The sequence below is a fragment of the Afipia sp. GW822-FHT03D08 genome (assembly GCF_058801645.1).
Genome location: NZ_JBXANK010000001.1, coordinates 1,184,162 through 1,240,797, shown reverse-complemented (window position 1 = coordinate 1,240,797; position 56,636 = coordinate 1,184,162). Strand labels below are relative to the sequence as shown.

Genomic DNA, 56,636 nt, shown 5'->3' with positions numbered 1-56,636 from the left:
GTGGTCAGCGCGGAGGCCAGCGACTGATACTCGGCGCTGTCGCGGCCTGCGAGCGCTTCGATCCTGGCAAGGTGGTGCTTCGCCTGTTCGCGGTTGCCCTGTTCGACCTGCCACAGGCCGTAATACTGCCAGGTGCGGACGTGGTTCGGATCCGCCTTCAGTGCGCGCTCATACCAGACACTGGCAAGCTCGTAGTTGCCGAGCTTGCGATACGAGTATCCGATCAGATTGGCGACATCGGCGCGGTCGTCCTGACCGAGCGCCTTGAGCTGGTCAATCGCCGCGGCGTACTGGCTTCGCTCGTAGATCGTCGCATAGGCGGCGCGATAACCCTGGAGGAACGCAGGGCTGTCGATCGAGGACTTCCTGTCGTCTTTCTTCTTGTCCTTGGGCTTCGATTTGGTGTCGGAGGCCGGAGGCGAGGGCGTGTCCGAAGGGGCTGCCTGCACGAGGGTGATCGAAGGTGCCGTAACGAACGCCGAAAGAAGAAATGCCAGAGATATCTGCCTGATGGTCGAGTTGCTCATGCGTAGCCTCCGTTGATCTGCAAACACGATCCTAATCCTGTTTGTACCTCTTAAACACCCGCCGGGTTCAAACATTCCTGCGTCAGCCCGTCATAATTCCGGCGATTTCCGGTTCACCCGCCGGCCGGGCGCATGTCCAAACTGTCATCCAGATGAACGAAAGCCATTGGTGCGCTTCAGACTGAGTTCAGCGGGGGAGTCCTAGCTTTGTTGCGACGATCGGTTACCCGGCCATCCGACCGGCCACCCCTGATCGCATAACGCCAGGAGAGACCCATGCTGAAGATCATTTCTGCCGCCCTTGTTGCGGGTTCGATGATTGCCGCCCCTGCAATGGCCGCCACCGTCATGAAGACCGAGACGGCGCCCGCCGCGAAGTCCGAAACTCTGAAGCCGTCGGTCGCGAATGCGAACGCGAAAGTGAAGGAGAAGAAGATCAAGCATCACAAGGCGCACAAGAAGACCAGCGCTGTGGTGAGCAAGAAGCACATTTCGTCCGCGGCGCCTGTCAAGCACATCGCCGTGCAGAAGAAGGGCTGATCTCTTCTTCCTTGATATTTCCGTGACCGCTATTGCATAGCCCCCGCATCGAAGCGGCTCATGGAAAGAAGAACGGCCTGCGGTCATCGGTCATGCGATGACTGCAGGCCGGGCTTGTTAGTTAAAGACACGTCTCTAAGAGGCTACTTGCTACGTCAGAAGGTCATACCCGCTTTAACCATGTAGACGCGGCCGGGTAATGGATACGCACTATAATTGCCGAGCGTAAACTGGCTCGCTACAGCGTAGTCATAGTAAAGTGTGTCGAACAGATTGTTGACTGCGACCGACCAGAAGAAACGATCATACTGTCCACTCAATTTCAGATCGAGCGTTGCATTGGCAGGAATTGTGGGCTGGTTGTTGCGCTGGTCGTTATCCATGCGCCGAACTCCCCAGAAGCGAACGTTCGCATCGAGGACTGCGTACTTCTGCCAAATATCCCAGCTAAAACCTGCCGTTCCGCTGATGGGGGACACCAGTGGGACGTTATTCCCGGCGAACGGGCCATCCTCAAAAACAGCGCGCGTGTAGGCAAGGCTTCCGCGCAGCCGCAACGTATCGGTGACCGCGAGCGACACGCTGGTTTCGGTACCATAGCGATGCGTAGGGTCGAGGTTGAGATTGTATCCGAGGAACGGATTGAAATGGATCTCGTTCCTCAAGTGCATGTCGTAGACACTGGTCTGCATCTGGAAACGCCCGGCGCGTATGCGGAAGCCTCCTTCCACGTCATACGACGTCTGTGTTTTCAAGGAGAAGTTGCTCGGGATTGCAATGAAATTCGCATCGAACTGCGGACCGGCTCCAACACGTTCGTCGACGTTTGGGGTTCTAAAAGCGCGCGCTGCTCTGCCGAAGACCGCAAAACTGTCGGTGAAGCGGTGCTCCAAGCCTACGTGCAATGCGTATTGAGTTTCGTTGCTGTTTAGCGGGAGGTCCTGCGCTCCCGTCGAGAATAGCGGGGCGGGAGCAGTCGGGTCGTAGCGGTCGCGTGCGCTAACCTGTGTGTTCTGAACACGCGCACCGTAAGAGAAATCGGTTGTCGGAAGGAGCCCCAAAGTTTGCTGCCAGTATCCGCCGAGGGTGCGCTGTGTGAGATTGTAGACGTGTATCGGAGCCAAACCTTTGAACATCGGCCGATCCGAGTCGTACTTTGCATCGTAGTAATCGATACCGGTCAGAATGTTCGAACGAAGGCCAAGAATATCATTCTTGATGTTGAGGCGAGGCGTGATCGACCACGTCGTTAGAACGCTATCGACATAACTCTCGGAAAACGGACTAAAGAAAGCTGATTGCTGATTTTTGTTGCGCACACCGCCATCGACGATCAGTTCGGCGCCGTTCCAGAGTGTCTTGGTGAAGCCTGCAGTCGCATTGGCTCCTTGCTTGTTTCCGAAATCGAACGGCGTGGCCGCGCCGCGCCGGTCGGTAGCGAGTTCGTTGACGAAAGCATTGACAGTCCGGCCTCCCGGGAGGCCCAAGTGCTGGTCATCGCCCGACAAATTAAAGAACGCGCTGAAATCTGTCGTTGTGTAACGGATTTCACCTACCGCATTCCGCTGATCGGTTGCGTTGTTGACGCGATAGCCATCGGACTTGAAAACGTTTGCAAATGCCGACGACGACCAAGGGCCGTTATTGGTCGTAAAGGACGTGCTGCCCTGGCGGGCACCGTAAGAACCCGCGCCGCCTTCAACGCGCATTTCGATAGGTTTACCGGCACCGGCGCCGGTTTTGGTGACAATATTGACGACGCCACCAATAGCGTTGTCGCCATACAATACTGCGCCGCTATTGCCGCGAGTGACTTCGATGCGCTCGATCGAGTAAAGCGGAATTGTCGAGAGGTCGACACCAGCGAGGTCAACGTCGTTGATGCGCCGTCCGTTGATCAAGATAAGTGTATTGGCCGTCGCAAACGCACCGAAACCGCGCAAATCGACGGTCGTCCCGGCGCCATTGACGCCTCCGAACAATGTCTGCAGTTGCACGCCCGGCACAGTGGCCAAAACATCTTGGATAGTTTGGCCGGGCGCCCGCGCAATATCTTCCTTGGTGATGACCGTCGTCGAAGCGCCGACGATGCCGATGGAGTTGGCGGGAGCGCCGGTGTTGCTCCCCGCATTGCCGCCGGTGCCATAGAGACGCGTCGCATCGACGTTGATCGCCGGCAGCGCACCGCCATTGTCCTGCGCGAGGGCAGGGCTGACGAGGGCGGTGCCCGCAAGGCATGCCGCTGCGAATGAGAGTCCGAGCGTCGCCGCCGGAAAGAGAGATTTGGAATACTGAGTCACGTTGAAGCCCCGCCGATGCATGTGATCGCGGAGGCGCGGTGAGAACGCGCAGACACGACGGCCGGCGGCAGGTTTCTGCCTCCACACGTTCCGTCCTGACTGAGGAAACAGGCCATCGGCCGAACCTCCGCAACAGTTACGTCACGTCACCGCTGCGGAACGCCGCCCCTTCGCACGCCCCGTGCGACGGAAGGATGACCGGTACAGGCAGGTCTCCTGGCTCGCGGATCGTCGCCGTTGTCCGCCTTCCCAAGCCCGGCTGAAAAGCCTTCGCTCAGTGGCATATTGGACAACGGCTCACCGCTGACAGTTGCGGGGGCAGCTTCGGAATGGCCATGCAGACGTCACTTTTACGAGCCTGCACGGCGGCACCGAATTCCCTATTCGCCAGCTTGCGCTGGCACCTGTGCCGTGGTTGCAATCAACCGGCGAGGTGTTGCCTTGTCAATGACACAATGTCCAAGAAACCCAATGCGATGCCTCAGGTTGTGGACTTCATCGGAATGCGTTGCAAATTGGTGACATATACGCGGAGCGTTGCGCTGGCGCTGGTTGCGCTCGGTCTTGCGGGCTGTACGTGGACTGGCGGCAGCGACGGCCTGTCCTACACCGCCGATCGCGGCATCGAGAACCAGCCGTATCCTGCGAACTACCGTCCCGAACTGCTTGCGCTGCTGCGGACCTACCTGAACGATCCAACGGGCATACGCGACGCCGGGATTTCAGAACCGGCGCAAAAGGAAGTCGGGGGCCGACGGCGCTATGTCGTGTGTGTGCGCTTGAATGCGCGCATTGCGGGGCGTTACGCCGGTGTGAAGGAGCGTGCGGGCGTGTACGTTGACGGGCGGCTCGATCGCATCATCGAGGATACCGAGGATCTTTGTAAGGGTGTCACCTACGCCGCGTTTCCCGAACTGGAAAGGCTGACGCGCTGAGCGTCTACGGAGGGATGTCATGACGTCGAAATCAGCCGGGCGGTTGGCCCTCTGCCTGCTGCTGTGTCTCGGCGTCGGGATTCTCGAATCATATGTGACGCGGCCCGAAATCCCGGTGTGGTATGCGGCGCTGGCAAAGCCGTGGTGGACACCGCCGCCGGTGGTTTTTCCAATCGCGTGGACCATTCTCTACATTCTGATGGCTGTCAGCCTGTGGCGCCTGTGGGATCGCGCGGCGCCTTCGGCTCCGCGGGCCTCGGCGATCACCTGGTTTCTGATTCAGCTTGCGCTGAACGCGGCGTGGTCGCCGGTCTTCTTCGGATGGCACGGCACCCGCACCGCGCTCGTTATCATCATCGGACTGTTGATCGCCATTGTGATGACAATTATCGCGGCTTCACGCGCCGACAAGTCCGCGGCCTGGCTGCTCGCGCCGTATCTGGCTTGGGTCGCATACGCGACCACGCTGAATGCCGGCGTGGTCGCGATGAACTAACCGACGTCCTATGAAAAGTGCTGGACGATGGCCGCGAAGCCGCGCCGCCAGGCGCGGTAGTTGTCGACATCGAGCGGGATCGGCTCGGCGGCGACGCGAACGATCACCAGTTCGCTGATGGGATCGATGTAGATCCACTGGCCGTGGATGCCGATGCAGCACAGCGTGCGCCGCTTGCGGTCGATCTGATAGAACTTGCTGCGATAGGCCGCATCGGGAAACATCTCGGCGAATTCGCCGCGCGCCCAGGCTTCCGGATCGCCATTGTCGTTGATGTCGTCGATCCACCAGCCGGGAATGACCTGCCTGCCGTGCGCGACACCGCGCTGCCGGATCATTTCGCCAAAACGGGCGAGGTCGCGCGGCGCGGCGCAAATGCCGCCGGCGGCGCGCATCGCGCCTTCCGGATCGAGCGTGATATAAGCGTCGGTTTCCGCGCCGAGCGGCGTCCAGAGATATTCGCCAAGCAGATCGGACAGGGCGCGGCCCGCCGCGCGCTCATAGACCCAGCCGAGCAGGTCTGTGTTGGTCGAGACATAGTGGAATGCGTGGCCGTGGGTTTTGCCGTCGGGCTTCTGGGTCGCGAGGTATTCGCGCAGCGCCATGGTGCTCTGGCCGGGTTGAATGACATCCCATCCCACAGCGCGGCGATAGCGCGCGACATCGCCGTCCGGATCGACGTAATCCTCGGTAAAGGAGATGCCGACCGTCATGTCGAGCAGATGCCGCACCGAGCAGCCGCCGTACACCGAAGACGAGACCTCGGGCACGTAATCGGTTACGGGCCGGTTGGGGTTGAGAAATCCCTTGTCCGCGAGAATTCCGCCAAGCGCACCGCAGATCGACTTGCTCACCGAGAACACGATATGCGGCGTCGTGGCATCCATGCCGCCCGCGTACCACTCGGCCGCTATCCTGCCGCGGCGAAGAACCAGAAACCCCTTGGTGTTCGTAGTACGCAGCGCATCGCGCAGCGTGGTCCGGCCCTTGCTCCCCTCGAAGGCGACCTCGCCGATTTCGACAAGCGAGCTTTCCAGCGGAACGGGGTTTTTCGACGCCGCGATGTTCGCGGTCGGCAGCAGGCGGCGGACGTTGTGAAAGCTCCAGTCGCTGGAAGGCTGGGTGCGCCAGTTGGCGAGGGTTACGAGATTGTCCCGCGCTGGCGGGAATTCAGTCATCAGTTTTTTTGCGGGACTCTTTGCGGTCAATTTGGCTGTCATGTTTTTCTTTTTCTCAGGCTGAAAGAAACGCGGGACATTGTGCGTTTAAATCGGCGCATGACAACACTGCGCCGCACAACCATCTGCCAGAACCCGGGAGAATCGGACTCGGAAAGGGAAAACTGACAAGGGGGCCCAGCAAAAACAATGCGCGAGACTCTCAGCCGCCGGGGCGGTCAAATCCCGGTATGACGCGGATGATTCTCAGACTGGCTCCTGAGGAGCCGATTGCGGTCGATACGTTGCTCGCCGTCACCTTGGCGGTTGCGGCTGCGCTCAACGCATGGTGCCTCAGCGCCTATCTTTAGATAGGCACGCGAACGGCCGAACCGGCTGAGCCGATTCGGCCGCGCTGATGTGCAGGCTATCTTGGCCTGTCTATGCCTTTATTTCGCGTTTTCCGAGTACTTGAATGCCGGCATGGCCTTGAGCTGCTCCTTGGTGCCGCTCATCACCGCATGGTCCGGGTACCATTCATTCTTGGTCGCGGTCGCAGCCATGCCGCCGCCAGCCGCGCCCGTGGTTGTCGACGGCCGGGTTGTTGTCGACGTTCCTGCCGAGCCCGGCATCTTGTCGGCCGACGCCGAGCGGACCGGCTCATCGACCCATTTCAGCTTGTCGAACGTCACGGCGATGTCGTGCTGACCGACGCCGAGGAAACCGCCGACGCCGATGATCACGGCGTTGACCTTGCCGCTCTTGTCGAGAAGGATTTCACTGATGTCGCCGAGCTTCTCGTTGGCGTCGTTATAAACCGCGAGGCCGACAAGCTTGGAAGCCCGCCAGTTGCCTTGCAGATTCATCTGCTCGCTGGATACAGAAGCAGCGGGAGCAGGGGAAGGCGAGGCCGGAGTTGTGGTCTGCGCGAACGCCGCTCCACCAGCCAACGCGGTTCCGAGCAGAGCTGCAGCCACATATTTCTTGATCATCGGATTCTCCTTTCAATAAATCGATTGAAACGGAAGAACCCAAACCGCTTGCTTATGTTCCGGGAACTATCTCTGTTCGCCCGCGTCAATTTAGCAAGTTTGCCGGCACCTTCTCGAAGCGCAGCGGAACCTCGCCGGTTTCGATCGCTGCGTGGAGATCGTTGAGCTGGGCTTCGAGGAATTCGTTCGCCGCGAGCAACGCCATCAAGGCGCCGCGCGTGTCACCGCCGCATTGGGCGATGACGTCGTCGAGGGCATTTTCATAACGGTCGTCATCATGTGAAGGCATGATCGTCCTCGTCTGGTTGCCTGAATCGCTGTCTACCTGCGTAGGCAACGGTGACGAGACCGTGACCGTTCCGAGGCGCGCCGAGTTGTCCACGCAATTCACAGGCGTTTTGACGCAGGACAGGGGGAATATTTGGCGTTCGCGCGATTGCTATTTCGCGGCCTGATCCACCGACCAGACGTCGAAAATCCCCAGGTTGTAGAGGAAAGCGAGAGCGGCAATCACGCCGATCGCGGCAATCAGGTATTTGTGGTGCGCCCGAAACCCGCCGTTGCCGTCCATGCGAAATCCTCCGCGCGCCCGATGTCTCAACCACATTTACTGGTGGCCCAAATCGGACGACAGCGCAAATTGAATGGCTGTGAATTTCAGCCGGCCTCGGTTCGTCCGCCGCTCTTGCCCAGCAATTTGCGCGACGCCCAGATGATCAGGCTGGCGATGCCAAAAAACAGCGCGCCGGTCAGCTTCAGGACCGCGGACAAAAAGTCGAGCACATCGAAGAGCTCCAAATAGTCGAGCAGCTTGATGATCAGGATCAGCACCAGCAGCGTGCCCAGCAACCACTCGGTCATTGCAACAGTTCTCCGCGCCGGCGCCGTGACATCGGCGACAAGTCCCTCCGTTGGTCGCTGCGGTAAAGTCGGAGGTTCACGGCATTGCGATGCGCGGTTCCCGGAACCCCGGGGGACGCCAGGCGGTGGCCAGGTGAAGGTGGAAGCGGAAAAAGCCGCGGACCAATGTCCTGTCCGGAAAGCCGTCGCTTCGAGCGGCGGCTTTTCCGTTGGCGTGCGACCCGGCAACATCGCTGGCGGTCTTGTCCTGAGGCGGCCGCGCTGATAGCTGTTCCCCGACGCCGGTTTAGCTCAGCGGTAGAGCAGCGGTTTTGTAAACCGAAGGTCGGGAGTTCAATCCTCTCAACCGGCACCATTTACCGCCGCCGTCGGCCGATTTCTTAGCCCTCGTTTGCGCGCGGAATCATCCACGTGGAAAACGTCTGCCAGACGCCGTCGCCGAGATGGCGCTGATACGCGATGAAATCGCCGTCGTTGCCACGCACGAATTCATAACGATGGTGGTTGAATTCTCTGGTTTGCACGGTCATCGAAGTTCTCCTCTGTTCGTTCTGACGGAGGAGCTAAGTGGCATATCCGGCCGATCAATAGAATGATGATTATCATATAATCACGTTGTCGAGAGGCGTTGTTTCACCTGTGGAACCGGGCGAGCGAGCCCGCCCGGCGCCCGCCGTTAACCTTCCACTTTCCAAAATCTTATTGAAATCGCTCGCAATTGAGCGACCGCAAATGCTTACGCGTTAGGCTTACCTGACGATTGGGCGGGGCCTTTAACTCCTGGCTTGCCTCGCTGGATTAGGGTGCGGCTTCAACGAAGGTCTCATTCCATGCGTGCGATACTGGCTCTGGCGATCTTGATCGGAACGGCGGCATCGGCTGCGGCCGATACCGGTCCGTTGATCGTGATTCCCGGCCGTGCGGGCGTTCCCGTCATGATCAATGGCCGCGATGCGTCCTATGCCGTCGTCGAAGGCGAATGGGGCCTCGCCAAACATTTCAAGAATGCGGACCGCGTTTATGGCGGCTGGGATCGCTACATCGGCCCCGAAGTCGGCCACTATTATCCGAGCGCCGGACGCACGCCGGGCTACGGCCGTCTCGAAATTCAGCCGCCTGCCAATCGCGCGCTGCCGCAGCCTGCGGAGAGCTATCATCGCTCGTGGTCCGCGCAATCCGCGCCGCCGGCGCCGCAGCAGCACTACGACGTTCCGCTATATCCACCGTCGATCATCGAAGCGCCGCGCGATCAGAGCGGTCGGCCGAACGGCTTCCGGCCCAGCTACAGGCCGAATGGTTTCCGGCCCGATCTGAAACAATAACGAGACCAAAACAAAAGTGTTTAAACAGGAGAGAGTAATGCGTCAGACGATTGCAGGATTGATTGCGGGAGCAGCCTTTGCTGCGACCATGGCGACGGCGGCACCCGCGCAGGCATGTGCGGTGACCGATCCGTGCGGCAGCTACGGCTATTATGCTTACAACTACGGATGCGGTTACGGCACCGGCTACGGTTACGGCGGTTGCGGTGTGCGCGAGCGTCTGACCGATGCGGACGCTTATCAGACGTATGCAAGCCCGCAGTATTACTGGGTGAATCAGGGCCCGACCTATACCGGCCCCGGCAACTTTGCTCCGGTGCCGACCTATCAGGAACGCGCGGTGATCGGTTCGCGCTACTACGGCCGGCCTTATCGTTATGGTTATGATGGCGGTCCGTACGGCAACGCCACCAGCCATTACTATGACGGCGCACCGGGCGTGCAGGGACCTGCGGTCTACAGCTATCGCTACGCCCGCCGCCATTATCACCGCGGCTATCATCGGATGCACTACCGTCCGTATCGCACCGCGCCGAAGTACTATTACACGCACCGTCACCACGGCCACGCCATGGCGCACGGATCGCGTCCGCTTCGCTACAAATACTGATCTGATTGATCGGATATAAAGCGAAACGCCCGTCTGCATCACGCAGGCGGGCGTTTTGATTCAGCCCATCAGGCCAAGACGGCTTGTCCCGATATAGAGCGCGAGCGCGGCTGCATTCGAGACATTAAGGCTCTTGATCGCGCCGGGCATGTCCATGCGTGCGACCACGCTGCACGTCTCGCGCGTGAGCTGACGCAGGCCTTTGCCTTCCGCGCCCAGCACCAGAGCGAGCGGCGCATGCAGGGGCACCTTGCTGAGATCGCCCTGGCCCTCGCTGTCGAGACCGACCGTCAGGAAGCCTGCCTCGTTCATCTCGCCGAGCGCGCGATGCAGGTTGGGGACTTCGATGATGGGCACAAGCTCGAGTGCGCCGGATGCGGATTTGGCCAGCACACCGGTCGCTTCCGGGCTGTGCCGTCCGGTGGTGACGATTGCCTTGACGCCGAACGCTGCGGCCGAGCGCAGGATCGCGCCGACATTGTGCGGATCGGTAATCTGGTCGAGCACCAGCACGATGCCGTCCTGAGGCAGTTCGTCGAGATGCAGGCCGGGCAGGGGATCGGCCTCGGCGAGCAGGCCCTGATGCACAGCATCCGGCCCGAGCCGGCGGTCGATGTCGCCCGGATGCACCAGCTCCGGCGGAACGCGGGTGTCGATCTTCTCGTCGGCAAGGCGGCGGGCGACGTTTTCGGTGACGAACAGCTTGCGGATTCGCCGTTCGGGATTGGCCAGCGCCATGGTGACCGAGTGCCAGCCATAGAGAACGACAGGACCTTCGCCTTTCGCGTGTCCCCTGGCTTCGCGGTCGCGCCACTGAGGACGTCCTTGAGGCTTTCCCTGGTGCTTCCCGGAACGCTCCCCGTGCCGTTCCCGGTCACGGTCGCCACCGCGTCCGCCCGGTTTGGGGCCTTTGAAACGTGATTTGCGGTCTCGATCGCTCATGCGGCCTTGTCCCACGGGGCTGAAATAATGGCAATTTCCGGCTTTGGACGGCGGGAAGGGAAATGTGACAATCGTCCCGGCATTGGTTGACTTTACCCCGGTGCTTCGCCCATAAACGCGCCGACCGGGCGCCCGTCTACGGGCACGCTTTTTACCGTCATCCATGGCCGTTCAACCACCCCGTTCGGGTGGGCGAGGGTGTCCGATGACGTCGAGCGGGGGAGTGTCCCGAGTGGCAAAGGGAGCTGACTGTAAATCAGCCGCCGTATGGCTTCGAAGGTTCGAGTCCTTCTTCCCCCACCATATTGAAAACGCTCGCAGAATTGATCTTCTGCGAGCGTTTTTATTGGCTCATTTGACACCGTTTTCCGAAATCGGCTTGGAGACAGCAGCGTTGTGCCGCTCTAGGCAGCAAACTTTTCAACTTGATGCTCGGAGCGCGTCAGGTATCGGCCGCGCATTTCAAGGAAGGGCCGCTCGATGCAGTAGTAAGACAGCATCGATACGAAGAGGACAACCGCAAAAATTGCAAAGGAGGCTGCGATAATCCCCAGCGTGCCAAACTGCAAGCTACCCAAATAACCTTGGCGAAATGCGGCCCAGAACTCGTACTGGACCGCGTAGTGCAGGATATAGATGCTGAAACTCAACATCCCAATCCATCTGAGGGCGGTACTGATCCCTGTGCCGCGAAAAGGGAAGGCTGCCAAATATCCGCCGATGAATGCGGCCCAAATCAACGCTTCAACCTCGGGGTAAATTATGTGCCACCAATGCCAGGCTGAAATACCGCCTTGGCGGTTTAACAGGCTCATCAGTGCAAGCACCGCGATGCTGGAAAGGGTCAGCAGGAAAAAACCAGTTTTGCGGTTGGCAGAGATCGAAAAACGGCCAATGTGGATCAGATACGCCAGCCCGATCCCAGCCATGAACTGATTGATGCGGCCAAGGATCGTGAAATAGTTTGCACGGTATTGCTCGGCAGGAGGAAGCGGCAGTAGTGCCATCACTTTCAGAATCCAGAACAGCGCCATAATGGGCAGTAGGAACCGAAATACACCATAGCGCCAGACAAACAGGAACAAGAACGGCGCGATCAAATAGAACTGGAATTCAACGGAGATTGTCCAAACCGTACCTGACAGGTTCGACGGAGACGTCATTGCCGATGGGATATTGGCTAGCAGAATAAACGGCGAAATGATGCTGCCGAGTTCGAACGATTTTGCAGTGTAAAGCGAGAAGACAAGCACAACTATCATCAGAGGGAAAATTCGGAGGATTCGGTTTTTAAGAAATCCGAAGTATTGAATCTCCCGGCCAAATGTGCCGCTTGAAAGAATATAACCGCTGAGAACCATGAACAGCGAAACACCGGTATGGCCTTCATAGATGATCGACACGAATGGATTAGACGACATCGGCCATTTCGCAGTTTGCATGACTGACGAAATCCCGGAATTGATCGAGTGGTAAAAGAAAACGAGCAACGCGGCGGCCCCGCGCAGTTCGTCGGCTTCCAAATTATAAGTTCTGTTCGGGCTTTGCATTTTCGTTCCCTGCCGGCCGCGCAACCCATCACGATCAATAGCCACTACGGGCCAGCCAGCTTTGTCGATGCCTTGCAATGCAGGAAATCGCAATCTGTTTTGGTGGGTAACCCTCAATACTCGGGCGTTTTCGAACGATGCCGGACCTTTTAGAATTTTGCTCCATATGGCCCTGACCGAAATCGCTGGGGAACGTCGCTGAACAGGCTTTACGTAAGTTGTTGAAATCACTGGATAAGGCAACATCTGTAAATCAGCCGCCGTATGGCTTCGAAGGTTCGAGTCCTTCTTCCCCCACCATATTGAAATCGCCCGGAAGTTGCTTCCGGGCGATTTTTTATTGGGCGTGCCTGTGTCAGGCTGCGGAGCGGGGAACTGTCCGTGGGGGATCAAATCTGATGAAATCGCTCGGCGTGGGCCTCGTCCGCCTGTCTCTCGGCTTCTGGCACGGCCTGCGCGATCCCGAATTTCAGGCCATCATCTTCCTGCTGACCATGTCGGTGCTGGGCGGTTCGATTTTCTACCATTGGGTCGAGGGCTGGTCGTGGCTCGATTCGGCCTATTTCAGTGTCGTAGCCCTGACCACGGTGGGTGACGCCACGCTTGGGCCGACCACTGGCGTCTCCAAGATTTTCACAATGGGATTTTCGCTGGTCGGGATTGGACTGGTGCTGGCATTTCTGTCGCGGTTATCGTCGTATCGCGATCTCGAGCGCCGTGACTGACGCAACAAAGCCGCCCTCGCTGGATCGGGGCGGCTTTCTCAATGACGGCGAACGTGGCCGCTGGCAATGCTCAGTCGTCATAGCGCCGCTCGCGGCGCACCTTGCGCGGCTTCACCACACGAGCGCCGGGTTCGGCATATCGGCCTTGCTCGGCAAAGGCGAAGACCGGATTAACCTGGCAATAGGCGCGCCGTCCCGAGGCGCTGGCCATGCACTGGGCGTAAGTATCGTAGTAACAGGTGCCGGGACCGGCCTGCCAACCCTCGACCAGGCAAAAGCGATAATCCCGAGCCTCGGCAGAGTCGGCGCCAAAGACGGCAGCGCCTGCCAGGGCTAGGGCGGCTACAAGTGCCTTGCGCATGAAATGTCTCCCGGTTGGAATTGGTTCTCATGAGAACCCGCTTCCCCGGAATATGGTTCCTTGGGCCCGGGCTTCAAATCAATCGTGGTTGAGGCGGCGGAATGACCATGCTAGGTCTCGCCGCACTGCGGGTGTAGCTCAATGGTAGAGCAGCAGCCTTCCAAGCTGAATACGAGGGTTCGATTCCCTTCACCCGCTCCAAACCTTCCTTAAATTGATACCGGCAACGGTCTGAGCCCACCTCACGAGTCATCAAGCTTGTTGAGGTCGCGCACCGATTGCATGATCGGGTCGAAGTTCGCGCGCGCGTCGAGAGCGTCGAACAGTTGGGCCGTGTCGGACAGCAGCGCGTGAGATCGCTGAATCGCGATCCTCACGTCGTCATGAGGGGTGTCCGACAGGCGGCCATGGCCGGACAGCAGGATTTTCGAGTCCAGTCCCTTCAGCCGTTCCAGCGACTGGATGTAGTCGGCGATGCTTCCCGATCCGAACACGCCGCCCATGACGCCTCCGGGCATCAGGGTGTCGGCGGCGAACAGCAGCCCCTTGTCCTGATCGAACAGGCTGATGCACGCCGAGGTGTGGCCCGGGGTGTACATCACATTCAGCCGGAAGTTGCCGAGGTCGATCAGGTTGCCTTCCTCAAGCCAGATGTCGATGTCGATCGGCACATTCGGCTCGTTGAACATCTTGCGCAGCATCGAGAAGTCGTCGCGCAGCATGATCTTGTTCGCGGCCAGGCGATGGGCGGCGATGATTGTCCTGCCGTTGAAATGATACGCGGCGCCGATATGGTCGAGATGCTCATGGCTCAGCACGACCATGTCGATGTCAGCAGGCTTGATGCCAAGGTGCTGAAGGCATTCCAGCAGATGCGGATAGTTCGAAGACAGGCCGACATCGATCATGATGGTCCGCTTGCTGCCGCGGACCAGATAGGCGTTGGCGGCGCGGTTCTTGAACCGGATCTGATAGACGTCTTCGGCGGCCTGGATCAGGGAGCAGACGTCGTTGCTGAGAAGAATCGGAAAGGGCGAGGGTTTCCGGTCGCTCATGGCGCCGCGGTCCTGAAGTTGACGGCATTGGAGGCCCGCAGCCGTTTGCTCAGCGCATCCATGATCATCAGCGCGAAGGCCGGCTGCTGGCTGACGAGATAAACGAAGCGGGCGTGATTGATCCGCATCACACGGGTGCCGGCGATGGCGGCAACGGCACTGGCTGAGCGCGCGGAGCCGTCGATAACGGCCATTTCTCCGAAGAATTCACCCTTGCCGAGGGTGACGATGACAGTTCTGTCTGCCCCGGAATTCTTGACAATGTCGACCTTGCCGTCGAGCACCACGAACAGCTCGCGGCCGGTCGATCCTTCCTCGAAAATCATCTCCGAGGCGTCATACTCGTTGATACATTTCTCAATTGTCATAGTGCAGCCCAGCCGTCCGGCACCGGTTACGCCCCGTCATACTAGGACGGAATCCGGAGGGCGCAATCGATACGTCCGGCTGGCGCCCGTTACCGCAGGGCACAAACGCACAGGCCGGCCGGGCCGGGCGTCATGCAGGCTTCATGTTCGCCATCACCATCGTTGCGACATCGGTATAGGTATTCACCAGCGGCCCGACGATCTTGTGCATCGCGTTCTTCGACACCAGCGTGTCGTGCATCACGAGGTGATCGATGCCGGTGGTCAGGAAGCAGATCACGGCGTCGCGCGGGGTCTCGATGATCGGCTCGCCCTTGACGTTGAACGACGTGTTGATGAGGACCGGCACGCCGGTGAGGGCGTCGAACTCCTTCAGCAGCCGGTAGAGTGTCGGATTGGTTTCCTCGCGAACCGTCTGCACCCGCGCCGTGCCGTCGACATGGACGATGGCGGGAATCCTGTTGCGCCATTCGGGGCGGACGTTCTTGGCGATCAGCATGAAGGGCGAGTCTTCCTCGCCCTCGAAGATGTCCTTCGCGCGCTCGTAGAGAACGATCGGTGCGAAGGGGCGGAACGGCTGGCGATGCTTCACCCGGCTGTTCAGGATGTCCTTCATCTCGGGCTTGCGCGGATCGGCCAGCAGGCTGCGATTGCCCAGCGCGCGCGGGCCGAACTCCGAGCGGTCCTGAAACCAGCCGATCACCTTCTGGTCGGCGAGCAGTTTTGCGGTATCGCGAGCGATGTTGTCGCTTTTCGTTCGCGTCGTCTGAATGCTGACGAGCGGTTTTGAGATCGCGTCGCTCACCTCCTGATCGGAATAGCGGCGGCCGACATAGGAATGATCCATCACAAATGAACGCGGTTGCTTGAGGATTTCCAGCCAGCCGTAATAGGCGCAGCCGATCGCGATGCCGTCATCGCCTGCGGCCGGCTGAATCCAGACATTCTCGAAGCCCGACTCGCGGGCAACGCGGCCGTTGGCGACGCAGTTCAGCGCCACACCGCCCGCGATGCATAGATTTTTCGCACCCGTGGTTTCGCGCAGCCACGCCGCGCGGGCGAGCAGCACCTTCTCGGTATCGTCCTGAACGCGCCAGGCGAGATCCTCCCAGTGCTTCATCAGCGGGCTGGTCTCCCACTTCTCGCCGCTGTCCGCGATGTAGGGTTTGTTCAGCTCGGAGGTCCAGCGCGGAACGGTGAGGACGTTGTCCTTGATCTGCATCAGCGGCTTGACGTTGCCGTGCCGTCCGTAAGGGGCGAGGCCCATCAGCTCGCCGCACTTGTTCCAGTCGCCGAAGATGTAGGTCGATGCGCGGCTGTAGAGCGCGCCGAGGCCGGGCATGTTGTAGAATTCGTCGCTAAGGAAGCCGCGATCGGGCTCCATCCAGACCTTCTTGAGGCATTCGAGCTTCTCGCCCGAGAATTTGTAGTAGCTCTCCGACTCGCGCGCCAACGGCGTCGCGGTGTCTGTGGCGGGAAACGGCTCATTGACGTCGGAGCGATAGCTGCCGACGCCGTCGACAATCATGATCGCGCCTTCCTCGAAGGGGGAGACGGCGAACGCGCTGTAGGCGTGGGCGAGGTGATGGGAGATCGACACCACCTTGTCGGAGCGCGACAGGAAGTAGGGATGGCTCTTGGCATCCGCTCTCTCGTATTCCGGAAGAAAGCCCGGCAGGTCCTGGTAGAGCAGGCGGTCTTCCATTTCAGGAACCGGCAGGATGTAACAGTTGCGGACCACCAGATCGACGTCGTCGAGAGTGATGCCTTCGGCTTCCAGGCAGTAGTCGATAACTTCCTTGTAGAAGCCGCTGGCGTGCTTCTCGCGGGTGATGCGCTCCTTGGCGATCGCGTAAGCGATTTCGCCATCCCGCAGCAGACAGGCGCTCACGTCGTGGTCGTAGGTGTTGAGGCCGAGAACGTAAATATGTGCTTTGGGCATGGACCAACTTTCGGAGCGGCGGGCTTAAACGCTTGGTGACGGAAAAAGTTCGGATGGTTCAAACGTGTCTCGCAATTGCGAAGATATTTCGTTCAGCATGATGAACAACGGTTCAGCAAGAGGCGGGACGTACTCAGAATAGTACGACGTGCGATGCATTGACCGCCGAGGCGCGATGATCCTAATCTGTTACCGGATGAATCGTGTAGAGTAGTCTTGTTTTTGACTATCTATTTTCCGAACGTGCCTGAACGGGACGCAGGCTCGCGAGTTAAATACGCGGAAGTGCTCCACGGCGTTTCCGGAAATGGAGGTTCTCTTTATGACTCAGATCAAGACACGTTCGAACGTCTTCAAACGTGCCCTGGCGGCGGCAGCGTTGGTGCTGGTCTATTCGATCAGCTTCATCGGCACGTCGTTCGTTGTCGCGACCTCGACGTCGACCTCGGCGGAAGCCCGTGGTCGTGGCGGTGGCGGTCGCGGTGGTGGACGGGGTATTGGCCGCGGCCGTGGCGGCGGTTGGGGTCGTGGCTGGGGTCGCGGTCGCGGATACTATCGTGGCCGGGGTTACGGCTATGGCTTCATCGCTCCAGGCTGCTACTGGAGCCCGCGCTGGGGCCGGACGATCTGCCCGTACTGATCGGCTGCTCGCTCACGCGAGTTGAAAAAATGCGAGGTGCGGCGGTCTCCGTCGCACCTCTTTCATTTTGGTAATGCTGTTTACCGTCTGTCGCCGGAATGTCACCCGGCCAGATCTGCCGCGATCAGGATTTTCGAAAGCCTGACGCGCGAACAAGAGGCGTCGCGGCATCGGCGCCGCCGACCAGTGCGTCTTTCGCAGTCGATACAATCCGCCGGATGATGTCGTCGACATCATTCAAGTCGCACAATCCGCCTGACAGCTTCTTCAACCGCTCGCTGTCGGTCACGGTCTGCCGGATCATCGCCAGCGCGAAGTGCAGGCCCCAGTAGATATCGACTTCGTCGCGATGGGGCAGGGCGAGGCGCAGTGCCGTCGCAAATCGCTGCAGGTGGCGGAATTCCTTATCCACGATCTTCTTGATCGGCGGCACGGTCTCGACCGAGGCGCGGGTCATGAAGCGGGCGGCGGCCGAGCGCTGCAGGTCGGGGCTGAGGCACCACCGCAGCGGCGGACCAACCAGCGCGCGCAAAATCGCCTCGACACTCGGACGGCCGCCGCCTTCCAGCTCCGCGGCTTTCAGTTCGGCGAACCGCTCGCGGTTCAGCACCGTGGTGCGGCTGATGAACAGTTCGGCGAGCAATTCGTCCTTGGACCCGAAATGATAGTTCACCGCGGCCAGATTGACGCCGGCGGCGGCCACGATGTCGCGCATCGTGACTTCGCCGAAACTACGCTCTGCCCAGAGCATTTCAGCGGCGGTGAGAATGGCGGTTTTCGTTTGGTCGCTCGACATAGAAGCCATGCAAAGTGAGAGATGCCATGCAAATGCGGAAAAGCTGTTCCGCGCTGCAAAATCATATCAAACATTTGTTTGATTGTCACTTGTCATTCAAACAAATGTATGAAATCAACCTAGCAGCAAGATTGCAGCGCGGCAAGCCGTTCACGCGAGGATCAGACAACGTCAACATTACTGACGTTGATGGCCGGGTGGACAGGTGGTCGCGAGTGTTGCAAGACCATCGTTAACTAACAACAAGAGAGGATCGTCCTATGGATTTCACAATGTCCGCGCGTCAGACCGAGTGGCGCAACCGTGTTATTGCGTTCATGGACAAGCATGTTCGCCCGGCCGCCCCGATCTACAAGGAACAGGATGCGAAGGGTGATCGCTGGAAAGTGATTCCGATCCTCGAAGAACTCAAGAAGAAGGCGAAGGCCGAAGGCCTCTGGAACATGTTCATGCCGCCGAACGAGCATGAAGACGACGAATTCCGCGGCGCGGGCTTGACCAACCTCGAATACGCGCCGCTCGCGGAGCAGATGGGCCACTTCTACTGGGCCTCCGAAGTGTTCAACTGCTCGGCGCCAGATACCGGCAACATGGAAGTGTTCATGCGGTACGGCACCAAAGAGCAGAAGCGCCAGTGGCTGAAGCCGCTGATGAACGGCGAAATCCGCTCGGCGTTCCTGATGACCGAACCTGCCGTAGCTTCGTCCGACGCGACCAACATCGAAACCAGCATCAAGCGCGACGGCGATCACTATGTGATCAACGGACGCAAGTGGTGGTCGTCGGGCGCCGGCGATCCGCGCTGCAAGATCGCGATCCTGATGGGCAAGACTGATCCGACCGCCGCCCGCCACCAGCAGCAGTCGCAGATTCTCGTTCCGCTCGATACGCCCGGCATCACGATCGAAAAGATGCTGCCGGTGTTCGGCTTCGACGACGCGCCGCACGGCCATGCCCAGATCCTGCTCGAGAACGTGCGCGTGCCGGCCAGCAACATTCTGCTCGGCGAAGGCCGCGGCTTCGAAATCGCGCAGGGCCGCCTCGGTCCGGGCCGCATCCACCACTGCATGCGCACCATCGGCGCCGCCGAAGAGGCGCTCGAGAAGATGGTCAAGCGTCTGTCGTCGCGCACCGCGTTCGGCAAGAAGATCATCGAGCAGTCGGTGTGGGAGCAGCGTATCGGCGAAGCGCGCACCAACATCGAAATGACCCGTCTGCTCTGCCTCAAGGCGGCGGACATGATGGACAAGGTCGGCAACAAGGCTGCGCAGACCGAAATCGCCATGATCAAGGTCGCGGCGCCGAACGTCGCGCTCAAGATCATCGACGATGCAATCCAGGCATTCGGTGCCGCGGGTGTGTCCGACGAAGCCGGTCTCGCCAAGTCCTACGCCGGCATCCGCACGCTGCGTCTGGCGGACGGACCCGACGAGGTTCACAACCGGGCCATTGCACGGCTTGAGCTTCGGAAGTATTCCAATCACTAACTGAAATAGAAGAGATTGGGAGACGTCGTGGCTGAGCAGGTAAGGCAAGACGAGGATTACTCAGGCACAATGGAAGTCGAGGAACGTCATCGGATCGATGACGTTCGTCTCGATGCCTGGATGCGTGAGAATGTCGAGGGCTATCAAGGTCCTTTGACCGTTCTTCAATTCAAGGGCGGCCAGTCGAATCCGACCTACCGGCTCAATACGCCGACAAAATCCTACGTGATGCGGCGCAAGCCGTTCGGCAAACTTCTGCCGTCGGCTCACGCCGTGGACCGCGAATTCAAGGTGATCGCCGCCCTGCATGCGCAGGGTTTTCCGGTGGCACGCGCTTACGCGCTCTGCATGGACGACGCGGTGATCGGCGCGGCCTTCTACATCATGTCGATGGAAGAGGGGCGCGTGTTCTGGAATCCCACACTGCCGAGTCTCGAGCCCAAGGAACGTCACGCGGTCTTCACCTCGAAGATCGAGACGCTGGCGAAGCTGCACAGTTACGATCCGGAGAAGATCGGGCTGGGCGACTTCGGCAAGCCGGGAAATTATTTCGCGCGTCAGGTCGATCGCTGGACCAAGCAATACCGGGCTTCCGAAACCGATCTGATTCCGGAAATGGAAAAGCTGATCGAGTGGCTGCCGAAGACCGTGCCGACGCAGAAGCGCGTGTCGATCGTGCATGGCGACTATCGCATCGACAACATGATATTCCATCCCACCCAGCCGAAGGTTATTGCGGTGCTGGATTGGGAGCTGTCGACGCTCGGCGATCCGATGGCGGACTTCGCCTACCTGCTGATGCAGTGGGTCATGCCGGGACTCGATGGCGCCGATTTCAAGGCGCTGAATATTCCGAGCATGGAAGAGGCGGAAGCCATCTATTGCAAGGCCGCGGGTGTTCCGCCGATCGAGAATCTCAACTGGTACTTCTCGTACAACCTGTTCCGGCTCGCGGGAATTTTGCAGGGCATAGCCAAGCGCATTCAGGACGGCACCGCCTCCAACGCCAAGGCTGATGCGTCGGCCGCGCGCCGCATTCCCCTGGCGCAGGCATCGTGGGCCTACGCCCAGAAGGCCGGCGCGAGCTGACGCGCAAACAAATCCGGCGTGACGCGCGGCAGCGCGCGTCCGCTCACTTCAAATCAAAAATCGGGAGAACGTCATGGGTCGCCTCGAGGGCAAGTCTGTCATCATCACCGGCGCGGGCAGCGGCATCGGCCGCGCGGCATCGCTGATGTTCACCAAAGAAGGCGCGAAGCTGATCGCGGTCGACAAGACCGAGGGCGTCAAGGAAACCGTCGAGCAGGTGCGCAAGGCAGGTGGCACCGCGGAAGCCGTGATGGCAGATGCAGGCCTTGAGGATGACGTGAAGGGTTTCATCGCCAAGGCGATCTCGGCCTACGGCAAGCTCGACGCGATCTGGGCCAATGCCGGCATCGGCGGCGGTCTGATCCCGCTCGCGGAGCAGACGCCGGAGCATTGGCAGGAAGTTCTGCGCGTCAATCTGATCGGGCCGTTCCTCGCGGTGAAGCATTCCATTCCGCACATGGTGAAGCAGGGCCATGGCGCCATCGTCTGCACCGCGTCGGTCGCAGGCCTCAAGGCCAATGCCAGCGGTCATCCCTATGCGGCGAGCAAGGCGGGTGTCATCAGCCTGGTGCAGACCACGGCATATTCTCTCTCCGGCACCAATGTCCGCATTAACGCGGTGTGCCCCGGCCTGATCGAGACCGGCATGACCAAACCGATTTTCGACAATGCGAAAGAGCGCGGCACCGAAGGCAAGATCGGCCAGCTCAATCCGCTCAAGCGTCCGGGGCAGCCGCATGAACTCGCGGCAATGGGATTGTTTCTCGCCAGCGACGAAGCGTCTTACGTCAACGGCCAGGCGTTCCCGGTCGATGGCGGTCTGACCGCCTCGATGCCTTACGCCGGCAAGCCGATCTGAGTTGAAACGATGTCGAATGCACCCGCCAAGCCTTTTCTGGTCCAGCATGCCATTCCCGCCGGGGTGACATCGACACGCTGGTGGTGGGTGCGGCACGCGCCGGTTCGCACCGACGGCGGAAACATCTACGGCCAGTTCGACATCGATTGCGATTGCAGTGACAGCGTGGTGTTCGCGGGTGTCGCGAAATTCCTGCCGAGAGATGCCGTCTGGTTTTCCAGCAATCTGAAGCGAACCCATCAGACCGCCGCGGCGATCTGGGCTGCAGGGTTGCCGAAGCCGGATCAGATGCATCAGGACAAGGCGTTCGCCGAACAGGATCTCGGCGAGTGGCAGGGCATGAACCGCGCCGCGTTCTTCGCCGCGCGTCCGCCGTCAATCGCGAGCTACTGGTTCGCGCCTGCGCACGAGCGCGCGCCGGGCGGCGAGAGTTTCAACGATCTGTTCGACCGGACGGTGGCCGCGATCCGGCGCATCAGCGCCGAGCACGCAGGCAAGGACATTGTCTGCGTCTCGCATGGCGGCCCGATCAAGGCGGCGATCGCGCATGCGCTCGGGCTTGAGGCCGGCGCCGGATTCGCTTTCACCATCGACAACTGCTCGGTGACGCGGCTCGATTATCTCACGAGCGACGGCCACACCGGCTGGCGCGTGCCGATGATCAACCAGCAGCCATGGATTGCCAGCCACGCCCACGATGCCATGCATCAGCCGGCGGGACCGGAAGTCACCAACAAGCTTGGATAGCGATAAGCGGCAGCGCCGCACGCATAGGGAGAGAAGCGCATGACCTTGTTCGACATGACCGGAAAGACGGCCGTCATCACAGGTTCGACGAAAGGCATCGGCCGCGCGATCGCGGAGCGCATGGTGGAGCATGGCGCGCAGGTCGTGATCTCGTCGCGCAAGCAGGATCAGTGCGATCAGGTGGCGAAGGAAATCAACGACAAGTTCGGCAAGGGCAAGGCGATCGCCGTCGCCGCCAACATCTCCAGCAAGGAAAACCTCCAGAACCTGGTCGACGAAGCCAACCGCGCCTACGGCAAGATCGATGTGCTGGTCTGCAACGCGGCGTCGAACCCGTACTATGGGCCGCTCGCGGGTATCTCCGACGATCAGTTCAGCAAGATTCTCGGCAACAACATCGTCGCCAACAACTGGCTTATCAGCATGGTGGTGCCGCAGATGATCGCGCGCAAGGACGGCTCGATCATCATCGTCTCGTCCATCGGCGGCCTGAAGGGCTCGACCATTCTCGGCGCCTACGCGATCTCGAAGGCCGCCGACATGCAGCTCGCGCGCAATCTGGCCTGCGAGTACGGCCCACACAACGTGCGCGTGAACTGCATCGCGCCGGGCCTGATCAAGACCGATTTCGCCAAGGCGCTGTGGGACAATCCCGATAACCTGAAAGCGTCCACCGCGCGTTCGCCGCTGCTGCGCATCGGCATTCCCGATGAGATCGCAGGCGCCGCGGTGTTCATGGGATCGGCGGCTGGCAACTTCATGACCGGCCAGACGGTTGTGATCGACGGCGGCGCGACGATTAGCTGATCTTCGATTCGTCATTCCGGGGCGCGCGACAGCGCGAGCCCGGAATCTCGTTGCGTGAGTCTGGATTCCGGGTTCAACCCTGCGGGCTGCCCCGGAATGACAGCGGTTTATTCCACCGCCGCGTAGACGAGGCTGCGCACCAGCGTGCGGAAGTATTCGCGCTGGCCGGGACCCTGGCTCAGGAACAGCGCGAACAGGTCTTCTTTCGGATCGATCCAGAAGAATGTGCCTGCCATGCCGCTCCAGAAGTACTGGCCGACGGAGCCCGCGAACGGCGCCATGCCTTCGTGCGTGCGCACAGCGAAGCCGAGGCCGAAGCCATGGCCCGCTGGCACCAGATGGCTTTCCACCTTCACGTTTGCAGCGAGGTGGTTCGACGCCATGAAGGCCAGCGTCTTGCGTCCGATCACGCGATTGCCGTCGAGGGCGCCGCCGCTGAGCAGCATCTGGCAGAAGCGCGCGTAATCCATCGCGGTGGAGACCAGTCCGCCGCCGCCGGATTCCATCTTCGGAATTTCCAGCGGATCGAACAGCATTACCTTGTCGCCGGACCACGGATCGGCCGGGAAGGGCTGTGCGATACGCGACTTGTTGTCCTGCGCAGTGTGAAAGCCGGTCTCGTTCATCTGAAGCGGATTGAGGATGCGCTCACTGAGGAAAGCGCTGAGCGTCTTGCCGGAGACGACCTCGATGACGCGGCCGAGAATATCGGTCGAGCGGCTGTAATTCCATTCCGCGCCCGGCTGGCACATCAGCGGCATGCCGGCGATCAGCTTGGCGTGCTCTTCGTTGGTGATGTCACGGCGGAAGACTTTCGACTTCGCGTACATCCGCTGCACCATGCCTGCGCCGGTGATCTCGTAGGAAATGCCGGAGGTGTGGCGCAGCAGGTCCTGAATCGTGATGGGACGGATCGGCAGCGCATATTCCATCGCGCCGTTACGTTCGACGCCGACCTTCTGATTGGCGAACTCCGGAATGTATTTGGCGAGCGGATCGTTGAGCAGGATGTAACCGTCTTCGACCAGCATCATGATGCCGAGCGACACCAGCGGCTTGGTCATCGAGAAGATGCGGAAGATGCTGTCGCGCGCCATCGCCGTGCTGCCGGCGGGATCCTGCTTGCCCTGCGCCTCGAACCAGCCGATCTGCCCGCGCCGCGCCACCATCGACACCACGCCGGGCGTCGTGCCCTTGTCGATCTCGCGCTGGAAGGCATCGCGCATCCGCTCCAGGCGCAGCGCGGAAAGGCCGATCGCTTCCGGTTTGGCTGAAGGAAGAGCAGGGGTTGCCTTGGCTGCGCTTGGCGTGGCGTGGACGTTCATGGAGCCTCCGGAGTTTTCTTGTTCTGAAATTGCTGGCCGAGCTTGGCCCAGCACGTGATCTTTGAACAGATCGCAGCGCAATACAATTATAAGTAGACAATATCCCTCGCTTCCCCCTATTTCTCGCTTGGGCTGAAGAGACAGAAACGGCGGGGGCTGTATGTCGAGATTTTTGGGGCTGGCACGGCTTTTCGCCGTGCTTGCGGGTACGTTTGTGCTCGCTGGTTGCGTGACCGCGAAAAATTCACTTTCGCAAGACGATATTTCCAGCATGAAACTGACGGATGTCACCGTCAGTTTTGCTCCCGATGCGAGCATACAGTGGGAGGACGGCATCCGGGCCTACGCTACGGCAAAGGCTATCCCCGACGACCAGATTGCGACGGCGACGAATACGCCGGAAGCGAAAGCCTATGCTCAGAGTCTACTGGCGCCGCGGATCAAGGCGGGCGTCGAGAAGGCGATGGCCGGTCAGCTCAACGGCACACGGCCGGTGCGTCTCAACATCGTCATCCGCAGTTTCACCATCTCCCCGGCAATTCAGCGCGTGGTGATTGGTGGCGGTCATGGCATGGTTGCGGACGCAAATCTCGTCGATACACGGACAGGCGCCACCATCATGGCCCATCCGAAGCTGGGTGTGGCGTTGATCGTGGGGCAGGGCGTTCTGGGGACCGCGGTTCAGGCCGCGATTGACAGTGCCTCAACGCAGAGCACCGCTGATAAAATAGCCGACCGCTACGGCGAGAGCTATCGTGAGTGGCTGTTGCGCAAAACGTCGTAACACTGACCGATTGCTCGACATGAAAAAGCCGCCCCACAGAATGGAGCGGCTTCAAATCACCGTCGAAATTCGGCCCGGCTTACGCCGCCCGGACCTCGCGCAGGAAAGCGTCGACCTGTGCCTTCAGCGTTTCGCCGTTTTGTGAAAGCTCGGCGGCGGATGAAACGACCTGATCGGCGGCGACGCCGGTCTCGCGTGCCGCATCGCGGACACCGACGATGTTGGCCGAAACTTCACCCGTGCCCTTCGCAGCTTGCGAAACGTTATGCGCGATCTCGCGGGTGGCCGCGCCTTGCTCCTCGACGGCTGACGCAATCGCGCTCGCGATCTCGTTGACCTTGCCGATGGTGCGGGTGATGCCGTCGATGGCTTCGACCGAGGTTCGCGTTGCCGACTGGATCGCGCCGACCTGCGCCGAAATCTCGTCGGTCGCCTTCGATGTCTGGCTGGCCAGCGCCTTCACTTCGGAAGCGACAACCGCAAACCCCCGTCCGGCGTCACCGGCGCGGGCCGCTTCGATGGTGGCGTTGAGGGCGAGCAGGTTGGTCTGCGCGGCGATCTCGCTGATCAGTTTCACCACGTCGCCGATCTTCTGCGCGGCGAGCGCCAGGCCCTGAACTTCGGCGTTGGTCTGGTTCGCTTGCTGAGCAGCATGACCGGCAACCTGCGCGGATTCATTGACCTGCTGGGCGATCTCGTTAATCGAGGCGTTGAGTTCCTCGATCGCTGCGGCGACGGCCTGCGCATTGGCTGATGCCTCTTCGGACGCGTCGGCCACCGCCGTCGTCTGCTTGGTTGCTTCCTCAGCGGTGCGGGCCATGCTCTCAGCGGTGTTGCGCAACTCGGTCGAGGCTGCGCCCACGGCATTCACGACACCGCCGACGCCGGTTTCAAACCGCTCTGCCAGCGCGAGCACGGTGCTGCGGCGTTCTTTCTCCGAGGCAATGCGCTGGTCTTCCTGTGCCGCCCGCAACCGGCCGGTCTCGACCAGGCTGTCCTTGAACACCTCGACCGCGCGCGCCATCGAGCCGATTTCGTCGCGGCGATTTCCGCCGGGCACAACGACGTCGTGCTGGCCTGATGTGATCGCGCGCATCGCGCCCTGAAGCGCGACGATGGGGCGCGCCAATCCGCGGCCCACCCAGGCAGCGATCAGGATCGCGATCAGGACGGCGGCAAAAGCGCCTGCTGCGAGCCACTTGGCGGAGTTCGAGGCGAGTTCTTCATAGTCCCTGGTGTTGCGGATGATCTCGACCACAGCAACAGGCTGGCCCGAGAAATTCTTGAGCGGACCGAATGTCGTGGCTGTCGGCTGGCCGTCTAATGTGCCCATGAGGAAAATGGATTCCCCTGTCAGGGCGCGCTTCAGAGTGGCGGGCGAGGCGGTTGCGGCCTTCACCGTCGACGCGAGAGTCTGCACCTTGTCGTCGTTGATCTGATGGATGGCGACATCGACGCCGAAGCGCGACTTCATCGAATTCACGAAGGTCTCCCCGAACGGCGCGCCGACGTCGACCGTGCCGAGCAGGGTCTCGCCATCTATAATCGGCGTCGCGCCGAAGATGTTGAGAACGTCGCGGCCGGCTTCGACACCGCCGATCGGCTTTTTCGTCGCGAACGACTGAACGATCATCTTGCGACGGGCAGTGACGTCGTCGCCGAATGCCTTCGGATTGTGAACCCGGGTGAGGGCAACGCCCGGCGGTATCTGGATGGTGATCAGCTCAATACCGAGCGGCTTGATGTCTTTCAGTGTCTTGTCGAGCAGCGCGTTGATACCTGCGCGGTCCTGCGCGCGGATCATAGGCTTCAGTTCGGGCATGTTCGCCACGGTGTTGGCCACCGCCTGCACGGCGCGCGTATCGGACTCCATGGCGCCGATCATGTTCGCCTAGTCGGATTGCAACTCGCGATGGAGGGCGAGATCGACGGCCGTGTTTTGCCGCCAGAGGCCGAATGCAGCCAGCCCTGCGCAGGAGGCCGCCGCCACCAGTGAAATCGCGATCATTATCCGGGCGGAAACGGACCAAAGTTTGCGCATCGTGTCCCCAAAAAATCCTGAGCCATCACAGAGAATTCTGTTGGGGAGTTTTTACGAACTTTGAATCAACACCGGGTTAAGGCCCTCATTGGCGGCTCATTCAGCCGCTGAGGGTGTCTCGTTCGCCTGGTGGCGCGGCTCGGAAGAGGGCGCCACCATGCTCAAATGGAAGACGAGACCCGAGGGCGGGTAGCGGAAATTGCAGTCGCCGCCGAGCTGCCGGCTGAGGTTTGTGATCAGGCGCGTGCCGAAACCTTCTTCTGCGGGCGGTGTCACGGATGGGCCTCCGCTCTCGCTCCAGATCAGGCTGACGATCGTGCCCCTCGGGTCGTCGCGGGTCATCCAGCCAATGGTGACGCGGCCGTTTTCGTTCGACAGCGACCCGTATTTGAGCGCGTTGGTGCAGAGTTCGTGCAGGATCATCGCCATCGGCACGGCGGTGGTCGGCGGCAGATCGACCTCCGGTCCCGAGATTGTGACGCGATGTCCGCGATCCTGATGCAAAGGCGCCATCGCGGCTTCCGCGATTTCCGACAGGCTGGCGTGCTGCCAGTTCTTCCGGGTCAGGAGGTCATGGCCGCGCACCAGAGCCTGAAGGCGCTCGTGAAACTGGCGCAGCGCTTCGGGCCCCTGACTGTGGCGAAAGCTCAAGCTCGCAATCGACTGCACGGTGGCAAGGGTGTTCTTCACACGATGGGCAAGCTCGTGAACCAGAATCTCGCGCCGTTCTTCGGCGGTCGCGCGTTGCTCTTCGCGCATCGCGTTCTCGTCCATCAGCCGGTCGAAGGTTTGCCCGAGAACGCCGATCTCGTCGTCGCGGCCGACGATGCCGGTTCGCGCGGCATCGTGACCGCGCCGCCAGGCCTCGGCCGTCGCCACCATGCGCATCAGCGGCCGGCGGATAATGCTCTCGCCGACTAGCCAGGCCAGCAGGAACGCGACGGCGCTTCCGAGCGCGAACAGCGCGATGCTGTTGCGGACGGCGCGATCGATGGGCCCGAACGCTTCGCTGTGCGCGATGCCGCTGCTGACATAAAGGCCGAACGGGGTCGCCGACGCGGGGAGGAAGCCGATGATGCGCGCCACGCCGTCGATCCCGACAATGTCGTCGGTTGCCGGCGCGGACATTCCGATCCTGCCGAGGCTATCGGTCAGTTTCGTGCCAACAAACTTTTCAGGCGCGGGTTCGCGCGACACCACGATGCCGTTGCGGTCGGCGATCAGGATGGTGCCGCCGCGCGGAACGCCGCGCTGCTTCAACTGCTCCCCGAGCCATTCCAGGTTGAGGCCGGCCACAACCGCGCCTTCGACCTTGCCGTCCCGGATGATCGGGACCGCCATCGGAATGATGTTGCGGTCCGAGATCTTGCTGACGGTAAAGGGGCCAATCGCGAATTTCTTCTGATCGACAGCCTCGCGAAAGTATTCACGCCCCGCGAGATTCGGCGAGGCGAGACTTGGCTCGCTGAAGCAGCGGATATTGCCGTCCAGACCGACGATCAGAAGAGAGGTCAGCGGCTCGACATGCGGACGGACCCGCACGACATAATCGGTGCATGCGGTGCTGTTGAGCCGGCTGACCTCGTCTGCCTCCGCTACGGCGCGAAGCGAGGCCTGTATGCCGTCGAAAATCTGGCCGACTTCGGAGGCGACGACCTGTGCGTTGCGCAGCGCGTCGCCCCGGACCTCGGCATAGCGCGTATTGCGCAGATCGAACGCGCCGTAGGCGACTGCGGCAAGGCCGGGCAGGGATGCAACAAGAGTAAGCGCCAGCAGCCGGTGGGTGAGCGACATGCGGCGTATGGCGTTGCGAAGCGGCAAACCGTTTTCATCCCCACCGGTTGAGCTTTTAGTTAATGTACGCGGCACATCCGGTGTCGGCAATCGCCAGAAACCGGGTTCCATCAGCAGGTTAATTGCCAGGAAATTGTCCTGAAATTCTCCGAGAAATCAGCGAGAAATCGCCGACAGGGGACGTGACGCCGCAAAGATCGTTCGCTATAGAGGCGGCATACAGGGGTGTAGCTCAGTTGGTAGAGCATCGGTCTCCAAAACCGAGGGTCGCAGGTTCGAGTCCTGCCGCCCCTGCCAGATTTGGCCGTACAAATACGTGTTTCTGGCCCTTGGCCCGCTCCCCGAACCTTGACCTGACGCCCGTCCCACAGTAGATAACGGCACCTGCTGCCGGCCCGCTTTGACGGATATCCGGCGCGGCATTGAAATCCCCGGACAATCGAGCCCGCTTGGCGGCTCATCCTTCAAACGAGGGTTGGGCGCAGTAAACATTGGCGTGCGAGGGCTGTCCGGATTCCTGAAATAACTGAAATCACGCCAGGATACGACGTTTTCCCGGCATTATGGATGCGGACCTCAGACGATGGCTCTCAGCCCGTTCAAATTTCTGCAGGAAGTGCGCTCGGAGACCGCGAAGGTCACCTGGCCGACCCGCCGCGAGACCATGATCACCACGATCATGGTATTCATCATGGTCGCGGTGTCCTCAGTGTTCTTCTTCGTCGCGGATCAGATCATCCGCGTCCTGATTACTTTCCTTCTCGGCATTCATGCCTGAGCGCGGAACCGAAACAATGAGCATGCGCTGGTACATCGTTCACGCCTATTCGAACTTCGAGAAGAAGGTCTCCGAATCGATTCGCGAGCAGGCCAAGCAGCGCGGACTTGAAGATCTCTTCGAGCAGGTGCTGGTGCCGACCGAGAAGGTCACGGAAGTCCGCCGCGGCCGCAAGATCGACGCCGAGCGCAAGTTCTTTCCGGGCTACGTGCTGGTGAAGATGAACCTCACCGACGAAGCGTTTCATCTCATCAAGAACACGCCCAAGGTGACGGGCTTCCTCGGCGCGGAAAACAAGCCGATGCCGATTTCGGAAGCCGAAGCCATGCGCATCCTGCATCAGGTGCAGGAAGGCGTGGAGCGTCCGAAGGCGTCGGTGTCGTTCGAGATCGGCGAGAACGTGCGCGTGGCCGATGGCCCGTTCGCCTCGTTCTCCGGCGTGGTCGAGGAAATCGACGAAGCGCGTTCGCGCGTGAAGGTCGCGGTGTCGATCTTCGGACGTGCGACGCCGGTCGAACTGGAATTCGGTCAGGTCGAAAAGGTCTGATCGTTTCCGCCATCATCTGATGGCGGTGAGAATGCCGTGGGAGGAGACAGCCGGTCGCCAGCCGCCTGTTGAACCGCACCACGGTCCTAAGAAGGTCCGGAATGGTCCGGATCGTTTGAAGGAGTAAAGTATGGCTAAGAAAGTGACCGGATACCTGAAGCTTCAGGTCCCGGCCGGTGCGGCGAACCCGTCGCCTCCGATCGGTCCCGCGCTTGGTCAGCGCGGCCTCAACATCATGGAATTCTGCAAGGCGTTCAACGCGCAGACGCAGAAGGAAGAAAAGAACACCCCGATCCCGGTGGTCATCACCATCTACGCGGACCGGTCGTTCACGTTTGAGATGAAGACCCCGCCGATGTCCTACTTCCTCAAGCAGGCGGCGAAGATCCAGTCCGGCTCCAAGGCGCCGGGCCGCGACGTCGCAGGCAAGGTGACCAAAGCGCAGGTGCGCGAGATCGCCGAGAAGAAGATGAAGGATCTCAATTGCGATACCGTCGAAGCGGCCATGAAGATGGTCGAGGGCTCTGCCCGTTCGATGGGTCTCCAGGTGGCGGGGTAACGATCATGGCTATTGGCAAGAAACTTGCGAAGGCCCGTGAGGGTATCGATCGTGAGCACCTCTATCCGCTCACCGATGCGGTGAAGATGGTCAAGGAACGCGCTTCGGCGAAGTTCGACGAGACCATTGAGATCGCGATCAACCTCGGTGTCGATCCGCGTCACGCCGACCAGATGGTGCGCGGCGTTGTCACCCTGCCGAACGGCACCGGCCGCACGTTGCGCGTCGGCGTGTTCGCGCGCGGCGCCAAGGCTGAAGAAGCCAAGGCTGCGGGTGCAGACGTTGTCGGCGCTGAAGACCTCGTTGAAAAGGTCCAGGGCGGCGCGATCGACTTCGATCGTTGTATCGCAACCCCTGACATGATGCCGCTGGTCGGCCGTCTCGGTAAGGTGCTTGGCCCGCGTGGCATGATGCCGAACCCGAAGATCGGCACCGTGACCATGGACATCGCCAACGCCGTCAAGGGCGCCAAGGGCGGTTCGGTCGAGTTCCGTGTTGAGAAGGCCGGCATCGTGCAGGCTGGCATCGGCAAGGCCTCGTTCTCGGAAGAAAAGCTCATCGAAAACATCAAGGCGCTCGCCGACGCAGTCGTGAAGGCGAAGCCTGCTGGCTCGAAGGGCACCTACGTTCAGCGCGTTGCGGTCTCCTCGACGATGGGTCCGGGCGTGAAGGTCGAGCCGGGCAGCCTGCACTGACAGGCAACGGCTTGTGAATGATTTGAAGGCGGAGCAGGGATAACACCTGCTCCGCCTTTTTCTTTGTGCTCCAGTGGACGTTCAGCAATGGCCCAACAAGTCCTGATCTATTCACAATTTCCCAAGGCGCTGATGGTGCGCATCGGCGAGCGTTACGACCTGCTGGACGGCAAGGGCAGGCCGCCGATCGAGACATTCACGGCAGAGCAGTTGAAGCCGATCCGTGCTCTGATCACGGCAGGGGGGCAGGCAATACCCGCAGCGGTGCTGGATACGCTGCCGTCGCTCGGCGCGATCATCTGCTATGGCACCGGCTATGACGGAGTGGATTTCGCCGAGACGAAAAAACGCAACATCGTCGTCGGCCACTCGCCCGCGGCGAACGCAGCCTCGGTCGCCGATCTCGCGGTGACGCTGATGCTGGCGACGACCCGGCGACTGATTCCTGCGGATGCCTACGTGCGCAGCGGCGGATGGTCGGGAAAGCAGCCGTCGCCGTCGATGCGGCCAGGTCCCGGCATGACCGGCCGCAAGATCGGCGTTTATGGGATGGGTGAGATCGGCCGCAAGATCGCAGCACGCTGCGCGGCGTTCGAGACCGAAGTCGCATACTACAGCCGCAGCAGGCATGATGTGCCTTATGGCTATCACACGAGTCTGGCGTCGCTGGCCGAATGGTCCGAAATTCTCATGGTGGCGGTGCGCGCCGGCAAAGATACCCAGCACGCCGTAAACGCGGATATTTTGAAGAAGCTCGGCCCGCAGGGCACTGTCGTGAACATTTCACGCGGGTCGGTCATCGATCAGAAGGCGCTGGTTGCTGCACTTGAGAGCAACGCGATCGCTGGCGCGGGCCTCGATGTTTATGAAAAGGAGCCCCACGCGCCGGACGCGCTCACGAAGCTGCCCAATGTCGTGCTGACGCCGCACATCGGCGGTCACACGGTCGAGTCGCATATCGCCATGCAGGACTGCACGCTGGCCAATCTCGATGCCTTCTTTTCAGGCAAGCCCCTCCGCTATCCGGTTGCGTGAAGCCGGAAAATAAAACTGTCATCATCTGTGTCGCGGATGCTGACATATGTAAGAAGCCGCAACGCAAACTGCGATGCTTCGTTCCTCGCGCATTGAAAAAATTTGTATCGCCGCAGCGCACATTAGTTTGATTGCTGATTAGAACGAGTCGAGTGTAGTGTTCGCCTTCGAATTTACGAAGGAGACCCGCGATGGCGGCATTCGTACTCAAGATCAACGGCGGCGAACATCGTGTGGATGTCGATCCGCAAACACCTCTTCTCTGGGCAATCCGCGACGGCGCGGGACTGATGGGCACCAAGTACGGCTGCGGTGTCGCGCAATGCGGTGCATGCACGGTGTATCTCGATGGCCAGCCGGTACGCTCGTGTTCAATGCCGGTCTCGGCGGTGGGCGCCAGCGAAATCACAACCATTGAAGGCATCAAGAGTCGTGAAGCCCAGGCCGTGCAGAAGGCGTGGGTCGCGCTCGATGTGCCGCAATGCGGTTATTGCCAGTCCGGACAGATCATGAGCGCGACGTCGCTGCTTACGCTCAATCCGAAGCCGACGGATGAAGACATCGATCTCGCAATGAACGGCAACATTTGCCGCTGCGCCACCTATGTCCGGATTCGCGCCGCGATCCACGACGCCGCCAAGTCGCTGGAGGGCTGAGCCATGAACGTTCACATCAAGAACACAGTCACCCGCGCATCCGCTCTCTCGCGCCGCTCGCTTCTGAAGGCGGGAGCGGGACTCGCGATCGGCGTTTATATCGCCAGGAGCGGCAAGGCCTTTGCGCAAGCGCCAGCCGCAGCACAGGTCAACATCACGCCGAATACGTTCCTGATCATCAAGCCCGACGACACGGTCACGGTGCTTTGCAAGCATATCGAGTTCGGGCAGGGACCTTTCACCGGCATGGCGACGCTGGTCGCCGAGGAATTGGACGCAGACTGGTCGCAGATGCGCGCCGATCACGCGCCGTCCAATCCGGTTCTCTACAAGAACCTGCTGTTCGGCGTGCAAGGCACCGGTGGCTCAAGCGCCATCGCCAATTCCTACGAGCAGATGCGCAAGGTCGGCGCGGCAGCGCGCGAAATGCTGGTGGCTGCGGCCGCCAAGGAATGGAACGTGCCCGCCGCCGAGATCACGGTCGAGAATGGCGTGATCAAGCATCCGTCGGGCAAGCAAGGCCGGTTCGGCGCGTTTGCCGAGAAGGCGAACCAGATGCCGGTGCCGGCCGATCCGAAACTGAAGGACCCGTCGCAGTTCAAATTCATCGGCAAGGAAGGCGCGACCAAACGCCTCGACAGCGCCGAGAAGTCGAACGGCACGGCAGTGTTCACGCTCGATATCAACGAGCCGGACATGCTGACTGCGGTTATCGCGCGTCCTCCGCAGTTTGGCGCGACGGTTGCGTCGTTCGACGCGACGGCGGCGAAAGCCGTGTCCGGCGTCGTCGATGTGAAGCAGGTGCCGACTGGTGTTGCGGTTTATGCCAAGGGCTTCTGGCCGGCCAAGACGGCGCGCGATCTTCTGAAGATCACATGGGACGACAGCAAGGCCGAGAAGCGCGGCACGCAGCAACTGCTGACCGAGTTTCGCGATCTGTCGAAGACGCCGGGCAAGACCGTGAAGACGGAGGGTGATTTCGAAGCCGAAGCCGCCAAGCCGGGCGGCCGCGTCATCGAAGCCGAATTCGTGTTTCCATATCTGGCCCACGCGCCGATGGAGCCGCTGAATGCGTTCATTCACTGGCAGGGCGATACGGTTACGTCGCGCTATGGCAGCCAATTCCCGACGCCGGATCACGCAACTATCGCGAAGATTCTTGGCGTGCCGATGGAGAAGGTCTCGCTCAAGACCATTCTCGCGGGCGGCAGTTTCGGACGGCGGGCGCAGCAGACGGTGCATGTCGCGGCTGAACTCGCGGAGGTGGCGAAGGCTATCGGTCCCGGCAAGCCGATCAAGCTGGTCTGGACCCGCGAGGACGATATGCGCGGCGGATATTATCGTCCGTTCAGCGTGCATCGCATGCGCGGCGTGGTGCGCGATGGAAAGATCCAGGCCTGGAGCGACACCATCGTCGGCCAGTCCATTATGAAGGGATCGCCGTTCGAGGCGATGACCTTCAAGGATGGCCTCGACTCGACGGCCTATGAAGGCTCGAACGAAATCCCGTACGAGGTCGCCAACTTCAAATGCGACCTGCATCAGGTCGATGTCGGCGTGCCGGTGCTGTGGTGGCGTTCGGTCGGACACACCCATACAGGTTACGCGGTCGAAGCCTTCGTCGACGAGTTGCTCGAGGCGGCAGGTAAGGATCCCGTCGAGGGACGGCTCGAACTGATGAGCAAGAAGCCGCGCCATGCCGGCGTGCTTCGTGCGGTCGCGGAGCTGGCGGACTGGAAGAATGCGAAGCTTGAGCCCGGCCGCGCGCGCGGCGTCGCGGTGGTTGAGAGCTTCAATACCTTTGTCGCGCAGATCGTCGAACTGTCGATGGAGGCGGAAGGTCCGAAGGTCCACAAGGTCTGGTGCGCGGTGGACTGCGGCGTCGCCGTCAATCCGGACATCATCCGCGCGCAGATGGAGGGCGGCATCGGGTTCGGTCTTGGTCACATCCTCTACGCCGACGTGCCGATGGAAGATGGCCGCGTGGTGCCGGGCAATTTCGATGCCTACCGGTCGCTTCGCATCAACGAGATGCCCGCGATCGAGGTCACCATCGTCAAGTCGAACGAGAAGCCGAGCGGCGTCGGTGAACCCGGCGTGCCGCCGATCGGTCCTGCGGTCGCCAACGCCATGGCGAAACTTGGTCAAACCCGTCCCCGGCAGTTGCCGATCGTACCGGGAGCATCGGCATGAAGTTGCTCAGGCAAGGAGTCCTTAGACAAGGAGTTTTGGCGCTTGGAGCGGGCGCCTTCGCCGTGACGTTGCTTGCATTCGCGGGACCCGCATTTCGCGGCGAGGCGGATGCGGCGATGGAGCCGCCGGTCAATCCGGTCAAGCTGAAGCCGGTGTCGGCGTTTGGCGATATCAAGAACCCGAACGAGCGCGCGGTCGCGCTGTTCGAGGAGGCCGGCAAGGTCATCATGTCGCCGCGCTGCATGAACTGTCACCCTGCGACGGAGCGCCCGACGCAGACAGACAAGATGAGACCGCATCAGCCGCTGGTGGTGCGCGGGGAAGGCGGCATGGGCGCGGCGGGTGGTCTTGCCTGCAACACCTGCCACCATGAAACCAACTTCGATCCCGCCGGTGTACCGGGTCATCCGCAGTGGCATCTCGCCCCGCTGGAGATGGCGTGGCAGGGCAAGTCGCTCGGCCAGATCTGCGAGCAGATCAAGGATCCGAAGCGCAACGACGGCAAGGACATGGCCGCGCTTGTGAAGCATATGGCCGAGGACAGTCTGGTCGGCTGGGCCTGGGCACCCGGTGCCAATCGCACCCCGGCACCCGGAACCCAGAAGGAATTCGGCGATCTCATCAAGGCCTGGGCTGCGGCAGGTGGCGCATGTCCGAAAATAGTAGGGAACACAAGAGGTTGAGGTTCAGTCCGCCTGCCGCTATGCTTTGAGGGTGCCTGAAGCAGAGGCAGGCGGGCGGCTTCTGGCCCGAAAAATGCTTATGGAACTCAGAATCCCCTTGGCAACGCGTTCCTGACCCGTTAAACATTCCTTTCCGGGCGTGCTGGCTATCGCTGGCGCGTCCGTGCTCGTTTTCCGAAAATCAAACCAATAGGAGTCCATTCCTCGTCGATCATTCCGCATGGATTGCTCACAGGAACGGAAAGCCTTTGTTTTGAAAGAGGAAAATGGGCAGGGGCTATCTCTGGTGTCAAACCCGGGGAACGCTCCGATCCTGTCCAAGACTGCAGGTGCCTTGCCTGATCCCTCGTGGAAACGGCTTCGCTTAATCTCCTGCACAGACGGGTGAAAACCGGATTTCGTGACCCACCTCCGATTCGGCGGTGGCTGCGGGTTTGGTTCGAACCTCGACACCTCGTTCCGGCGAGCCGCAAGGCAGACCAGGGCGAGAGGGCAGGCTTCCAAAATGTCGTCGTGCCCGACGTGTTGAGAGATGAATGTCTCGAGGCCAGCGGGCAGGACGATCGGTGCAACCCGGCGGTTCTGTCTCAAGCGGACCGCCAACCGGAAAGAGCTTGCTGTGGAACGAGCGGCAAAAAAAGAGGCGGTCGAAACGCTGAACGAGGTCTTCAAGACCACGGGCGTTGCGGTCGTTGCTCATTATTCCGGCCTGACCGTTGCCCAGATGCAGACTCTGCGGACGCAGATGAAGCAGGCTGGCGCCTCGGTAAAGGTCTCGAAGAACCGTCTCGCCAAAATTGCTCTTGAGGGCACGGATGTTGTTTCCATCGGCTCCCTGTTGAAGGGGCCGACCGTGATCGCGACTTCAAACGATCCGGTAGCAGCACCGAAGGTTGCCATCGAATTCGCCAAGGCGAACGAAAAGTTCGTCATCCTTGGCGGCGCGATGGGAACGACTGTCCTGAATCCCGACGCTGTGAAGGCGCTTGCCTCGCTGCCGTCGCTTGATGAACTGCGCGCGAAGATCCTCGGCCTCCTTGTGGCGCCGGCGACCAAGATCGCTCAGCTCTCCACCGCGCCTGCTGCGAAGCTGGCCCGCGTGGTTCAGGCCTATGCCTCGAAGGGTGAAGCGGCGTGACGCCATTCTCCATCTCAACTGGTTCGAACTGATACGCTGAAGGAAAGTTAAAATGGCTGATTTGCAAAAGATCGTGGACGACCTCTCGAGCCTCACGGTTCTCGAGGCTGCTGAGCTCGCGAAGCTTCTCGAAGAGAAGTGGGGCGTTTCGGCTGCTGCCGCTGTTGCGGTTGCTGCTCCTGCCGCTGGCGGCGGCGGTGCTGCTGCCGCTGAAGAGAAGACCGAGTTCTCGGTTGTTCTCGCTTCGGCTGGCGACAAGAAGATCGAAGTCATCAAGGAAGTCCGCGCCATCACCGGCCTGGGCCTCAAGGAAGCCAAGGACCTCGTCGAAGGCGCACCGAAGCCCGTCAAGGACGGCGTTGCCAAGGACGAAGCCGAGAAGATCAAGGCTCAGCTCGAGAAGGCTGGCGCCAAGGTCGAACTCAAGTAAGTCGTTATGTTTCCCGGCCGGTTCTTCGGGACCGGCCGGACACTTTAATGTGTGACGGTTCGATGATTGACCCCTCGAATCGCCGCGAAGACCGCCTACATAGGCGGAGGCACGAAAGGACGGATCGCCCTTTGAAACCCGGATCGATTTCAAGGCGGGACGTTGGGAGACGAGATATTTCGGGCTTTAACAGGCCGTAGAGTTGTTTTGACGGGCAGAGCGCCACCAGCGCTCCGCGCGTCATTTTGCGTCTTGAGATTCGGAACGGGATCGCCCGCCGCCTGAAGCTCGGATGCCGTGACGCCGGGACAGTTGTCCGGGCGATTTGAAATTTAACCCGGATGCGGTGCCCATCGCACTCCGGAAGCGGCCGCCAGTCAAGGGCGGCAAAAATGAGAGGCCACGATGGCGCAGCAGACGTTCACCGGTCGCAAGCGAGTTCGCAAGTTCTTCGGACACATCAAGGAAGTTGCCGAGATGCCGAACCTCATTGAGGTTCAGAAGGCGTCTTACGACCAGTTCCTGATGGTGGACGAACCTACCGGCGGGCGGCTTGACGAAGGCTTGCAGGCGGTTTTCCGCTCGGTGTTCCCGATCAACGATTTCTCGGGAACCTCGCAGCTCGAATTCGTCCGCTACGAGTTCGAACAGCCGAAATATGACGTTGATGAGTGCCGCCAGCGCGGCATGACGTTCGCTGCGCCGCTCAAGGTGACGCTGCGCCTCATCGTGTTCGATATTGACGAAGAAACCGGCGCCAAGTCCGTCAAGGACATCAAGGAGCAGGACGTCTACATGGGCGATATCCCGCTCATGACGATGAACGGCACCTTCGTGGTCAACGGCACCGAGCGCGTTATCGTCTCGCAGATGCATCGCTCGCCGGGCGTCTTCTTCGATCACGACAAGGGCAAGACCCATTCGTCGGGCAAGCTGCTGTTTGCCGCGCGCGTCATTCCGTACCGCGGTTCGTGGCTCGACATCGAATTCGACGCCAAGGACATCGTGTTCGCGCGTATCGACCGCCGCCGCAAGATTCCGGTGACGTCGCTGATGTTCGCCCTCGGTCTCGACGGCGAAGAAATCCTGTCCACGTTCTACAAGAAGATCCAGTACAAGCGGATCAAGGACGGCTGGCGCGTGCCGTTCGTTGCCGATCGTTTCCGCGGCTATTCGACCATCAATGACCTGATCGACGCCGATAGCGGCAAGGTCGTGCTCGAAGCCGGCAAGAAGCTGACCGTGCGTTCCGCGCGCCAGCTCCAGGAAAAGGGCCTCAAGGCGCTGCGCCTGTCCGACGATGAGCTCGTCGGCATGTATCTGGCCGAGGATCTGGTGAATCCGAAGACCGGCGAAATCCACGCCGAAGCGGGCGAGGAAATCACCGAGAAGCTGCTGAAGGCGCTGAACGAGCAGGGCTACAAGGAACTGCCGCTGCTCGACATCGACCATGTCAACATCGGTCCCTACATCCGCAACACGCTCGCCGCTGACAAGAACATGACGCGTGAAGACGCGCTGTTCGACATCTATCGCGTGATGCGTCCGGGTGAACCGCCGACGCTCGACTCCGCGCAGGCCATGTTCCAGTCGCTGTTCTTCGACTCGGAGCGCTACGACCTGTCGGCCGTCGGCCGCGTGAAGATGAACATGCGTCTCGAACTCGACGCGCCGGACACCATGCGCACCCTGCGCAAGGAAGACATCCTGGCCGTCATCAAGACGCTGGTCGACCTGCGCGACGGCAAGGGCGAAATCGACGACATCGATCACCTCGGCAACCGCCGCGTGCGCTCGGTCGGCGAGCTGATGGAGAACCAGTACCGTATCGGTCTGCTGCGCATGGAGCGCGCGATCAAGGAGCGCATGTCGTCGGTCGATATCGACACCGTCATGCCGCAGGACCTGATCAACGCGAAGCCTGCCGCTGCTGCCGTGCGCGAGTTCTTCGGCTCGTCGCAGCTCTCGCAGTTCATGGACCAGACCAACCCGCTGTCGGAAATCACGCACAAGCGCCGTCTCTCGGCGCTTGGACCGGGCGGTCTGACGCGTGAACGCGCGGGCTTCGAAGTCCGCGACGTGCATCCGACGCATTACGGCCGTATCTGCCCGATCGAGACGCCGGAAGGCCCGAACATCGGTCTGATCAATTCGCTCGCGACCTTCGCGCGCGTGAACAAGTACGGCTTCGTGGAAACGCCTTACCGCAAGGTCAAGGACGGCCGCGTGACTGACGACGTGGTCTATCTCTCCGCGATGGAAGAGGGCCGCTACCGCGTTGCTCAGGCGAACGTGCCGCTCGATAACAAGGGCCGCTTCACCGACGATCTGGTGATCTGCCGCCACGCCGGCGAAGTTCTGCAGATCACGCCGGACAAGGTCGACTACATGGACGTGTCGCCGAAGCAGCTCGTTTCGGTCGCCGCGGCGCTGATCCCGTTCCTCGAGAACGACGACGCCAACCGCGCGCTGATGGGCTCGAACATGCAGCGTCAGGCCGTGCCTCTGGTGCGCGCCGAAGCGCCGTTCGTCGGCACCGGCATGGAAGGCGTCGTGGCCCGTGACTCGGGTGCTGCGATCGCCGCACGCCGCACCGGCGTGATCGACCAGATCGACGCGACCCGTATCGTTATCCGCGCGACGGAAGATCTCGATCCGACCAAGTCGGGCGTCGATATCTACCGTCTGATGAAGTACCAGCGCTCGAACCAGTCGACCTGCATCAACCAGCGTCCGCTGGTGAAGGTGGGCGACCAGGTGCGCAAGGGCGACATCATCGCTGACGGTCCGTCGACCGATCTCGGCGAACTCGCGCTCGGCCGCAACGTGCTCGTCGCGTTCATGCCGTGGAACGGCTACAACTTCGAAGATTCGATCCTGCTTTCCGAGCGGATCGTGAAGGACGACGTCTTCACCTCGATCCACATCGAGGAATTCGAAGTCATGGCCCGCGACACCAAGCTCGGTCCTGAGGAAATCACGCGCGACATTCCGAACGTCTCGGAAGAAGCGCTGAAGAACCTCGACGAAGCCGGCATCGTCTACATCGGCGCGGAAGTCCGCGCCGGCGACATCCTGTGCGGCAAGATCACCCCGAAGGGCGAAAGCCCGATGACGCCGGAAGAAAAGCTCCTCCGCGCCATCTTCGGTGAAAAGGCCTCCGACGTTCGCGATACCTCGCTGCGCGTGCCTCCGGGCGTGCAGGGCACGATCGTGGAAGTCCGCGTGTTCAACCGCCACGGCGTCGACAAGGATGAACGTGCGCTGGCGATCGAGCGGGAAGAGATCGAGCGTCTTGCCAAGGACCGCGACGACGAACAGGCGATTCTCGACCGTAACGTTTTCGGCCGCCTCGCTGACCTGCTTGAAAACCGGCAGGGCATTGCTGGTCCGAAGGGCTTCAAGAAGGACACCAAGATCACCCGTGCGGTGCTCGAGGAGTATCCGAAGTCGCAGTGGTGGCAGTTCGCCTCGCCGAACGACAAGCTGATGGCTGAAATCGAAGCCATGCGGAAGCAGTACGACGAATCGAAGAAGGGCCTTGAACAGCGCTTCCTCGACAAGGTCGAGAAGCTTCAGCGTGGCGACGAATTGCCGCCCGGCGTGATGAAGATGGTCAAGGTCTTCGTCGCGGTGAAGCGCAAGATTCAGCCCGGCGACAAGATGGCGGGACGTCACGGCAACAAGGGCGTGGTGTCGAAGATCGTGCCGATCGAAGACATGCCGTTCCTTGAAGACGGAACGCATGCCGACATCGTGCTCAATCCGCTCGGCGTGCCTTCGCGCATGAACGTCGGCCAGATTCTCGAAACGCATCTTGGCTGGGCCTGTGCGGGCCTCGGCAAGCGGATCGGGCAGGCTGCGGAGGCCTACTGGTCGAAGCAGGATCTCAAGCCGCTCAAGGAGACCCTGAAGAAGGTCTACGGCGACGACGAGACCATCAAGTCGCTGAACGACTCCGAACTGCTCGAACTGGCGCGTAACCTCAAGCCCGGCGTGCCGATCGCTACGCCGGTGTTCGACGGCGCCAAGGAGAAGGACATCGAGGACATGCTCGAGCTCGCCGGGATGAATAAGTCCGGCCAGTCGGTCGTGTACGATGGACGCACCGGCGACCAGTTCGATCGCAACGTGACGGTGGGCTACATCTATATGCTCAAGCTGCACCATCTCGTGGACGACAAGATCCACGCGCGTTCGATCGGTCCTTACTCGCTCGTGACCCAGCAGCCGCTGGGTGGCAAGGCGCAGTTCGGCGGCCAGCGTTTCGGCGAAATGGAAGTGTGGGCGCTCGAGGCTTACGGCGCGGCGTACACGCTCCAGGAAATGCTGACCGTGAAGTCGGACGACGTGGCCGGCCGTACCAAGGTGTACGAGGCCATCGTGCGCGGCGACGACACGTTCGAAGCGGGTATCCCGGAATCGTTCAACGTGCTCGTCAAGGAAATGCGTTCGCTCGGCCTCAACGTCGACCTGCACAATTCCAAGCTGGGTCCGACGCCGACGTCCGAAGCGGCCGAGTAATCAAGATTTCATGCCCGGCTCATGCAGCCGGGCATCCGCGCCTTGTCTGAACGTCGGGCAGGGCGCGAGACGACTGACAAGTTTCGAATTTGCTGCCGATGACGATCGGCACGCGAGGAGAAGACGATGAACCAAGAAATTATGAATCTCTTCAATCCGACGACTCCGGCCCAGGTCTTCGACCAGATCCGGATTTCGATCGCATCGCCTGAGAAGATTCTGTCGTGGTCCTACGGCGAGATCAAGAAGCCGGAAACCATCAACTACCGCACGTTCAAGCCCGAGCGTGACGGCCTGTTCTGCGCGCGCATCTTCGGGCCGATCAAGGACTATGAGTGTCTTTGCGGCAAGTACAAGCGCATGAAGTACAAGGGCATCATCTGCGAGAAGTGCTCGGTCGAAGTGACGCTGTCACGCGTCCGACGCGAGCGTATGGGTCACATCGAGCTGGCTGCTCCGGTTGCGCACATCTGGTTCCTGAAGTCGCTGCCGTCGCGCATCGGCCAGTTGCTCGACATGACGCTGAAAGACCTCGAGCGCATTCTGTACTTCGAATACTACGTCGTTCTCGAGCCGGGTCTGACCGCGCTCAAGGACCGTCAGCTGCTGTCTGAAGAAGAATATCTCCGTGCTCAGGACGAGTACGGCCAGGACAGCTTCACCGCCATGATCGGCGCGGAAGCGATCCGCGAACTGCTGAAGGGTCTCGAGCTTGAGAAGCTCGATGGCCAGCTTCGCGCGGAGATGGCCGAAACCGAGTCCGACATCAAGCACAAGAAGCTCGCCAAGCGCCTGAAGATCGTCGAAGCCTTCCGCGTGTCCGGCAACAAGCCGGAGTGGATGATCATGACGGTGGTGCCGGTGATTCCGCCGGACCTGCGTCCGCTGGTGCCGCTCGATGGCGGCCGCTTCGCGACCTCCGACCTGAACGACCTGTATCGCCGCGTCATCAACCGCAACAACCGCTTGAAGCGGCTGATGGAGCTGCGCGCGCCGGACATCATCATCCGCAACGAAAAGCGCATGTTGCAGGAGGCCGTCGACGCACTGTTCGACAACGGCCGCCGCGGCCGCGTCATCACCGGCGCCAACAAGCGTCCGCTGAAGTCGCTCGCCGACATGCTCAAGGGCAAGCAGGGCCGGTTCCGTCAGAACCTGCTCGGCAAGCGCGTCGACTACTCCGGCCGTTCGGTCATCGTGGTCGGTCCGGAACTGCGCCTGCATCAGTGCGGCCTGCCGAAGAAGATGGCGCTCGAGCTGTTCAAGCCGTTCATCTACTCGCGGCTCGACGCCAAGGGCCTGTCCACCACCGTGAAGCAGGCGAAGAAGCTCGTTGAAAAAGAGCGTCCCGAGGTCTGGGATATTCTCGACGAGGTTATTCGCGAGCATCCGGTGCTGCTGAACCGCGCTCCGACGCTGCATCGTCTCGGTATTCAGGCGTTCGAGCCTGTGCTGATCGAAGGCAAGGCGATCCAGCTTCATCCGCTGGTTTGCGCCGCTTTCAACGCTGACTTCGACGGCGACCAGATGGCCGTGCACGTCCCGCTGTCGCTCGAAGCGCAGCTGGAAGCGCGCGTGCTGATGATGTCGACCAACAACATCCTGCATCCGGCGAACGGCCAGCCGATCATCGTGCCGTCGCAGGACATCGTGCTCGGCCTGTACTACCTCTCGATCATGCGTGAGGGCCTGCAGGGCGAGGGCAAGGTCTACCGCGACATGGCGGAGATCGAGCACGCGCTGTTCTCGAAGGTCATCCACCTGCACACCAAGATCAAGTACCGGTGGACCGGGGTCGACGAGGAAGGCAAGACGATCTCGAAGATCTACGACACCACCGCCGGCCGCGTCATGCTCGGGCAGGTTTTGCCGAAGCACGGCAAGGTGCCCTTCGACACCATCAACAAGCTGATGACGAAGCGCGAAATCTCCGGCGTAATCGATCAGGTGTACCGTCACTGCGGTCAGAAGGAGACGGTGATCTTCTGCGACCGCATCATGGCGCTCGGCTTCTACAACGCCTTCAAGGCGGGCATCTCGTTCGGCAAGGACGACATGGTCGTGCCGCACGGCAAGTGGAAGATCGTCGACGACACCCGCACGATGGCGAAGGACTTCGAGCAGCAGTACAACGACGGCCTGATTACTCAGGGCGAGAAGTACAACAAGGTGGTCGACGCCTGGGCGAAAGCCTCGGAGAAGATCGCCGAGCAGATGATGAAGGAAATTTCGTCCGTCAAGAAGAACGCGAAGGGCGAAGATTCCCAGATCAACTCGATCTACATGATGGCTCACTCGGGCGCGCGCGGTTCGCCGGCCCAGATGCGTCAGCTCGCCGGCATGCGCGGCCTGATGGCCAAGCCGGACGGCTCGATCATCGAAACGCCGATCGTGTCGAATTTCAAGGAAGGCCTCACGGTTATGGAGTACTTCAACTCCACCCACGGCGCCCGTAAGGGCCTCGCGGATACGGCGTTGAAGACCGCGAACTCGGGCTATCTCACCCGTCGTCTGGTGGACGTGGCGCAGGACTGCATCATCACGCAGGACGATTGCGGCACCAAGCTCGGCATCAAGATGCGCGCCATCATCGATGCGGGCACGGTCGTGGCCTCGCTGGCGTCGCGTATTCTCGGCCGCACCGCGGGCGAGGATCTGCGCGATCCGGCGACCAACAAGGTCGTCGTCAAGCGCGGCACGCTGATGGAGGAGACTCACGTCGACGCCATCCAGCAGGCCGGCATCCAGGAAGTGAAGATCCGCTCGGCGCTGACCTGCGAACTGGTCAACGGCATCTGCGGCAAGTGCTACGGGCGCGATCTCGCCCGCGGTACGCCGGTTAACCACGGCGAGGCTGTCGGCGTCATCGCCGCGCAGTCCATTGGTGAACCCGGCACGCAGCTCACCATGCGCACGTTCCACATCGGCGGTGCGGCGCAGATCAACGAGCAGTCGTTCATCGAGTCGAACTTCGACGGCAAGATCGTCATCAAGAACAAGGCGATCGCGACCAACAGCGAAGGCTTCAATGTTGCAATGGTCCGCAACATGGTCGTCGCCGTGGTCGATCCGGACGGCACCGAGCGTGCGACGCATCGCATCCAGTACGGCGCGCGCATGCGCGTCGAAGAGGGCGATATGATCAAGCGCGGCCAGCGCATCGCGGAGTGGGATCCGTATTCACGCCCCATTCTGACCGAAGTCGAAGGCACGATCGGATTCGAGGATCTGGTCGAAGGCCAGTCGATCTCGGAAACGCTCGACGAATCCACGGGTATCGCAAAGCGCGTGGTTATCGACTGGCGCACGACCGGCCGGGGCGCGGACCTTCGTCCCGCCATCGTGGTCAAGGGCAAGGATGGCAAGGTGCTGAAGCTGGCACGCGGCGGTGACGCCCGTTACATGCTCTCGGTGGATGGCATTCTGTCGGTTGACGTAGGTGCCAAGGTCAAGGCGGGCGACATTCTTGCCCGTGTTTCGACGGAAAGCGCCAAGACCCGCGACATCACCGGCGGTCTGCCGCGCGTCGCGGAACTGTTCGAAGCCCGTAAGCCGAAGGATGCTGCGATCATCGCGGAAATCGCCGGCACGATCCGCTTCGGCCGCGACTACAAGAACAAGCGCCGCATTTCGATCGAGCCTGTCGACAAGAACGAGGAGACCCGCGAGTACCTCATTCCGAAGGGCAAGCACATCCATCTGCAGGACGGCGACATCGTCGAAAAGGGCGATTTCATCGTCGAAGGCAATCCGGCGCCGCACGACATCCTGGCGATCAAGGGCATCGAGGAACTCGCTGCCTATCTGGTCAACGAAATCCAGGAAGTTTACCGGCTCCAGGGCGTGCTCATCAACGACAAGCACATCGAAGTGATTGTCCGTCAGATGCTGCAGAAGGTCGAGATCACCGATCAGGGCGAGACCGACATGATCTCGGGCGAGCAGGTCGACAAGATCGAGTTCGACGCGCTCAACGCCAAGGCGAAGGAAGAGGGCAAGAAGCCCGCGACCGGTACCCCGGTGCTGCTCGGCATCACCAAGGCCAGCCTGCAGACGCGGTCGTTCTTCTCCGCGGCGTCGTTCCAGGAGACCACGCGCGTGCTCACCGAAGCTGCCGTCAACGGCAAGGTGGACCCGCTGGAAGGCCTCAAGGAGAACGTCATTGTCGGCCGCCTGATCCCGGCCGGTACCGGCGCCTCGATGGCGAAGATCCGCGAAGTCGCAGCCAAGCGCGACAAGCTGATCCTCGACGAACGCGAGAAGCAGGCGGCGATCACCCCGGCTGCTCCGGAAGCGGAACCGCTGGCTCTGCCGCCGGCGGAGTAATTCCGCAGCAAATGACATATGTCATATGATGAAAAGGCCGCCCGAAAGGGCGGCCTTTTTGTTACGGTGGCGGACTTTTCAGCGGCCCCCCGTGTTTACGCTTATGTGATCCTCCTCACACCGGCGGCGGGAACACCATGTTATTTTTATAGTTCTTTATTTGGCGCCTGACGCCTGATCCCATTGCGAGGCCTGTTTTGCAGCAGCCTGACCGTCTGATTGCGGCGATTGAAGCTATCTATGCGTCCGCGGTGGATCCATCGCGATGGCCGTCAACGCTCGAGATCGTCACGAAATGCTTCGACGATGTCGGGGCGATCCTTATTTACGGCCGCGACGACGGCAGTTTTGGCGTCATCGAATCTCCATCGCTAAGGGAAGTGTGCGCCGAATACGCCCAGAGCTGGAGCGACCGCGACATCCGGGCCATCCGGGCGCGCGAACGCGGCTATTTCTTCAAGCGGGATATCATTACGGATCGTGATCTTCTGACGCCTGAGGAAATGGAGACCGACCCGTTCTATAACGATTTGCTGCGGCGGCATGGCCTCAAATATTTTGCGGCGGCGACCGTCTCCCCGGACCCGCATATAGAAGTCGCGTTGAGCGTGCAGCGTGCGATCGGCCGACCGGAATATTCGGAAGACGAGTTGCAGATTCTGGAGCGGCTTGCTCCGCATGTCGAAACATCGCTGCGTCTGAGCATCCACCTGATGGACGCCCAGTCCGTCAACGCCGGCATGGGCATCGCGATGGCCCGGATCGGAATCGGCGTGTTCGCGCTGGATGCGATGGGCCGTGTGGTGTCCTCCAATGCGGCCTCCCAGGCGCTTCTCGGCGATGGATTGAATATCGTGAACGATCGCCTGGTGATTTCAAATCCCGCCGCGAGCGGGGAGGCGGTGACCGCGATCCGGAATGCCCTCGATGGCAACCGGATTATCCTGTCCCAGGAAACCAAACCGATCCTTGTGCATCGGCAGAACGCCAACCGACCGTTGGCGCTGTATGTGCTGCCGATCCCGGCGAAGAATGTCGGCAACGGTTTTCTCACGCGTGCCCGTGCCATCGTTCTATTGATGAATCCGACCGCGGACGGCATTCCCGATCCTTCGCTGATCCGCGATGTTCTGGGTGTGACGCTGGGCGAAGCCCGCATTGCCGCGCTGGTGGGTTCCGGATTGTCGCCAAAGGACGCTGCGGAGCGGCTGGGCATTGCTGAAGAAACCGCGCGATCGGTCCTGAAGCGGGTCTTTTCCAAGGTCGGCGTGTCGCGCCAGAGCGAGCTTGCGGCGATGATGGCGCGGCTGGTCATCAAATAGAGTAGGGACCCATCCCCCGACCTGATGTTTATGCTGAACAATACCTCTTACGGCTTTGACCCATTTGGGGGATGTATCGTCCCGTGACCGTCTTACTGTATGGCTATTCTGTGACCAACGAAGATGCGCATGCGATTAGGGCAGGGCTATAGAAACTGGCGATAGTTTGAAGCCATAGGACATGATCGCCTTGCGGTGATTATTTTGATGTTCGTGGCTCGGAATACTGAGGAACACCTCCACGGGCCGGCGCGAGCCGGCCTATTTCTTTTCCGGCATGAGGTTACGCCAACCCCCCCCAGCCCCCTCCCGGGCGGGTGCTGCCGGTGGCGCGGATGCCAGCGCTCTGGTTGCCCTTGCTCCCCGCCAGTCCGGTCAAAACCGCAAAAACGCTGTTCTTTTAGGCACCTTCAGCCTTTTTCGCGTCGGATCGCGCTTTGTTCATCTTCCCTTCAGATGAAAAACGCATTTGTTTAAGATGAGTTAGACCGGCTTAAACCCGAACGGGTACCCGGCAGGGGGCGAAGGACGACATGCTCGATCTTGCGATTGTAGGCGGTGGGCCGGGTGGCCTGATGAGCGCCTGGTACCTCAAGAAGAAACTTGGGGCGCTTTGCCGCGTCACGATCTACGAGGCGTCCGACCGCGTCGGCGGCAAGATCCTGACCAAGCAATTCGACACCGCGCCGGCGATGTACGAGGCGGGCGTCGCCGAGATCTATGACTACTCGATGACGGGTCCTGATCCGCTGCGGGAGCTGATCCAGCATTTCGGCCTGCAGACCATCCCGATGGACGCCGAGCAGGTGCAGCTTGACGGCGAATTGCTGGACGACGTGCCCGGCATGCGCCGCAAGTACGGCGCGCAGACCGCCAAGGCGATCGAGGATTTCCGCAAGCTCTGCGCCAAGATGGTGTCGCCCACCGAATACTATGAGGGCGTCGGCGCGCACGACAACGAGCATCCCTGGGCCTACATGAGCGCCGAGGAACTGCTGGACCGCGAAGTCGCTGATCCGGTCGCCAAGCGCTTCCTGAAAGTGATGGCGCGGTCGGACATTGCCACCGAGCCGCACAACACCAACGGGCTCAACGCGCTGAAGAACTTCGTGATGGATGTGGACGGCTACATTGGCCTCTACTCGATCCAGAACGGCAACGAGCAGCTCATCCACAGCCTGCGAAGTGAAATCGAGGCCGACATCCAGTTGAACCATCGGGTTCTGAAGGTCGGCAAGGCGGATTCCGGGCGCTACGCCATCAACATGATGAACGGCAAGGGGCCGATCACCAAGGAGCACGATCTCGTCGTGATGTGCCTGCCGCATTCGTGGCTGACGACGATGAACTGGGACGGCGAATTGCTGCGCCATTCGATGATCAAGCACATCGCCTATTTCGATCGTCCGGCTCACTATCTGCGCGTCTCGATCCTGTTCGACGAGCCGTTCTGGGGCGACAAGGTTCCGGGCGCGTGGTGGATGTCCGAGGCTTTCGGCGGCTGCTGCGTTTACGTCGAAGGTGCGCGGCACGATGTCGGCCGCCACGGCGTGCTGAACTGGCTGATCCCGGGCTCCGATGCGCTGGCATTCGCCAATCTCAGCGACAAGGAGCTGATCGACGCGGCAATCAAGTCGCTGCCGAAATCCTTCGGCGACGCCCGCGCGCATTTCCTCGAAGGCAAGACTCATCGCTGGCTGTCGTCGGTGAACTGTATTCCGGGCGGATTGCCTGCGCGCGACGTGATGACCAATCACCATCCCGAGCCGACGGACCATCCGGGCTTTGTCGTGGTCGGCGACTATCTGTTCGACTCGACGCTGAACGGCCTGCTGGATTCCTCTGATGCCGCGACCGACATCATCCTGACGCAGATGATCAAGCTGCGTTATGAGCGCGGCGAGAGCGGCAACGTGCCGTCCGACAAGATCGATCGCGCCTATTTCGACAACTACCGCAACACCGGCCCTTACGGCGAGGTCTGGAACCAGTTTACCGATCCGGACTATCTGATGAACCTCATCAAGATCGTCTGGAACCGGGCCAAGGGCTACAAGCTGCTGGTTGCCGGTTCGGCGAGCGGCGAACTGGTCGGTGCGCTGCGCGAACGCGGCATCGATGCCTGGGGTATCGAGAACAACCGCTACATTCACGGCAAGACGCCGAAGGCGCTGCGCAAGTACAACAAGCTCGGTTCGCTTACCAAGCTGCCGTTCAAGGCCGAGGAGTTCGATTTCGTTTTCGAAACCAGCCTCTGTCATATCTCGCCCAAGCAGGTGACGCGCGCCGTCCGCGAACTCAATCGCGTGGTGAAGACTGGTTTTGTGTTCGGATCGATCACCAGCGACATGGCGCCGGCCCTGATCGACCGCTACGACCTGCTGCGCGGTGTCAAAAAACTGGGCACCTGGTGGGAATGGTCCGAACTGTTCTTCGGCAACGGTTTCGACCTGTCCATGCATCGCCGCGATACCACCGACGCGGTTTGGGACGCGACGCTCGCGGCGAACAAGGGGCCGGGCGACTGGTACGCCGACGCCGACAGCCTGCGTTATTCGTTCTTTGACAAGATTGCCGACGACGACTAATCGCTTAAGGGTGCACCGGCCATCCGGCCGCTGCGGCAAGTGATTGCGGCCGTTTGGCCGCGCAGCGACGGTTTTAGATGGCGACCACCCCGGATACCGACAAGGCAGGGTCGGGCAAGCCGCTCGACGACGAAGCTGCGCGCCTTGCCGCGACGGCTCAGGCTGACATACCTCTGCCCCCGGAGCCGGACGACATCGACGACGATGATGACGACGACGAGGATCTCGTCGCGTTTACCGCGAGCGAGGCCGCGGGCGCGTTCGCGACCCTGTGGCGGTTCACCTGGCCGCATCTGCGCAACTACAAGACCTGGCTCAGCTTCGTCGCGATCGGCCTTTTCATCGAGACGTTGTTCAACGTCATCATGCCGCTCAGCCTGAAGTTCCTGATCGACGACGCGCTCGGCGAGGAAGATTTCCAGGCGCTCTACACTATTCTGGGCGTGCTGGCTGCCGCAGGCATCATCACATCCATCGTCGCGGTGTGGTACGAGCGCTGGGACGCGCGGCTGGCGGCGGCGGTCATCTCCGATGTCCGCTCCCGGCTGTTCGAGCATGTCCAGAACCTGCCGGCGTCCTTCTTCGGACGCACCAAGCGCGGCGAGATCCTGTCGCGGTTTTCCGTCGACATGGCGGGCTACGAATCCTCGGTCAAGCATTTCGCCAACAGCGCGATGCTGCCGTTCCTCGAGCTGATCGCGGGCATCGGCCTGATGATCTGGCTGAACTGGCAGCTCGCTGCCGTGGCGCTCCTGATCTTTCCGATCACGCTGATCGGCCCACGCATCCTGACCCCGAAGGCCGTTCAGGCCAACTACGAGCAGAAGGTCAACGAGTCCGCGATCCTCGGCGTGGTGCAGGAAAACGTCGCAGCGCAAATGGTGGTGAAGGCGTTCGGCCTGCAACGCAAGGCGTTCGGCTGGTTCTCCTTCCGCAACAACGCGGCGCGCCGCTCGATGGCCGATGCGACCTTCCTGTCGACCATGGTTGAGCGCACCGTCACCGTATCGGTGCTGCTGCTGCACCTGATCGTGCTGGCGATCGGCGCTTATCTCGCAACCATCGGCAAGATTTCCATCGGGACGTTCGTCACCTTCGAGAGCGCGTTCTGGGAAATTTCCTATAACATCGCGCATCTGATGCACTTCATTCCCGTCGCGATTCAGGCGGCGGCGGCCGTGCGGCATATGGAAGAACTGCTCGACGAGCCGACGCGCGGCGCCGACCGGCCCGGCGCGCCCGATTTGCCGCGCATCACCGACAACATCAACTTCGACCGGGTCGTCTTCAAGTATGAAGGCAGCGACACCACGGTGCTGGACGGGCTCTCGCTCAAGATCGGCGCGGGGAAGAACATCGCCATTGTGGGACCGAGCGGCTCCGGCAAGAGCACACTGCTCAATCTGATCCTGCGCCTCTACGAGCCGAACGAGGGCAAGGTGACTATCGACGGCGTCGATATCCGCAGGGTGACGCGCGACTCGCTGCGCAGGAGCATGGCGGTGGTGTTCCAGGAGAACATGCTGTTCAACATGTCGCTCCGCGAGAACATCCGTCTCGGCAAGGATGGCGCGACCGACGCCGAGGTCGAGGATGCGGCGAAGAAGGCCGAAATCCATCGTTACATCATGACGCTGCCGCAGAAGTACGACACGGTGGTCGGCGAGCGCGGCGATACGCTGTCCGGCGGCCAGCGCCAGCGCATCGCGATTGCGCGCGCCATTGTCCGCAATCCGTCGGTGCTGCTGCTGGATGAAGCGACCTCGGCGCTGGACCAGACCACGGAGGCGGCGATCAACCGCACGCTGCTCAAGGTCGCCAAGGGCCGCACCATGATCTTCTCGACCCACCGCCTGACGTCGGTGGTCGACATGGACGAAATTATCGTCATCAGCAACGGCAAGGCCATCGAACGCGGTCCGCATGCCGAGTTGCTCAAGGCCAACGGCATGTACCGGAAGCTCTGGGATGACCAGCTTCATCAGTCGCATCATCCGGCAGAGGATGACGACGACGATGATGATGATGACGAGTGATCGCACTTTTTGCGGCCGATTGAAATATCGCGGCACCCGAGATCTGCTCCCTCCCCGTTGGGGAGAGGGGTGGGGTGAGGGGCCCTCAATCTATCGAGAGATTCTACGCCCTCACCCGACTTCGCTGTCGCGAAGTCGACCTCTCCCCACGGGAGAGGTGGGTCGAACGATAGGCAGGCTCATTCAATCTCAATTGAAATGTGAGATGAAGTGTTACGGCTGCGCCGTCCGCCGGACCGACAGCGTCTCGCGCACATGACGCAATGCGCCGAGGCCTGCGCGATGCAGGAAGCGGACCCAGCGCCGGACATGCCACGGCAGTCCGGTATCGATGGAAATCGAACGCAGATCGTAGGCCTGACGCTGTGAAGAGGCGTCGTTCGCGCACTTTTCCGCATCGTCGTAGAACTGCGAAATCTTCGACGCGTCCATGCCCTCGCTGGCAAGCCAGGCCGGGATGTAGGCGTTGCACAGACGCTGCACGTCCATGAACACTTTTCCGGTGCCGGTGCCTGCAGCAGGACAGGACGTGCAGAACGCATCGCCGACCAGCACGATGCCCGCCCGCCGGTGCCCCTTGGTGATGTACAGATCGGCCGGACGGATCTTGATGATGCCATCGACCTTGAACTCGCCGGAGAGGGCGCGAAGGTTCGGCATCAGTTCGTGAATGGCCTCCTCGGGAGTCTGGCGCATGCGGCGCAGCCATGGATCGTCCATCCCGCGGTAGACCATGAGGTTGGCGCGCATGGCGGAGCCGATCGGGAACAGCGTCAGATAGGACATCTGCGCCGCGGAATTCTCCGTGAAATAGGTCAGGGCCGGAAATTCAAACGTCTCCCGGCCGACCGGTACGACATTGAAGCCTACGGTGATGGAGTGACACGGGCTGATCACTTCGCGCTCGATGCCGAGGGTGTGACGCAGGCCGATGTTCAGGCCGTTCGCCAGTACGATCAGCCGCGCGGAAATTTCTTCGCCGTTCGACAGTGTGAGCATCTGGCGATCGGCGCTGGTTGCGACGGCGGTGACCTTGGCCTCGATGAAATCGACATTGCCGGGGATCTGGCGGCGAACGGTGTTGACGAGATCGTCGTAGATGATGCCGTGCTGGTCGCTCGGCTTCTTGTCGAGCAGGCGGCCCAGCCGGGCGGTCCAGGCGCTGTGATCGAGCGTGGTGGCAGCAAGCACCGCGTCCGCGATGCCGGTCTTGCGCAGCAGGTCGAGCTGATAGCCGCCGAGTTTTTCGCAGCGGAAGTCGGGCGGATAGATTTTATGGGGATCGATCAGGATCGCTGAGATGCCGGCGCGGCCCAGCATCGCGGCTGCGGTCGATCCCGCAAGTCCGCCGCCAACGATGGCGATGTCTGTGTGCCGCATGTTTCGCCTCTATCTGAGCTGCTTAGCATTACGGCTGCAAACTCGACTAAAGCTTGAAACAAACGTGGTGAACGTCCGGTGAGGTTAATGCCGCGAAAACGCAGGTATTAACGATTAAAATGGTTGCGGCTTGCCTGCGACTGGCCGCCGCAGCATTAATGGAACCAGAGTAGGGCAGCCTGGTTTTGGATCACAGTCATGCCCTCGCAATCCGCCACCGCGAGAATGCGGCTTCCAGGCGCTTCCCAGGTTTGGCCTTCATGATTTCAGTTACGGTCGCAAAACCGGGCCAGGATATCAGCGCACAGTGGGATGATCTCATCCGGCGCGCGCCCGGCAACGCATTCATGAATCCCGTCGCGCTGAAGGCGGCTTTCGACACCATGTTCGCGGCGGTCTATGTGCTGCTGGCCTGGGAGGAGGGTGTCGAGTCCGCGCGGCTCGTGGGTCTGTGGGCCTTGCAGCAGCGCAGCGTCATGATGTTCTGGCCGGCGATGCTTGAGGCCCGGCCCTTCAACTACGCATTTCTGTCGACGCCGGTGATCGATCCGGCCTTTGCGGGCGAGGTGATCCCCGCGTTCTTTGCCGCGATCCGCAACAATCCGGCGCTGCCCAATGTGGTCAGCCTGAAGGAAATGGATGCCGACTCGCAGGCCTATGCCGCGATTCAAAAAACCATCGCGGATGAACGTCACGCCCATCTGACCCTGACCCGGACCTTGCGGCCGTCGGTGACGCGGGAGAAGGGCGTGAAGAATTCGGGCTCGACCCGCAAGAAGCTTCGGCAGGACTGGAACAGGCTGTCGGCTCTCGGCACGCTTGAGGTGGTGAACGACCGCAACGTGGATGCGGCAAAGGCCGCGTACGAGCAGTTCCTCGATCTCGAAAAGCGAAGCTGGAAGGGCGCCGAGGGCACCGCGATTCTTTGCAGCGAACGGGACACGGCGTTTACCCGGCGGTTGATCGGTGACCTTGCGGCGGACGGTGACGCTTCGGTGGCGCTGCTGCGGCTCGACGGGCGGGTGATTGCCGCCCAGGTGCTGATGTATTGTGGGCCAACGGCCTACACCTGGAAAATCGCGTTCGACGGCGAGTTTGCGAAGTACTCGCCGGGCGCTGTCCTTATCGACAAGCTGACCGAGCAGCTTTTCACCGCGACGGAGGTACAAGCCATCGATTCGTGCTCGGCGGAGGGCAGCTTCATGGCCCAGCTCTGGACCGGCCGGAAAACCATGGTCGATGCGGTGGTCGACGTCGGCTCGACTCGCTCGCTGGTGTTCGCCCTCGAGGCGGCCCGGCAGTACGGCTACGAGCGGCTGCGCGATCTGCGGGACTGGCTGCGGGCCACCTCCCTGATCCCGGCAAAGCGGCGGCTGGCGCCGAACCTTTAAACCCGCAATCTCCGTCCATCCTTGTAAATCATTGAAATAAAACTACATTAGCCGAATCGACGGAGCGGGATGAGCCCGCTCTGCCGGATGCGAACGGGGATTCGCGGCTTGCGCGGGTGTCCGGAACGGCTGCCGGGGCGGGTTTGCGGGCGCAGAATCGGCCGGATTTTGCCCGGTGAAGATTCGCGTGCCGTGTCACAATCGGCGACTGCGCGGCTTCATGCGGTGTGTCAGAAGTGGCTCTGGCGCTTGCTCTTTTCGCATGTCGTTTAGTCTTGACTTGAGTGTGCATGGCTTATAAAACCCGGCCACTTCACGACAGGCGGTGAGCTTCCCTGCGTCGGAACGGATCACCTTTTCAGCCCGCTTTCTGCGGATGGATCGGCACCAACCTCGACGAATGTCGCTCAGACGCTGTCGGCACTAGCCAGGCAATGCCAGGACAACATTGATCTCTCGGGCCACCGCGCTTTTGCGCACGCCTTCAAAGATCAGTCTCGGATGCATGACCACGGTTTCGATTGTGGTCCTCTGTGGCGTTCAAGCGCTTTCCATTCGGAGCCCGAATGGATGGCGCCGTTTCGTTTTGCGCATGTTGAGTGCGCGGCGCGGACCGAGAACCCCAGTCTGGTTGCCGGCGTGAAGCGAGTGGGGCGGTTGGCTCCGAATGAATTTGCGAAGCTTGCAAGGCTTCGCGCGAACAAGGGTGAAGGCGAACGATGCCGACGATCAACCAGCTGATCGCGAATCCACGCGAAGCGCAGAAGTCGCGCAAGAAGGTGCCAGCTCTGCAGCAGTCGCCGCAGAAGCGTGGCGTTTGCACGCGCGTCTATACGACGACTCCGAAGAAGCCCAACTCGGCGCTTCGTAAGGTCGCGAAGGTGCGCCTGACCAACGGCTTCGAGGTCATCGGCTACATTCCGGGTGAAGGCCATAACCTTCAGGAGCACTCGGTGGTCATGATCCGCGGCGGCCGCGTCAAGGATTTGCCCGGCGTGCGCTATCACATTCTCCGCGGCGTCCTCGATACGCAGGGCGTCAAGAACCGCAAGCAGCGCCGTTCGAAGTACGGCGCGAAGCGTCCGAAGTAAGCGGGAGCATTTACGATGTCGCGTCGCCATTCGGCTGAAAAGCGTGAAGTGAACCCGGATCCGAAGTTCGGGAACATCATCATCACGAAGTTCATGAATTCGATCATGTACGACGGCAAGAAGTCTGCCGCCGAAAGCATCGTCTACGGTGCGCTCGAGATGATCGAGCAGAAGACCAAGCAGGGTCCGCTGCCGGTGTTCGAGCAGGCGCT

The 56,636-nt window shown here is 61.0% G+C and carries 49 protein-coding genes, 4 tRNA genes, 1 pseudogene and 1 riboswitch (2 of these 55 running past the window's edge); of the genes and pseudogenes, 35 read left to right on the top strand and 19 right to left on the bottom strand.

Annotated elements, in window-relative coordinates:
* On the bottom strand, nt 1–527 hold the 5' portion of the coding sequence (locus tag AC1RM7_RS06140) for a tetratricopeptide repeat protein (RefSeq protein ID WP_006021216.1). It extends 19 nt beyond the left edge of the window; 527 of the gene's 546 nt are visible here — the first part of the coding sequence; its start codon is at nt 525–527; its stop codon lies beyond the left edge, outside the window.
* Between the two features lie 276 nt (nt 528–803).
* Between AC1RM7_RS06140 and AC1RM7_RS06135 the strand changes: the two genes are divergently transcribed.
* Nucleotides 804–1,067: a His-rich protein BRANT gene (locus tag AC1RM7_RS06135; RefSeq protein ID WP_006021215.1), complete on the top strand. Its 264-nt coding sequence runs from the start codon at nt 804–806 to the stop codon at nt 1,065–1,067.
* Between the two features lie 155 nt (nt 1,068–1,222).
* On the opposite strand, the gene AC1RM7_RS06130 is transcribed toward AC1RM7_RS06135, so the two are convergent.
* Complete coding sequence (locus AC1RM7_RS06130; RefSeq protein WP_024919077.1) at nt 1,223–3,388, bottom strand: TonB-dependent receptor; 2,166 nt, start codon at nt 3,386–3,388, stop codon at nt 1,223–1,225.
* Nucleotides 3,389–3,556: 168 nt separating this feature from the next.
* Nucleotides 3,557–3,790, bottom strand: a riboswitch (cobalamin riboswitch).
* Between the two features lie 80 nt (nt 3,791–3,870).
* Here AC1RM7_RS06130 and AC1RM7_RS06125 point away from each other — a divergent pair.
* The gene (locus tag AC1RM7_RS06125; RefSeq protein WP_244434385.1) at nt 3,871–4,302 is read left to right on the top strand and encodes a hypothetical protein; all 432 of its coding nucleotides are present in this window, start codon (nt 3,871–3,873) and stop codon (nt 4,300–4,302) included.
* 19 nt (nt 4,303–4,321) lie between these two features.
* Nucleotides 4,322–4,798, top strand: a complete 477-nt coding sequence (locus AC1RM7_RS06120; RefSeq protein ID WP_024919079.1) for a TspO/MBR family protein — start codon at nt 4,322–4,324, stop codon at nt 4,796–4,798.
* Nucleotides 4,799–4,806: 8 nt separating this feature from the next.
* Here the strand turns inward: AC1RM7_RS06120 and AC1RM7_RS06115 are convergent, their stop codons facing one another.
* From AC1RM7_RS06115 to AC1RM7_RS06095, 5 genes are all read right to left on the bottom strand, one after another.
* The gene (locus tag AC1RM7_RS06115; RefSeq protein ID WP_024919080.1) at nt 4,807–6,018 is read right to left on the bottom strand and encodes a serine hydrolase domain-containing protein; all 1,212 of its coding nucleotides are present in this window, start codon (nt 6,016–6,018) and stop codon (nt 4,807–4,809) included.
* Between the two features lie 386 nt (nt 6,019–6,404).
* Nucleotides 6,405–6,947, bottom strand: a complete 543-nt coding sequence (locus AC1RM7_RS06110) for a PRC-barrel domain-containing protein (RefSeq protein ID WP_024919081.1) — start codon at nt 6,945–6,947, stop codon at nt 6,405–6,407.
* An 85-nt stretch (nt 6,948–7,032) separates the two neighbouring features.
* The gene (locus AC1RM7_RS06105) at nt 7,033–7,236 is read right to left on the bottom strand and encodes a hypothetical protein (protein ID WP_006021209.1); all 204 of its coding nucleotides are present in this window, start codon (nt 7,234–7,236) and stop codon (nt 7,033–7,035) included.
* Between the two features lie 150 nt (nt 7,237–7,386).
* Entirely contained in the window at nt 7,387–7,518 is a 132-nt protein-coding gene (locus AC1RM7_RS06100) for a hypothetical protein (protein ID WP_275451117.1), read from the bottom strand.
* 86 nt (nt 7,519–7,604) lie between these two features.
* Nucleotides 7,605–7,808, bottom strand: a complete 204-nt coding sequence (locus AC1RM7_RS06095; RefSeq protein ID WP_006021207.1) for a hypothetical protein — start codon at nt 7,806–7,808, stop codon at nt 7,605–7,607.
* A 280-nt stretch (nt 7,809–8,088) separates the two neighbouring features.
* Between AC1RM7_RS06095 and AC1RM7_RS06090 the strand changes: the two genes are divergently transcribed.
* Nucleotides 8,089–8,163: transfer RNA gene (locus tag AC1RM7_RS06090), tRNA-Thr, on the top strand.
* Between the two features lie 25 nt (nt 8,164–8,188).
* Here AC1RM7_RS06090 and AC1RM7_RS06085 read toward each other — a convergent pair.
* Nucleotides 8,189–8,338: a hypothetical protein gene (locus AC1RM7_RS06085; RefSeq protein WP_162832188.1), complete on the bottom strand. Its 150-nt coding sequence runs from the start codon at nt 8,336–8,338 to the stop codon at nt 8,189–8,191.
* 300 nt (nt 8,339–8,638) lie between these two features.
* On the opposite strand from AC1RM7_RS06085, the gene AC1RM7_RS06080 reads away from it, so the two are divergent.
* Nucleotides 8,639–9,130 carry a hypothetical protein gene (locus AC1RM7_RS06080; protein ID WP_024919082.1) on the top strand — a complete coding sequence of 164 codons (492 nt, stop codon included), beginning with the start codon at nt 8,639–8,641 and terminating at the stop codon, nt 9,128–9,130.
* 37 nt (nt 9,131–9,167) lie between these two features.
* A complete protein-coding gene (locus AC1RM7_RS06075) occupies nt 9,168–9,740 on the top strand; it encodes a hypothetical protein (protein WP_006021204.1) in 573 nt (190 codons plus the stop codon).
* A gap of 60 nt (nt 9,741–9,800) precedes the next feature.
* Here AC1RM7_RS06075 and rlmB read toward each other — a convergent pair whose 3' ends face one another.
* Nucleotides 9,801–10,682, bottom strand: coding sequence for a 23S rRNA (guanosine(2251)-2'-O)-methyltransferase RlmB (gene rlmB / locus AC1RM7_RS06070; RefSeq protein WP_024919083.1), 882 nt, complete (start codon nt 10,680–10,682; stop codon nt 9,801–9,803).
* A 217-nt stretch (nt 10,683–10,899) separates the two neighbouring features.
* On the opposite strand from rlmB, the gene AC1RM7_RS06065 reads away from it, so the two are divergent.
* A tRNA-Tyr gene (locus AC1RM7_RS06065) sits at nt 10,900–10,985 on the top strand.
* A gap of 101 nt (nt 10,986–11,086) precedes the next feature.
* On the opposite strand, the gene AC1RM7_RS06060 is transcribed toward AC1RM7_RS06065, so the two are convergent.
* Nucleotides 11,087–12,325 carry an acyltransferase family protein gene (locus tag AC1RM7_RS06060; RefSeq protein WP_492943885.1) on the bottom strand — a complete coding sequence of 413 codons (1,239 nt, stop codon included), beginning with the start codon at nt 12,323–12,325 and terminating at the stop codon, nt 11,087–11,089.
* A 305-nt stretch (nt 12,326–12,630) separates the two neighbouring features.
* On the opposite strand from AC1RM7_RS06060, the gene AC1RM7_RS06055 reads away from it, so the two are divergent.
* Nucleotides 12,631–12,957 carry a potassium channel family protein gene (locus tag AC1RM7_RS06055; RefSeq protein WP_006021202.1) on the top strand — a complete coding sequence of 109 codons (327 nt, stop codon included), beginning with the start codon at nt 12,631–12,633 and terminating at the stop codon, nt 12,955–12,957.
* Nucleotides 12,958–13,027: 70 nt separating this feature from the next.
* Here the strand turns inward: AC1RM7_RS06055 and AC1RM7_RS06050 are convergent, their stop codons facing one another.
* Entirely contained in the window at nt 13,028–13,318 is a 291-nt protein-coding gene (locus AC1RM7_RS06050; RefSeq protein ID WP_006021201.1) for a DUF3551 domain-containing protein, read from the bottom strand.
* A gap of 127 nt (nt 13,319–13,445) precedes the next feature.
* Here AC1RM7_RS06050 and AC1RM7_RS06045 point away from each other — a divergent pair.
* Nucleotides 13,446–13,519 (top strand) — tRNA-Gly (locus AC1RM7_RS06045).
* Between the two features lie 41 nt (nt 13,520–13,560).
* Here the strand turns inward: AC1RM7_RS06045 and AC1RM7_RS06040 are convergent.
* The 3 genes from AC1RM7_RS06040 to AC1RM7_RS06030 all read right to left on the bottom strand — a co-directional run bounded on the left by AC1RM7_RS06040 (nt 13,561) and on the right by AC1RM7_RS06030 (nt 16,683).
* Nucleotides 13,561–14,373, bottom strand: coding sequence for an MBL fold metallo-hydrolase (locus AC1RM7_RS06040; RefSeq protein WP_006021102.1), 813 nt, complete (start codon nt 14,371–14,373; stop codon nt 13,561–13,563).
* Entirely contained in the window at nt 14,370–14,741 is a 372-nt protein-coding gene (locus tag AC1RM7_RS06035; protein ID WP_006021101.1) for a Crp/Fnr family transcriptional regulator, read from the bottom strand. Before AC1RM7_RS06035 ends, AC1RM7_RS06040 begins: the two co-directional genes overlap by 4 nt.
* 130 nt (nt 14,742–14,871) lie before the next feature.
* Nucleotides 14,872–16,683: a carbamoyltransferase family protein gene (locus tag AC1RM7_RS06030; protein WP_024920129.1), complete on the bottom strand. Its 1,812-nt coding sequence runs from the start codon at nt 16,681–16,683 to the stop codon at nt 14,872–14,874.
* Nucleotides 16,684–17,005: 322 nt separating this feature from the next.
* On the opposite strand from AC1RM7_RS06030, the gene AC1RM7_RS06025 reads away from it, so the two are divergent.
* The gene (locus AC1RM7_RS06025; protein ID WP_024920130.1) at nt 17,006–17,323 is read left to right on the top strand and encodes a hypothetical protein; all 318 of its coding nucleotides are present in this window, start codon (nt 17,006–17,008) and stop codon (nt 17,321–17,323) included.
* 124 nt (nt 17,324–17,447) lie between these two features.
* On the opposite strand, the gene AC1RM7_RS06020 is transcribed toward AC1RM7_RS06025, so the two are convergent.
* Complete coding sequence (locus AC1RM7_RS06020; protein WP_006021098.1) at nt 17,448–18,119, bottom strand: TetR/AcrR family transcriptional regulator; 672 nt, start codon at nt 18,117–18,119, stop codon at nt 17,448–17,450.
* 260 nt (nt 18,120–18,379) lie between these two features.
* On the opposite strand from AC1RM7_RS06020, the gene AC1RM7_RS06015 reads away from it, so the two are divergent.
* From AC1RM7_RS06015 to AC1RM7_RS05995, 5 genes are all read left to right on the top strand, one after another.
* Nucleotides 18,380–19,606 (top strand): acyl-CoA dehydrogenase family protein, encoded by a 1,227-nt coding sequence (locus AC1RM7_RS06015; protein WP_024920131.1) that lies wholly within the window; start codon nt 18,380–18,382, stop codon nt 19,604–19,606.
* Nucleotides 19,607–19,633: 27 nt separating this feature from the next.
* Nucleotides 19,634–20,695, top strand: coding sequence for a phosphotransferase family protein (locus AC1RM7_RS06010; protein WP_024920132.1), 1,062 nt, complete (start codon nt 19,634–19,636; stop codon nt 20,693–20,695).
* Nucleotides 20,696–20,768: 73 nt separating this feature from the next.
* Nucleotides 20,769–21,554, top strand: coding sequence for an SDR family NAD(P)-dependent oxidoreductase (locus tag AC1RM7_RS06005; protein ID WP_006021095.1), 786 nt, complete (start codon nt 20,769–20,771; stop codon nt 21,552–21,554).
* Nucleotides 21,555–21,563: 9 nt separating this feature from the next.
* Nucleotides 21,564–22,301, top strand: a complete 738-nt coding sequence (locus tag AC1RM7_RS06000) for a histidine phosphatase family protein (protein WP_024920133.1) — start codon at nt 21,564–21,566, stop codon at nt 22,299–22,301.
* 39 nt (nt 22,302–22,340) lie between these two features.
* Nucleotides 22,341–23,108 carry an SDR family NAD(P)-dependent oxidoreductase gene (locus AC1RM7_RS05995; RefSeq protein ID WP_006021093.1) on the top strand — a complete coding sequence of 256 codons (768 nt, stop codon included), beginning with the start codon at nt 22,341–22,343 and terminating at the stop codon, nt 23,106–23,108.
* 107 nt (nt 23,109–23,215) lie between these two features.
* On the opposite strand, the gene AC1RM7_RS05990 is transcribed toward AC1RM7_RS05995, so the two are convergent.
* On the bottom strand, nt 23,216–24,433 hold the full coding sequence (locus AC1RM7_RS05990; RefSeq protein ID WP_024920134.1) for a serine hydrolase domain-containing protein: 1,218 nt from the start codon (nt 24,431–24,433) through the stop codon (nt 23,216–23,218).
* A gap of 271 nt (nt 24,434–24,704) precedes the next feature.
* Here AC1RM7_RS05990 and AC1RM7_RS05985 point away from each other — a divergent pair, with 271 nt between their 5' ends.
* Complete coding sequence (locus AC1RM7_RS05985; RefSeq protein WP_244434530.1) at nt 24,705–25,217, top strand: hypothetical protein; 513 nt, start codon at nt 24,705–24,707, stop codon at nt 25,215–25,217.
* Nucleotides 25,218–25,296: 79 nt separating this feature from the next.
* Here the strand turns inward: AC1RM7_RS05985 and AC1RM7_RS05980 are convergent.
* Nucleotides 25,297–27,258 (bottom strand): annotated as a pseudogene (locus AC1RM7_RS05980) (methyl-accepting chemotaxis protein).
* Nucleotides 27,259–27,354: 96 nt separating this feature from the next.
* Entirely contained in the window at nt 27,355–29,052 is a 1,698-nt protein-coding gene (locus tag AC1RM7_RS05975) for a sensor histidine kinase (RefSeq protein WP_006021089.1), read from the bottom strand.
* Nucleotides 29,053–29,273: 221 nt separating this feature from the next.
* Here AC1RM7_RS05975 and AC1RM7_RS05970 point away from each other — a divergent pair.
* From AC1RM7_RS05970 to AC1RM7_RS05895, 16 genes are all read left to right on the top strand, one after another.
* Nucleotides 29,274–29,349 (top strand) — tRNA-Trp (locus AC1RM7_RS05970).
* A 286-nt stretch (nt 29,350–29,635) separates the two neighbouring features.
* A complete protein-coding gene (gene secE / locus AC1RM7_RS05965) occupies nt 29,636–29,830 on the top strand; it encodes a preprotein translocase subunit SecE (protein ID WP_006021088.1) in 195 nt (64 codons plus the stop codon).
* Nucleotides 29,831–29,846: 16 nt separating this feature from the next.
* Nucleotides 29,847–30,377 carry a transcription termination/antitermination protein NusG gene (nusG, locus tag AC1RM7_RS05960; protein WP_006021087.1) on the top strand — a complete coding sequence of 177 codons (531 nt, stop codon included), beginning with the start codon at nt 29,847–29,849 and terminating at the stop codon, nt 30,375–30,377.
* Between the two features lie 130 nt (nt 30,378–30,507).
* Nucleotides 30,508–30,936, top strand: coding sequence for a 50S ribosomal protein L11 (gene rplK / locus AC1RM7_RS05955; protein WP_002712322.1), 429 nt, complete (start codon nt 30,508–30,510; stop codon nt 30,934–30,936).
* A gap of 5 nt (nt 30,937–30,941) precedes the next feature.
* Nucleotides 30,942–31,631 carry a 50S ribosomal protein L1 gene (rplA, locus tag AC1RM7_RS05950; protein WP_006021086.1) on the top strand — a complete coding sequence of 230 codons (690 nt, stop codon included), beginning with the start codon at nt 30,942–30,944 and terminating at the stop codon, nt 31,629–31,631.
* An 87-nt stretch (nt 31,632–31,718) separates the two neighbouring features.
* Entirely contained in the window at nt 31,719–32,666 is a 948-nt protein-coding gene (locus AC1RM7_RS05945) for a 2-hydroxyacid dehydrogenase (protein ID WP_024920139.1), read from the top strand.
* A 191-nt stretch (nt 32,667–32,857) separates the two neighbouring features.
* A complete protein-coding gene (locus AC1RM7_RS05940) occupies nt 32,858–33,322 on the top strand; it encodes a (2Fe-2S)-binding protein (RefSeq protein ID WP_024920140.1) in 465 nt (154 codons plus the stop codon).
* A 3-nt stretch (nt 33,323–33,325) separates the two neighbouring features.
* On the top strand, nt 33,326–35,515 hold the full coding sequence (locus AC1RM7_RS05935) for a xanthine dehydrogenase family protein molybdopterin-binding subunit (protein ID WP_024920141.1): 2,190 nt from the start codon (nt 33,326–33,328) through the stop codon (nt 35,513–35,515).
* The gene (locus AC1RM7_RS05930; protein ID WP_006021082.1) at nt 35,512–36,198 is read left to right on the top strand and encodes a hypothetical protein; all 687 of its coding nucleotides are present in this window, start codon (nt 35,512–35,514) and stop codon (nt 36,196–36,198) included. The genes AC1RM7_RS05935 and AC1RM7_RS05930 overlap by 4 nt, the downstream gene beginning before the upstream one ends.
* 619 nt (nt 36,199–36,817) lie before the next feature.
* Complete coding sequence (gene rplJ, locus AC1RM7_RS05925) at nt 36,818–37,336, top strand: 50S ribosomal protein L10 (protein WP_006021081.1); 519 nt, start codon at nt 36,818–36,820, stop codon at nt 37,334–37,336.
* A 52-nt stretch (nt 37,337–37,388) separates the two neighbouring features.
* Entirely contained in the window at nt 37,389–37,766 is a 378-nt protein-coding gene (gene rplL / locus AC1RM7_RS05920) for a 50S ribosomal protein L7/L12 (protein ID WP_006021080.1), read from the top strand.
* Between the two features lie 405 nt (nt 37,767–38,171).
* Nucleotides 38,172–42,290, top strand: a complete 4,119-nt coding sequence (rpoB, locus tag AC1RM7_RS05915; RefSeq protein WP_006021079.1) for a DNA-directed RNA polymerase subunit beta — start codon at nt 38,172–38,174, stop codon at nt 42,288–42,290.
* A 126-nt stretch (nt 42,291–42,416) separates the two neighbouring features.
* Nucleotides 42,417–46,616, top strand: a complete 4,200-nt coding sequence (gene rpoC / locus AC1RM7_RS05910) for a DNA-directed RNA polymerase subunit beta' (RefSeq protein WP_006021078.1) — start codon at nt 42,417–42,419, stop codon at nt 46,614–46,616.
* 197 nt (nt 46,617–46,813) lie between these two features.
* Entirely contained in the window at nt 46,814–47,938 is a 1,125-nt protein-coding gene (locus AC1RM7_RS05905) for a helix-turn-helix transcriptional regulator (RefSeq protein ID WP_024920142.1), read from the top strand.
* Between the two features lie 533 nt (nt 47,939–48,471).
* On the top strand, nt 48,472–50,526 hold the full coding sequence (locus AC1RM7_RS05900) for an FAD-dependent oxidoreductase (protein WP_024920143.1): 2,055 nt from the start codon (nt 48,472–48,474) through the stop codon (nt 50,524–50,526).
* Nucleotides 50,527–50,603: 77 nt separating this feature from the next.
* Complete coding sequence (locus tag AC1RM7_RS05895; RefSeq protein ID WP_024920144.1) at nt 50,604–52,562, top strand: ABC transporter ATP-binding protein; 1,959 nt, start codon at nt 50,604–50,606, stop codon at nt 52,560–52,562.
* A gap of 213 nt (nt 52,563–52,775) precedes the next feature.
* On the opposite strand, the gene AC1RM7_RS05890 is transcribed toward AC1RM7_RS05895, so the two are convergent.
* Nucleotides 52,776–53,942: an FAD-dependent oxidoreductase gene (locus AC1RM7_RS05890; protein ID WP_492839438.1), complete on the bottom strand. Its 1,167-nt coding sequence runs from the start codon at nt 53,940–53,942 to the stop codon at nt 52,776–52,778.
* Between the two features lie 260 nt (nt 53,943–54,202).
* Between AC1RM7_RS05890 and AC1RM7_RS05885 the strand changes: the two genes are divergently transcribed.
* The 3 genes from AC1RM7_RS05885 to rpsG all read left to right on the top strand — a co-directional run.
* Nucleotides 54,203–55,333 (top strand): GNAT family N-acetyltransferase, encoded by a 1,131-nt coding sequence (locus AC1RM7_RS05885; protein ID WP_024920146.1) that lies wholly within the window; start codon nt 54,203–54,205, stop codon nt 55,331–55,333.
* Nucleotides 55,334–56,052: 719 nt separating this feature from the next.
* Nucleotides 56,053–56,424, top strand: a complete 372-nt coding sequence (rpsL, locus tag AC1RM7_RS05880) for a 30S ribosomal protein S12 (protein ID WP_002712306.1) — start codon at nt 56,053–56,055, stop codon at nt 56,422–56,424.
* A 15-nt stretch (nt 56,425–56,439) separates the two neighbouring features.
* Nucleotides 56,440–56,636: the start of a 30S ribosomal protein S7 gene (rpsG, locus tag AC1RM7_RS05875; RefSeq protein ID WP_006021072.1), read on the top strand. Its footprint extends 274 nt past the window's final position; only the first 197 of its 471 coding nucleotides appear in the window; its start codon is at nt 56,440–56,442; its stop codon lies off the right edge, out of view.

Bases quoted from the DNA above. Each gene is read 5' to 3' on its own strand.
- AC1RM7_RS06135 (WP_006021215.1), top strand. From the start codon at position 804: ATGCTGAAGATCATTTCTGCCGCCCTTGTTGCGGGTTCGATGATTGCC.
- AC1RM7_RS06130 (WP_024919077.1), bottom strand. From the start codon at position 3,388: ATGCATCGGCGGGGCTTCAACGTGACTCAGTATTCCAAATCTCTCTTT.
- AC1RM7_RS06125 (WP_244434385.1), top strand. From the start codon at position 3,871: ATGCGTTGCAAATTGGTGACATATACGCGGAGCGTTGCGCTGGCGCTG.
- AC1RM7_RS06120 (WP_024919079.1), top strand. From the start codon at position 4,322: ATGACGTCGAAATCAGCCGGGCGGTTGGCCCTCTGCCTGCTGCTGTGT.
- AC1RM7_RS06115 (WP_024919080.1), bottom strand. From the start codon at position 6,018: ATGACAGCCAAATTGACCGCAAAGAGTCCCGCAAAAAAACTGATGACT.
- AC1RM7_RS06110 (WP_024919081.1), bottom strand. From the start codon at position 6,947: ATGATCAAGAAATATGTGGCTGCAGCTCTGCTCGGAACCGCGTTGGCT.
- AC1RM7_RS06105 (WP_006021209.1), bottom strand. From the start codon at position 7,236: ATGCCTTCACATGATGACGACCGTTATGAAAATGCCCTCGACGACGTC.
- AC1RM7_RS06100 (WP_275451117.1), bottom strand. From the start codon at position 7,518: ATGGACGGCAACGGCGGGTTTCGGGCGCACCACAAATACCTGATTGCC.
- AC1RM7_RS06095 (WP_006021207.1), bottom strand. From the start codon at position 7,808: ATGACCGAGTGGTTGCTGGGCACGCTGCTGGTGCTGATCCTGATCATC.
- AC1RM7_RS06085 (WP_162832188.1), bottom strand. From the start codon at position 8,338: ATGACCGTGCAAACCAGAGAATTCAACCACCATCGTTATGAATTCGTG.
- AC1RM7_RS06080 (WP_024919082.1), top strand. From the start codon at position 8,639: ATGCGTGCGATACTGGCTCTGGCGATCTTGATCGGAACGGCGGCATCG.
- AC1RM7_RS06075 (WP_006021204.1), top strand. From the start codon at position 9,168: ATGCGTCAGACGATTGCAGGATTGATTGCGGGAGCAGCCTTTGCTGCG.
- rlmB (WP_024919083.1), bottom strand. From the start codon at position 10,682: ATGAGCGATCGAGACCGCAAATCACGTTTCAAAGGCCCCAAACCGGGC.
- AC1RM7_RS06055 (WP_006021202.1), top strand. From the start codon at position 12,631: ATGAAATCGCTCGGCGTGGGCCTCGTCCGCCTGTCTCTCGGCTTCTGG.
- AC1RM7_RS06050 (WP_006021201.1), bottom strand. From the start codon at position 13,318: ATGCGCAAGGCACTTGTAGCCGCCCTAGCCCTGGCAGGCGCTGCCGTC.
- AC1RM7_RS06040 (WP_006021102.1), bottom strand. From the start codon at position 14,373: ATGAGCGACCGGAAACCCTCGCCCTTTCCGATTCTTCTCAGCAACGAC.
- AC1RM7_RS06035 (WP_006021101.1), bottom strand. From the start codon at position 14,741: ATGACAATTGAGAAATGTATCAACGAGTATGACGCCTCGGAGATGATT.
- AC1RM7_RS06030 (WP_024920129.1), bottom strand. From the start codon at position 16,683: ATGCCCAAAGCACATATTTACGTTCTCGGCCTCAACACCTACGACCAC.
- AC1RM7_RS06025 (WP_024920130.1), top strand. From the start codon at position 17,006: ATGACTCAGATCAAGACACGTTCGAACGTCTTCAAACGTGCCCTGGCG.
- AC1RM7_RS06020 (WP_006021098.1), bottom strand. From the start codon at position 18,119: ATGTCGAGCGACCAAACGAAAACCGCCATTCTCACCGCCGCTGAAATG.
- AC1RM7_RS06015 (WP_024920131.1), top strand. From the start codon at position 18,380: ATGGATTTCACAATGTCCGCGCGTCAGACCGAGTGGCGCAACCGTGTT.
- AC1RM7_RS06005 (WP_006021095.1), top strand. From the start codon at position 20,769: ATGGGTCGCCTCGAGGGCAAGTCTGTCATCATCACCGGCGCGGGCAGC.
- AC1RM7_RS06000 (WP_024920133.1), top strand. From the start codon at position 21,564: ATGTCGAATGCACCCGCCAAGCCTTTTCTGGTCCAGCATGCCATTCCC.
- AC1RM7_RS05995 (WP_006021093.1), top strand. From the start codon at position 22,341: ATGACCTTGTTCGACATGACCGGAAAGACGGCCGTCATCACAGGTTCG.
- AC1RM7_RS05990 (WP_024920134.1), bottom strand. From the start codon at position 24,433: ATGAACGTCCACGCCACGCCAAGCGCAGCCAAGGCAACCCCTGCTCTT.
- AC1RM7_RS05985 (WP_244434530.1), top strand. From the start codon at position 24,705: ATGAAACTGACGGATGTCACCGTCAGTTTTGCTCCCGATGCGAGCATA.
- AC1RM7_RS05975 (WP_006021089.1), bottom strand. From the start codon at position 29,052: ATGTCGCTCACCCACCGGCTGCTGGCGCTTACTCTTGTTGCATCCCTG.
- secE (WP_006021088.1), top strand. From the start codon at position 29,636: ATGGCTCTCAGCCCGTTCAAATTTCTGCAGGAAGTGCGCTCGGAGACC.
- nusG (WP_006021087.1), top strand. From the start codon at position 29,847: ATGAGCATGCGCTGGTACATCGTTCACGCCTATTCGAACTTCGAGAAG.
- rplK (WP_002712322.1), top strand. From the start codon at position 30,508: ATGGCTAAGAAAGTGACCGGATACCTGAAGCTTCAGGTCCCGGCCGGT.
- rplA (WP_006021086.1), top strand. From the start codon at position 30,942: ATGGCTATTGGCAAGAAACTTGCGAAGGCCCGTGAGGGTATCGATCGT.
- AC1RM7_RS05945 (WP_024920139.1), top strand. From the start codon at position 31,719: ATGGCCCAACAAGTCCTGATCTATTCACAATTTCCCAAGGCGCTGATG.
- AC1RM7_RS05940 (WP_024920140.1), top strand. From the start codon at position 32,858: ATGGCGGCATTCGTACTCAAGATCAACGGCGGCGAACATCGTGTGGAT.
- AC1RM7_RS05935 (WP_024920141.1), top strand. From the start codon at position 33,326: ATGAACGTTCACATCAAGAACACAGTCACCCGCGCATCCGCTCTCTCG.
- AC1RM7_RS05930 (WP_006021082.1), top strand. From the start codon at position 35,512: ATGAAGTTGCTCAGGCAAGGAGTCCTTAGACAAGGAGTTTTGGCGCTT.
- rplL (WP_006021080.1), top strand. From the start codon at position 37,389: ATGGCTGATTTGCAAAAGATCGTGGACGACCTCTCGAGCCTCACGGTT.
- rpoB (WP_006021079.1), top strand. From the start codon at position 38,172: ATGGCGCAGCAGACGTTCACCGGTCGCAAGCGAGTTCGCAAGTTCTTC.
- rpoC (WP_006021078.1), top strand. From the start codon at position 42,417: ATGAACCAAGAAATTATGAATCTCTTCAATCCGACGACTCCGGCCCAG.
- AC1RM7_RS05900 (WP_024920143.1), top strand. From the start codon at position 48,472: ATGCTCGATCTTGCGATTGTAGGCGGTGGGCCGGGTGGCCTGATGAGC.
- AC1RM7_RS05895 (WP_024920144.1), top strand. From the start codon at position 50,604: ATGGCGACCACCCCGGATACCGACAAGGCAGGGTCGGGCAAGCCGCTC.
- AC1RM7_RS05890 (WP_492839438.1), bottom strand. From the start codon at position 53,942: ATGCGGCACACAGACATCGCCATCGTTGGCGGCGGACTTGCGGGATCG.
- AC1RM7_RS05885 (WP_024920146.1), top strand. From the start codon at position 54,203: ATGATTTCAGTTACGGTCGCAAAACCGGGCCAGGATATCAGCGCACAG.
- rpsL (WP_002712306.1), top strand. From the start codon at position 56,053: ATGCCGACGATCAACCAGCTGATCGCGAATCCACGCGAAGCGCAGAAG.